This is a genomic window from Cryomorphaceae bacterium, assembly GCA_007695365.1.
Classification (GTDB): domain Bacteria; phylum Bacteroidota; class Bacteroidia; order Flavobacteriales_D; family SKUL01; genus SKUL01.
In genome coordinates, this window is sequence record REDV01000066.1 from 1 (window position 1) to 57,671 (window position 57,671).

General features: G+C 49.5%; 52 protein-coding genes (1 of these 52 running past the window's edge). 26 read left to right on the forward strand and 26 right to left on the reverse strand.

Translation table 11 applies throughout. The annotated features are described in order from the left end of the window. The 3 genes from EA392_04505 to EA392_04515 all read left to right on the forward strand — a co-directional run. Window positions 1–169 (forward strand): T9SS C-terminal target domain-containing protein (locus EA392_04505; GenBank protein TVR40061.1); only part of this gene is annotated, 169 nt, incomplete at its 5' end. Between the two features lie 222 nt (window positions 170–391). Beyond that, entirely contained in the window at window positions 392–829 is a 438-nt protein-coding gene (locus EA392_04510) for a hypothetical protein (protein TVR40062.1), read from the forward strand. After that, the gene (locus tag EA392_04515) at window positions 826–2,766 is read left to right on the forward strand and encodes a T9SS C-terminal target domain-containing protein (protein ID TVR40063.1); all 1,941 of its coding nucleotides are present in this window, start codon (window positions 826–828) and stop codon (window positions 2,764–2,766) included. Before EA392_04510 ends, EA392_04515 begins: the two co-directional genes overlap by 4 nt. 295 nt (window positions 2,767–3,061) lie before the next feature. Here the strand turns inward: EA392_04515 and EA392_04520 are convergent, their stop codons facing one another. The 6 genes from EA392_04520 to EA392_04545 all read right to left on the reverse strand — a co-directional run bounded on the left by EA392_04520 (window position 3,062) and on the right by EA392_04545 (window position 12,492). Next, the gene (locus EA392_04520; GenBank protein TVR40064.1) at window positions 3,062–4,009 is read right to left on the reverse strand and encodes a T9SS C-terminal target domain-containing protein; all 948 of its coding nucleotides are present in this window, start codon (window positions 4,007–4,009) and stop codon (window positions 3,062–3,064) included. Window positions 4,010–4,260: 251 nt separating this feature from the next. Next, window positions 4,261–6,285, reverse strand: coding sequence for a CocE/NonD family hydrolase (locus EA392_04525; protein TVR40065.1), 2,025 nt, complete (start codon window positions 6,283–6,285; stop codon window positions 4,261–4,263). Window positions 6,286–6,352: 67 nt separating this feature from the next. Further along, window positions 6,353–6,790: a hypothetical protein gene (locus EA392_04530; protein TVR40066.1), complete on the reverse strand. Its 438-nt coding sequence runs from the start codon at window positions 6,788–6,790 to the stop codon at window positions 6,353–6,355. Beyond that, window positions 6,791–7,726, reverse strand: a complete 936-nt coding sequence (locus tag EA392_04535) for a DUF58 domain-containing protein (GenBank protein ID TVR40067.1) — start codon at window positions 7,724–7,726, stop codon at window positions 6,791–6,793. A 74-nt stretch (window positions 7,727–7,800) separates the two neighbouring features. Continuing rightward, window positions 7,801–8,115 carry a thioredoxin gene (trxA, locus tag EA392_04540; protein TVR40068.1) on the reverse strand — a complete coding sequence of 105 codons (315 nt, stop codon included), beginning with the start codon at window positions 8,113–8,115 and terminating at the stop codon, window positions 7,801–7,803. Window positions 8,116–8,217: 102 nt separating this feature from the next. Further along, complete coding sequence (locus tag EA392_04545; protein TVR40111.1) at window positions 8,218–12,492, reverse strand: DNA polymerase III subunit alpha; 4,275 nt, start codon at window positions 12,490–12,492, stop codon at window positions 8,218–8,220. Window positions 12,493–12,683: 191 nt separating this feature from the next. Between EA392_04545 and EA392_04550 the strand changes: the two genes are divergently transcribed. After that, window positions 12,684–13,592: a DUF1571 domain-containing protein gene (locus EA392_04550; GenBank protein ID TVR40069.1), complete on the forward strand. Its 909-nt coding sequence runs from the start codon at window positions 12,684–12,686 to the stop codon at window positions 13,590–13,592. 18 nt (window positions 13,593–13,610) lie between these two features. Here the strand turns inward: EA392_04550 and EA392_04555 are convergent, their stop codons facing one another. Next, entirely contained in the window at window positions 13,611–14,267 is a 657-nt protein-coding gene (locus EA392_04555; protein TVR40070.1) for an HD domain-containing protein, read from the reverse strand. A 110-nt stretch (window positions 14,268–14,377) separates the two neighbouring features. On the opposite strand from EA392_04555, the gene EA392_04560 reads away from it, so the two are divergent. From EA392_04560 to EA392_04575, 4 genes are all read left to right on the forward strand, one after another. Then, the gene (locus EA392_04560) at window positions 14,378–15,235 is read left to right on the forward strand and encodes a 30S ribosomal protein S16 (protein ID TVR40071.1); all 858 of its coding nucleotides are present in this window, start codon (window positions 14,378–14,380) and stop codon (window positions 15,233–15,235) included. Window positions 15,236–15,250: 15 nt separating this feature from the next. Continuing rightward, on the forward strand, window positions 15,251–15,778 hold the full coding sequence (locus tag EA392_04565) for a 16S rRNA processing protein RimM (GenBank protein ID TVR40072.1): 528 nt from the start codon (window positions 15,251–15,253) through the stop codon (window positions 15,776–15,778). Between the two features lie 2 nt (window positions 15,779–15,780). Continuing rightward, window positions 15,781–16,491 (forward strand): methyltransferase domain-containing protein, encoded by a 711-nt coding sequence (locus tag EA392_04570; protein ID TVR40073.1) that lies wholly within the window; start codon window positions 15,781–15,783, stop codon window positions 16,489–16,491. Between the two features lie 81 nt (window positions 16,492–16,572). After that, window positions 16,573–17,424 (forward strand): carboxypeptidase regulatory-like domain-containing protein, encoded by an 852-nt coding sequence (locus tag EA392_04575; GenBank protein TVR40074.1) that lies wholly within the window; start codon window positions 16,573–16,575, stop codon window positions 17,422–17,424. A gap of 9 nt (window positions 17,425–17,433) precedes the next feature. Here the strand turns inward: EA392_04575 and EA392_04580 are convergent, their stop codons facing one another. Beyond that, window positions 17,434–18,780 carry a saccharopine dehydrogenase gene (locus EA392_04580; GenBank protein TVR40075.1) on the reverse strand — a complete coding sequence of 449 codons (1,347 nt, stop codon included), beginning with the start codon at window positions 18,778–18,780 and terminating at the stop codon, window positions 17,434–17,436. 154 nt (window positions 18,781–18,934) lie between these two features. On the opposite strand from EA392_04580, the gene EA392_04585 reads away from it, so the two are divergent. The 6 genes from EA392_04585 to pckA all read left to right on the forward strand — a co-directional run bounded on the left by EA392_04585 (window position 18,935) and on the right by pckA (window position 25,640). Beyond that, complete coding sequence (locus tag EA392_04585; protein TVR40076.1) at window positions 18,935–19,948, forward strand: DUF4476 domain-containing protein; 1,014 nt, start codon at window positions 18,935–18,937, stop codon at window positions 19,946–19,948. Between the two features lie 9 nt (window positions 19,949–19,957). After that, the gene (locus EA392_04590) at window positions 19,958–21,325 is read left to right on the forward strand and encodes a hypothetical protein (protein ID TVR40077.1); all 1,368 of its coding nucleotides are present in this window, start codon (window positions 19,958–19,960) and stop codon (window positions 21,323–21,325) included. After that, window positions 21,325–22,731, forward strand: coding sequence for a hypothetical protein (locus EA392_04595; protein TVR40078.1), 1,407 nt, complete (start codon window positions 21,325–21,327; stop codon window positions 22,729–22,731). The genes EA392_04590 and EA392_04595 overlap by 1 nt, the downstream gene beginning before the upstream one ends. Window positions 22,732–22,792: 61 nt before the next feature. Next, a complete protein-coding gene (locus EA392_04600) occupies window positions 22,793–23,398 on the forward strand; it encodes a hypothetical protein (GenBank protein TVR40079.1) in 606 nt (201 codons plus the stop codon). 81 nt (window positions 23,399–23,479) lie between these two features. Further along, the gene (locus EA392_04605) at window positions 23,480–23,893 is read left to right on the forward strand and encodes a DUF423 domain-containing protein (protein ID TVR40080.1); all 414 of its coding nucleotides are present in this window, start codon (window positions 23,480–23,482) and stop codon (window positions 23,891–23,893) included. A 130-nt stretch (window positions 23,894–24,023) separates the two neighbouring features. After that, window positions 24,024–25,640: a phosphoenolpyruvate carboxykinase (ATP) gene (pckA, locus tag EA392_04610; protein TVR40081.1), complete on the forward strand. Its 1,617-nt coding sequence runs from the start codon at window positions 24,024–24,026 to the stop codon at window positions 25,638–25,640. Between the two features lie 333 nt (window positions 25,641–25,973). Here pckA and EA392_04615 read toward each other — a convergent pair whose 3' ends face one another. Continuing rightward, window positions 25,974–26,669 carry a DNA-binding response regulator gene (locus tag EA392_04615; protein ID TVR40112.1) on the reverse strand — a complete coding sequence of 232 codons (696 nt, stop codon included), beginning with the start codon at window positions 26,667–26,669 and terminating at the stop codon, window positions 25,974–25,976. A gap of 60 nt (window positions 26,670–26,729) precedes the next feature. Between EA392_04615 and EA392_04620 the strand changes: the two genes are divergently transcribed. The 6 genes from EA392_04620 to EA392_04645 are packed head-to-tail and all read left to right on the forward strand — an operon-like array spanning window position 26,730 to window position 32,896. Further along, window positions 26,730–27,137, forward strand: coding sequence for a hotdog fold thioesterase (locus EA392_04620; protein ID TVR40082.1), 408 nt, complete (start codon window positions 26,730–26,732; stop codon window positions 27,135–27,137). Then, window positions 27,137–28,189 (forward strand): hypothetical protein, encoded by a 1,053-nt coding sequence (locus tag EA392_04625; protein ID TVR40083.1) that lies wholly within the window; start codon window positions 27,137–27,139, stop codon window positions 28,187–28,189. Before EA392_04620 ends, EA392_04625 begins: the two co-directional genes overlap by 1 nt. Window positions 28,190–28,199: 10 nt before the next feature. Beyond that, window positions 28,200–29,912 carry a 2-succinyl-5-enolpyruvyl-6-hydroxy-3-cyclohexene-1-carboxylic-acid synthase gene (gene menD / locus EA392_04630; protein ID TVR40084.1) on the forward strand — a complete coding sequence of 571 codons (1,713 nt, stop codon included), beginning with the start codon at window positions 28,200–28,202 and terminating at the stop codon, window positions 29,910–29,912. Then, a complete protein-coding gene (locus EA392_04635) occupies window positions 29,905–30,807 on the forward strand; it encodes a 1,4-dihydroxy-2-naphthoate polyprenyltransferase (protein TVR40085.1) in 903 nt (300 codons plus the stop codon). Before menD ends, EA392_04635 begins: the two co-directional genes overlap by 8 nt. Before the next feature lie 2 nt (window positions 30,808–30,809). Then, window positions 30,810–31,877 carry an o-succinylbenzoate synthase gene (locus tag EA392_04640; protein ID TVR40113.1) on the forward strand — a complete coding sequence of 356 codons (1,068 nt, stop codon included), beginning with the start codon at window positions 30,810–30,812 and terminating at the stop codon, window positions 31,875–31,877. Next, window positions 31,865–32,896, forward strand: coding sequence for an AMP-dependent synthetase (locus tag EA392_04645; protein TVR40086.1), 1,032 nt, complete (start codon window positions 31,865–31,867; stop codon window positions 32,894–32,896). The genes EA392_04640 and EA392_04645 overlap by 13 nt, the downstream gene beginning before the upstream one ends. Window positions 32,897–32,898: 2 nt before the next feature. Here the strand turns inward: EA392_04645 and EA392_04650 are convergent, their stop codons facing one another. Beyond that, window positions 32,899–34,176, reverse strand: coding sequence for an acetyl-CoA hydrolase/transferase family protein (locus tag EA392_04650; protein TVR40087.1), 1,278 nt, complete (start codon window positions 34,174–34,176; stop codon window positions 32,899–32,901). Between EA392_04650 and EA392_04655 the strand changes: the two genes are divergently transcribed. Then, a complete protein-coding gene (locus tag EA392_04655; protein TVR40088.1) occupies window positions 34,175–34,615 on the forward strand; it encodes an SdpI family protein in 441 nt (146 codons plus the stop codon). The genes EA392_04650 and EA392_04655 overlap by 2 nt on opposite strands. A gap of 18 nt (window positions 34,616–34,633) precedes the next feature. On the opposite strand, the gene EA392_04660 is transcribed toward EA392_04655, so the two are convergent. The 4 genes from EA392_04660 to EA392_04675 are packed head-to-tail and all read right to left on the reverse strand — an operon-like array spanning window position 34,634 to window position 39,792. Next, window positions 34,634–36,055, reverse strand: coding sequence for a TolC family protein (locus EA392_04660; GenBank protein TVR40089.1), 1,422 nt, complete (start codon window positions 36,053–36,055; stop codon window positions 34,634–34,636). Then, window positions 36,052–37,422 carry an HlyD family efflux transporter periplasmic adaptor subunit gene (locus EA392_04665; GenBank protein ID TVR40090.1) on the reverse strand — a complete coding sequence of 457 codons (1,371 nt, stop codon included), beginning with the start codon at window positions 37,420–37,422 and terminating at the stop codon, window positions 36,052–36,054. The genes EA392_04660 and EA392_04665 overlap by 4 nt, the downstream gene beginning before the upstream one ends. Beyond that, window positions 37,403–39,082, reverse strand: a complete 1,680-nt coding sequence (locus tag EA392_04670) for an ATP-binding cassette domain-containing protein (protein TVR40114.1) — start codon at window positions 39,080–39,082, stop codon at window positions 37,403–37,405. Before EA392_04670 ends, EA392_04665 begins: the two co-directional genes overlap by 20 nt. Window positions 39,083–39,108: 26 nt before the next feature. After that, window positions 39,109–39,792, reverse strand: a complete 684-nt coding sequence (locus tag EA392_04675) for a TetR/AcrR family transcriptional regulator (protein ID TVR40091.1) — start codon at window positions 39,790–39,792, stop codon at window positions 39,109–39,111. Between the two features lie 143 nt (window positions 39,793–39,935). Here EA392_04675 and EA392_04680 point away from each other — a divergent pair, with 143 nt between their 5' ends. Further along, window positions 39,936–40,397, forward strand: coding sequence for a hemerythrin domain-containing protein (locus tag EA392_04680; protein ID TVR40092.1), 462 nt, complete (start codon window positions 39,936–39,938; stop codon window positions 40,395–40,397). A 9-nt stretch (window positions 40,398–40,406) separates the two neighbouring features. On the opposite strand, the gene EA392_04685 is transcribed toward EA392_04680, so the two are convergent. The 3 genes from EA392_04685 to EA392_04695 are packed head-to-tail and all read right to left on the reverse strand — an operon-like array spanning window position 40,407 to window position 44,178. Further along, window positions 40,407–41,462 (reverse strand): RluA family pseudouridine synthase, encoded by a 1,056-nt coding sequence (locus EA392_04685; protein TVR40093.1) that lies wholly within the window; start codon window positions 41,460–41,462, stop codon window positions 40,407–40,409. Continuing rightward, window positions 41,447–43,336, reverse strand: a complete 1,890-nt coding sequence (locus EA392_04690; GenBank protein ID TVR40094.1) for a T9SS C-terminal target domain-containing protein — start codon at window positions 43,334–43,336, stop codon at window positions 41,447–41,449. The genes EA392_04685 and EA392_04690 overlap by 16 nt, the downstream gene beginning before the upstream one ends. Then, window positions 43,333–44,178 (reverse strand): PASTA domain-containing protein, encoded by an 846-nt coding sequence (locus EA392_04695; GenBank protein ID TVR40095.1) that lies wholly within the window; start codon window positions 44,176–44,178, stop codon window positions 43,333–43,335. The genes EA392_04690 and EA392_04695 overlap by 4 nt, the downstream gene beginning before the upstream one ends. Window positions 44,179–44,303: 125 nt before the next feature. Here EA392_04695 and EA392_04700 point away from each other — a divergent pair, with 125 nt between their 5' ends. Beyond that, window positions 44,304–45,317, forward strand: a complete 1,014-nt coding sequence (locus tag EA392_04700) for a D-alanine--D-alanine ligase (GenBank protein ID TVR40096.1) — start codon at window positions 44,304–44,306, stop codon at window positions 45,315–45,317. Between the two features lie 9 nt (window positions 45,318–45,326). On the opposite strand, the gene EA392_04705 is transcribed toward EA392_04700, so the two are convergent. Together EA392_04705 and EA392_04710 are read right to left on the reverse strand one after the other, a co-directional pair. Then, a complete protein-coding gene (locus EA392_04705) occupies window positions 45,327–46,634 on the reverse strand; it encodes a phenylacetate--CoA ligase family protein (GenBank protein TVR40097.1) in 1,308 nt (435 codons plus the stop codon). Further along, entirely contained in the window at window positions 46,631–48,292 is a 1,662-nt protein-coding gene (locus EA392_04710; GenBank protein ID TVR40098.1) for a hypothetical protein, read from the reverse strand. Before EA392_04710 ends, EA392_04705 begins: the two co-directional genes overlap by 4 nt. Before the next feature lie 80 nt (window positions 48,293–48,372). Here EA392_04710 and EA392_04715 point away from each other — a divergent pair, with 80 nt between their 5' ends. Beyond that, entirely contained in the window at window positions 48,373–49,293 is a 921-nt protein-coding gene (locus EA392_04715) for a glycerophosphodiester phosphodiesterase (protein ID TVR40099.1), read from the forward strand. Here EA392_04715 and EA392_04720 read toward each other — a convergent pair. Both EA392_04720 and EA392_04725 read right to left on the reverse strand, forming a co-directional pair. Next, complete coding sequence (locus EA392_04720) at window positions 49,287–49,697, reverse strand: DUF393 domain-containing protein (protein TVR40100.1); 411 nt, start codon at window positions 49,695–49,697, stop codon at window positions 49,287–49,289. The genes EA392_04715 and EA392_04720 overlap by 7 nt on opposite strands. Window positions 49,698–49,741: 44 nt before the next feature. Beyond that, window positions 49,742–50,899, reverse strand: coding sequence for a hypothetical protein (locus tag EA392_04725; protein TVR40101.1), 1,158 nt, complete (start codon window positions 50,897–50,899; stop codon window positions 49,742–49,744). A gap of 183 nt (window positions 50,900–51,082) precedes the next feature. On the opposite strand from EA392_04725, the gene EA392_04730 reads away from it, so the two are divergent. After that, window positions 51,083–52,066 carry a hypothetical protein gene (locus tag EA392_04730; protein ID TVR40102.1) on the forward strand — a complete coding sequence of 328 codons (984 nt, stop codon included), beginning with the start codon at window positions 51,083–51,085 and terminating at the stop codon, window positions 52,064–52,066. A 2-nt stretch (window positions 52,067–52,068) separates the two neighbouring features. On the opposite strand, the gene EA392_04735 is transcribed toward EA392_04730, so the two are convergent. The 5 genes from EA392_04735 to EA392_04755 all read right to left on the reverse strand — a co-directional run bounded on the left by EA392_04735 (window position 52,069) and on the right by EA392_04755 (window position 57,435). Beyond that, a complete protein-coding gene (locus EA392_04735) occupies window positions 52,069–53,691 on the reverse strand; it encodes a hypothetical protein (GenBank protein TVR40103.1) in 1,623 nt (540 codons plus the stop codon). Continuing rightward, complete coding sequence (locus EA392_04740) at window positions 53,688–54,719, reverse strand: sugar transferase (protein ID TVR40104.1); 1,032 nt, start codon at window positions 54,717–54,719, stop codon at window positions 53,688–53,690. Before EA392_04740 ends, EA392_04735 begins: the two co-directional genes overlap by 4 nt. Window positions 54,720–54,815: 96 nt before the next feature. Next, window positions 54,816–55,922, reverse strand: coding sequence for a DUF354 domain-containing protein (locus EA392_04745; protein ID TVR40105.1), 1,107 nt, complete (start codon window positions 55,920–55,922; stop codon window positions 54,816–54,818). After that, window positions 55,900–57,081 carry a hypothetical protein gene (locus EA392_04750; GenBank protein TVR40106.1) on the reverse strand — a complete coding sequence of 394 codons (1,182 nt, stop codon included), beginning with the start codon at window positions 57,079–57,081 and terminating at the stop codon, window positions 55,900–55,902. Before EA392_04750 ends, EA392_04745 begins: the two co-directional genes overlap by 23 nt. A gap of 87 nt (window positions 57,082–57,168) precedes the next feature. Next, window positions 57,169–57,435: a hypothetical protein gene (locus EA392_04755; GenBank protein ID TVR40107.1), complete on the reverse strand. Its 267-nt coding sequence runs from the start codon at window positions 57,433–57,435 to the stop codon at window positions 57,169–57,171. Between the two features lie 20 nt (window positions 57,436–57,455). Between EA392_04755 and EA392_04760 the strand changes: the two genes are divergently transcribed. After that, window positions 57,456–57,671 carry the beginning of an isoaspartyl peptidase/L-asparaginase gene (locus EA392_04760; protein ID TVR40108.1) on the forward strand. It continues 720 nt past the right edge of the window, so only the first 216 of its 936 coding nucleotides appear in the window; it begins with the start codon at window positions 57,456–57,458; its stop codon lies beyond the right edge, outside the window.

A 57,671-nucleotide genomic window follows, 5' to 3' on the forward strand; every position in this document is an offset into this window, starting at 1 on the left:
GATTTACGACATCAACGGACAGTTGATCCAGAATGAAGGATTTGGCCACGTGGGCGACAGCGTAAGCCGACTGATTCACTTCAACAAGAACCTCGCTACAGGAATGTACATGGTTCACATCGTTGTGGATGGCGAGCGCTTTGCTACCGAGCGACTGATTGTGATGTAATCTACAAACCTGACAGCGTCCGGAGAGGATCTGTCAGCGTTTGTTGAAACCAATAGAGAAGCCCCCGGCGAGCAATCGTTGGGGGTTTTTCATGCGTAACACTTTGCGAGCAATAACCGTTGTAATAACTTGTTATCCACGGAAAAATAACCTAACTTGGCCGACATGAAATGGCTTGTTCACGCAATCACGTGGGTTTTGGTTCTCACTTTTTCTCCAACGTTGTGGGGACAAAACGAAGAATCAAATCAGACTGCAGTAGAGGTTATTTCGTCTAATCGGGATGACGTGAAGAAGGTCATCATCGTGTTGGAAGAAGCAGAAGGTATCACTGTAACCGGAATCGTCTCGAAAAACTGGATACATTTCACATACGAAACGGAAGCACAGCGAAAAGAGGCTATGAATCAGCTTCTGTTGAGAGGGGTTACCGTGAACCAAAAAGGAGGAATGCCTCTGGGTTATCCGCTACCTGTAAGCAATGAGGACCAATACTCTCAGCAAAAAAGTGAGTGGATTGAAGAAAACCAGGAGCTGTACCAGCAAATGCAACAACCAGGTGAACCCAACTCTATCACGCAGGATGAGTTCGATACCTTACCAGAAGAAAAACAACAGTGGATTTTGGAGCACCCTGATCATATCGTGATTGAACCATGAGGAAGTTGCTGCTTAATTCCATTTGCCTTTTACTCTTTGTGTCGCCTGCATTACTCAAAGGGCAATGCTTTAACTGCAATGCGCAATGGCCCACAGCCACTCAATCTACCGTATCCAATACACTGGTTACCGTAACCACCTGTATGAGGGGTGGTGAATATGCCGTGTTTAATGTAACTGCGGGTGAAACCTACACATGGACTACATGTGGTGGTGGCACCTGGGATACCCAGCTCACCCTTTTCGCAGGTGGTGCCCCAGGATGTCAGGGAGGCTCTTTGGCCTATAACGATGACTTTCCGGGTTGTGGACTGCTTTCAACCATTACGTGGACTGCCACTTTCACGGGAACAGTAAACGTATTGCTGAGTCGATTCAACTGCCAGAACCAAGCAACCTGTATGGGCCTCTTTTGGGCCTGTGTGTCTTGTGGAGCGGGCCCGGGTGGCAATTACAATAACCCCGGCGGAACCATCACAACCTGCGAGGGTAATTTCTACGACACCGGAGGGCCAACGGGCAATTACAGCAACAATGAATTTATCACCACCACTTTCTGTCCGGACGTTGCCGGCGAGTGCATCAACATGACTTTTTCACAATTCAGCATCGAAACAGGATGGGATTTTATGATTGTTTATGACGGCCCCAATACAGGCTCACCTGCAATCGGCACGTACACAGGGACATCACTAAACGGAATAACCCTTTCGGCAACCAATGCCTCCGGGTGTTTAACCTTTCTATTCGATTCCGATGGCTCGGTTACCTTCCCGGGTTGGGCTGCTTCCATCTCGTGCAATACGTGCGGGGTTCCTCCTCCGGCACCACCCACTGACTGCATAGGCGGTACAACTGTTTGCGATGACGCCACATTCTCCGGAAATAGCGGAGGCGCCGGGGCCATTGTTGATTTGAACAGCAGTAATCAGGGCTGTTTGTTGTCTGGTGAGAACCAAACATCATGGTATCTGTTCTCGCCTGCAACAGATGGCAATATAGGCTTTACCATATCTCCCGGAGTGGGTGTAGATTACGACTTTGCTGTTTGGGGTCCGTTTCCTGAAGGGAGCTCCTCGGCTGATATCTGTCCTCCTCCCGGTCCTCCTATCAGGTGCTCCTATGCTTCAGGGTTTAGTACCAACAATGCTACAGGAAGCTACGATACCGGAACAGGGCATGCTATTTACTCTGCGCCCCAGTTTGCTTCACCTTTCACAACATACAGTGAGGGTGCGGCGGGCAATGGCTGGGTTCCGGGGCTCAATGTTACTGCTGGTCAAGTGTATATCCTTGTAATAGACAACTTCACGTCCAACACTACGCCTTTCAACCTCAACTGGAATCTACAGAACGGAGCAACGTTAGACTGCACTCCCCTGCCTGTAGAAATGCTGGAGTTTTCGGGTTCACGCATTGAAAATACCAACGTATTACGTTGGAAAACAGCCACCGAAATCAACGCAGATTTTTACGAAATTCAGCGATCACTGGATGGTTATCATTTCAATGTAATCGGAACTTTACCGGCTGCAGGATTCACCACTTCCTTAACCTCGTATGTTTACCGGGATGAAGAACCACCCCATTCAGATTGTTATTACCGCCTCAAGCAAATCGACTTCGACGGGCGATACGAATTTTTTGGGCCTGTTATTATTGAACACAGAGAGTCCTCAACAAAAATCCTCAACCTGTATCCCAACCCGCTCACCTCAGATTTGCTTCAGGTAGAAATGAGCGCGCCACATGGTCATACGGTGCATCTTGAAATCATGGATGTCACAGGCAAACCACTCAGGGAGCTGCAGGTTGCCGTGGCCAAAGGCGTACATACCTTCGCAGTAGATTTCAGCTCCTACAGTCATGGAGTGTATTTCATCCGCTTTACCGATCAGATCGGCGCTGTGATAGACACACGACGAGTTGTGCGATAGACTTTATTTGGCTATACAACCTTCGTACTTTCTATGTGTCATAAATTGCATATAGGCTCAAGGGAGGTATCACAAGGTTGTTTACATAAGAATGGTTCCCATCCTTACGCAGGCCATTCAAGAGCAACAACAACTCATTGAAGAGCTTAAGCAGGTGATTCAACAGCTCAACCAACGTCTGGACGTCGTTGAATCGGGGCAACCGTCGGAGTAAGTACGGGCTGTAATGATTCCCATAAAAACTGGCTGAGCGCATCGCTCTGAAGGCCAATTCGTATCTTGGTTATAAAATAAATTACCGCACTATGACCAGCTTAGTGTTATTCAAAATCTGATTGTTTTGGCGTACTGTTGCGATATACAGGCCGCCGGGCAAGTCTTCGCATCGCATCGTGTAATATGCTTCGTTCTGCACCACAGCGTGCTTCACCAAGGCCCCCGTAAGGCTGTGCACAGCAATATCAACCTGACCTGCTACTTCTGACAAATTAAATTGCACAAGGTCCACAGCCGGGTTGGGGTAGATGGTAACATGCGGCACATCATGTTCGTTCTCAATACCAACGGTAAGCATACACGAATTGCCATCATTACTTCCAAAATAAGTGGTTTGGTTCTGGCTATAGCAATGAAGATTATATCCACATTCGAGTGTATGAGGAATGGGAGCAAATAAGCCTTTCGAGCTACCTACCCCTTCAATGAGCTCCATTTCAGAATCAATATCCATTCCTCCAAGCTGAAAACGCATGTAGTAACCGCCTTCCACTTCGATACTATCCATGCCCATCACGACGGTGTTGCCCCAAGGGTTGGTGGTATTAGTAATGGGCAGTGTATCACCGACGGATAGATTAAAATCGTGCAACAATTCTTCGCCCACCCCATTTGCGGGACGGAAAAATATTTGCCGGTTCTCAGAGCGCAAATAGCCCAGGAGATCACTGTAGTACTCTGAACCGCTACAATATTCCGGAGGATCATTCTCGTAATACATTCTTGAGACAACGCCTTGTTTGTAGAGACTTACATAGGTCAACCCATCGAAAATTGCTTCGCCTTCAATGAAGTAATTGTACAAGTCGGTCTCAACACACGGATAGGGTATTGCGCAAGACGTACTTTCTTGCCAAACGGGGTTGTTCGCAAAATAGGAGTTTGGCTGCGCTTGCGTGAAACAACAATTGAAAACAAACCCCAATAAAATAACGGTTTTGGACAAGAAGTTACGGCTGGAACACATAACTGTTTGATTTGTTGCGTGCAAATTAGCGTTTTAATTCGGAGCACCAATATTTATTTCGCATTTCATGAATTCTTTGCAGAGACTCATTCTTTCAGGCCGGAGGACTTAAGGTCTCCGGCGTAGCGGGATGCTACACCGAACATCCGTTATTAAACTTGTTAAGCAAGGCTTCCTCGCCTGAAGAAGTTCATTCGGCAATTTGGGAATTTGCCTACAAAGCAGACGGCTAATTAAAATAATGACTCTACCTACCTCACCACCGGCAACCATACCCTCGATGGGGTGTCCTCGCCCTGATGTAGTTTAAACTGAATATCGCTCCGCAGTTTTCCTTCGCGGAAATAGGCGGGATTGATTTCAAAATTGCCGTAATCAAGCCCGGCCACGTTGATGCGAATGCGGCTGCCCTTTCGGAATTTCCAGCCCACAGGCATCAAGTCGAAACGCAAAAGCACGGGTTCGTCGCCGGCAAACACTTCCTGGTTCTCGTATTCGGGTGTAAAGCCGTGCCAGGGCAAGTCGGGCTGAGTTTGGTATGCAACACCCAACTGAGCGGCAAGTTCACCCTCCCTATGCCACGATGCCCGTAGTTGACCCTCAGTGATGTACCACGACTTTCCTTTTCGGTCCACCTCCTCCAGGTACACAAATACATCCACGTTCCTTTCGCTGCTGCTCACCCAAAGTTCCACAATGGGATTGCCGATGATTTCCATGTCCTCATTGAGCACCTCGCTGTTAAAAGTGGTGGCATGCCGGGCCATTTTTGAGCGCTCCATGGGTTTACGCGGCGTTCCCGATGCCATGGTCCACCGGTTTAAAGAGCGTTTGCCATAACCCGAAGTGTGCAGCGTGTCCACATTCACCTCGATTGTTTGTTCCGGCAAAGGCGATTGAGAAAGCTCATTCTCTCCTAACAAAAACGCAAGCGACTCCGCGGCCGGCGGCGGCCAAGAGAGGTGCTGCTGCCAGTTGCCGTGCATGGTAAAAAGGGTTACAGGAGGCTCGCTTTCCCATCCGTTTTCAATACCCTTCAAATACCTGTCGAAAAACCGCAGGTGAAAAAGCGGCAGTACATCACTGAGCTTTTCGTCCATACCCGCAAACTTCCGGTGCTTCTTGCCCAGCCTTGAAGTATGAAATCCTGGAGTAATCAACATTTTGTGATTGCCCAAATCTTGCGACGAGGCAAACAATTGAGTGGTCCCCCTTAAAAAACCATCGAACCACCGCCCGATGTGAAAAACAGGTATGCCGCTTTGGTGTACATTCTCCAGAAAATAGCCGGGTGCCACATCCCGGTAGGTAAAGCCTTCAAACCCGGGGTGGGTGGTTTTGCTATCGAAATACGCAAAGTCTTCGCCCATCAGATCTTTTACCGTTAGGTTGCCCAGATGTTCGCGTGTAGCCCGCCAATAAAGGTGCGACTCTCGCTCCTCACCATCTTTGTACACAGGTCGCGCGTCATCTTCAAACACGCGGTCGTCTATGAGCGGCCATTCATCATCTATCCTGCCGTCGCCGTCCTCGTCAACCACTGGGGCCGAGGGCACGTAAAAGCGACGCATGTCTGAGTAATTGAGGTTCATGTGCTTGAGTCGTTCGCTGAAAGACTCCATCCAGCGTTCTGCTACGATGCCGCCGGGTTTGAATGAGGCTGTGTACGACTCCATAAAAATCACCTCAGGTGCTATGCATTTCAGCGCTTTAGGTTGTTGAGCAGCCGTGGCAAATTGCGCCCATGCCATGTAGGATTTACCAATCATACCCACATTTCCGTCGGAAAAGGATTGTGCGGCAATCCATTCAATCAGGTTCTTGCCATCCTCTCCGTGCCGCGGGTCCAGTGGCATCTGGGTACCAAAAGAGGCTCCGGTTCCACGCATATCGGCCGCAACCACTGCATATCCGTGCTTAAGCAGCAAACTCACGGAGGGCGAGTAACGTTCCTGATCCAAAAGCGGACGCCAACCCAATCCGGTCATCCACGCCAGGGTCCTGAACACAAATCCAACATTAGGACCGATATAAGCCCGACCGTAGGGAGTCATCTTCAACACCACCGGAAAAGCTTCTCGATGAGTACCTTCGGTGGGAATATACACATCCACAGCGAGCCGCACCGAATCGGGCATCCACACGTATTGGCTGCTGCGTTCGTAACTTTCAAAATCCGGATTGTCCGGACTGTCATAGCGCCAAAAATCCTTCCCCTGACCGTATAGAGACAGAGATACAATCCAAAACAAGGCAAGGGCAAAAAAGGGTTTCATAGCGTGAAGCAAGGGGGATTAACTATTGAACACCACGGTGCTTTGAATGTTTTGTTGTACGGAAATTTCACTCTTCGGCGGAGGCAAAACGCTCAGTGTAATCAACAAATGACGCTTCAAGCTGGTGTAATGCAGCCATGGCTTCGTCGGGGCTTGAAGCCTGTTTAAGAGCTTCCGTAAACGCGATGTGTGGATGCAGCCACGCGTGCAGGGTGTCGTGCGCAACACCTTTCATGCTGCAACTGGCAATCAGTTTGTCATTGTGTTTCTCCATGGCCCTTGCAAACATATGCACAGCAGTATCGCCATGTTTTACAAAGGACTCAAGCAAGCGGTGTCCCTCGCGGATGTGTTCATCCATGTGTTGCTCAACCAGCCATTTACCGTTGACCGGATGGTCCGGGATGTGGTTTTTTGCCGTATCGTCCTTTTCTGGCGAAGAGCACGACAGCGCCCAGGATGCTATGAGTGCAGAAAATACTATTGGTTTCAACGCATTCATCATTTACACCATTTTGCTTCTGCGAATAAGGTACTGGAGCAGCACCTTATCAAAACCTTCGTTGATATCGGCCTGCACATAGTCAATGTGGTACTGACCACAGCGTAATTTCAGCTCCTGCGTAAATGCCCGGACGGCTTCAAGGTACTTTTCGCGCACCTGGCTCGGATGCGCTTTTACCTGCTCACCGGTTTCCATGTCAATAAAAGTAATGGGGCGGTTTTCGAATTCAAAATCCAGCTCACGGGCTTTGTCCACCACATGAAAAAGAATGACTTCGTGCTTGTTGTAGCGCAAATGCTGAAGGGCCGAAAAGAGTTCTGTGGAGCGCTCCGAATTGTCGAACATATCTGAAAAAATCACCACCAACGAGCGTCTTGGAATGCGTTCGCTCACTTCGTGCAGTGCGTCCACAGCTCCTGTTTTGCGATCTTTTTGGTAAGCGTCGGGCTGAATGAGTTTTTCCAGCTCGCCAAACACAAAGCGGTGGTGGGCGGCGTTGCCCTTTGCGGGAATGTGGCTCAGTATGGCCTCTTCAAATACCGACAAACCCACAGCATCGCGCTGCTGGCGCAACAAACTGGAAAGTGCCGCGGCGGCGTAAACGGCAAATTTCACTTTGTTCATGGGTCCGTCCTGGTCGGGCGAAACTTCAGGAAAATACATGCTCGAAGACACATCCAGCAAAACCTGACAGCGGAGGTTGGTTTCCTCCTCGTAGCGTTTTACAAAGAGCTTTTCGGTGCGCGCATAGAGTTTCCAGTCAATGTGGCGGGTAGATTCGCCCGTGTTGTATAGCCGGTGCTCGGCAAACTCAACAGAAAAACCGTGAAACGGACTCTTGTGAAGGCCGGTAATAAAACCTTCTACCACCTGATTGGCAAGAAGCTCCAACGGACTCAGTTCCTGGTATTTGTTTCTGTCAATGTAAATAGCCATACTCGGATGTTGAAGCCTGCCGCGTTTCACAAAAAAGGGGGGCACGCCCCCCTCTTTCATTTGCCAGATGCACTTTAAAGATGGTTATTGATTTTTTCTGCGAGAACGTTTTTAGGAACAGCCCCTACTGATTTGTCAACGATTTCGCCATTCTTGAAAAACAAGATGGTAGGGATGTTTCGGATTCCATATTTGGAGGAAATACCGGGATTGTGATCAACGTTTACTTTTCCTACGATGGCTTTACCGTCGTAATCGTTGGCGAGCTCTTCCACAATGGGACCTACCATTCGGCAGGGGCCACACCATTCTGCCCAGAAATCAACCAAAACCGGTTTATCTGAGGCGATAATTTCTTCAAAATTTGCTTCTGTGAGTTCTAAAGCCATGGCTTGTATTTTAGATTAGAATTGATGTAAAGGTACTCTGTTTTGGCCTGAATCAAAAACTTTACCGCTGCGAAAAATCGCGACACTTTGTCATTCTAAGCGTCAATTCAGGCGAAAAGTGACGCCCTCCATATCCTGCAATTCCTGAATCAGACGGTCGGTTAGTTCTACGCTCGTATTTTTGGATGGCAGGGTAATTTGTGCTTTGGCCTGGAGGTCGGTTACTTCCACTTTTACGCGGCATCCGCCTTTGGAGCTCTTCAACAAATCTGTCAACTCATTAACCCTCTTTTCGTTGAGCGTTTCCAACTGGAAAGATATGGTGATGGAATTGGCCATTTTTTCACGCACTTCGGTCAGCAATTCCACGGAGTGAATTTTCATCTCCAAATCATTCGGAACCTTGCTCCATTTCTTCTCCACCACTCTTCCACGCACAAACACGAACATATTTTTGTCAATGCGATGGCGGTTTTTCATGTAGTCATCGCCAAAGAGGAAAAACTTCTGCGAAGCGTAAAAGTCCTCAATCTCAAAACTGCCAAACGGTTTTCCACTCTTGGTGCTTCGGTGTTCTGCGGACGTTATTAAACCGGCAAAGGTAAGTTCGAGGTTCTTGTAGCGCTCAAGGTCGTTGAGTTGCTCCAGGTTCACTTTGCAGAACGTATCAATCTCCAACTGAAAGTCATTGAGCGGGTGTGCAGAAATGTACATTCCCACTACCTCTTTCTCCCGACTCAGCATTTCGAGGTTCACCCAAGGCTCGGTTTCGGGCGGTTCGGGGGCCTTCACCTCTACCGAAACCGTATCGCCAAACAAATCCGGCGGGGCATCTACGCTGGTCCTCATAGCCTGCCCAAACTTGATGCACTCTTCCAGGTAGCTCACGCCGTCGCCACTGGTACCAAAGTACTGTGAACGATAGAGGCCAAACTCATCAAATGCTCCGGCAAGCGCCAAACTCTCCAGACATTTCTTGTTGGCCGAACGCAAATCAATACGGCTTATGAAGTCGGTAAAATCCTGAAAGCGACCTCCTTCTTTGCGCGCTTTCACAATGGTATCTACCGCCGAGCTACCCACGCCTTTTACCGCGGCCATTCCGAAGCGCACCGCGCCCTGCTCGTTTACCGAAAAACGCAACTTGCTCTCGTTTACGCTCGGGCCCAGTACCGGAACTCCCATGCGGCGGCACTCCTCCATAAAGAAGCTCACCGACTTAATATCGTTCATGTTGTTGCTCAACACCGCTGCCATGTACTCGGCGGGAAAATGGGCCTTGAGGTAGGCCGTGTGAAAAGCCACCAGTGCGTAACAGGTTGAATGCGATTTATTGAAAGCGTAGGAGGCAAAAGCTTCCCAGTCTTTCCAGATTTTTTCGAGGATCGTTTGGTCGTGACCGCGCGCCACACCCTGATCAAGGAATTTGGGCTTGAGGTCGGCCAGCAGTTTGAAATTCTTTTTACCCATGGCTTTCCGGAGGGTATCGGCTTCACCTTTGGTAAAGCCCACGAGCTTCTGCGACAAACGCATTACCTGCTCCTGGTACACCGTAATTCCGTAGGTTTCTTCAAGGTACTCCTGACATTCGGGCAGGTCGTACTTGATTTCTTCGCGGCCGTGTTTACGACTGATGAAAGATGGAATGTACTCCAGCGGACCCGGTCTGTATAGGGCGTTCATGGCGATCAGGTCAGCAAACACTGTAGGCTTCAGGTCGCGAAGGTGTTTCTGCATGCCGGCACTTTCGTACTGGAAAATGGCCACTGTTTCGCCCCGCTGAAAAAGCTCGTAGGTTTTTTCATCGTCCAGCGGTATCTCGTCGGGAATGATCTCCACCCCGTGCCGTTCCTTGATAAGCTTTACGGCGTCTTTGATGATGGTAAGCGTTTTGAGCCCCAGGAAGTCCATCTTGAGCAAACCGGCATCTTCGGCCACAGCGTTGTCGAACTGCGTGCAGTACATTTCCGCATCCTTGCTCATGGCAATGGGCACGTAGTTGGTGATATCGTCTGGTGTGATGATGACCCCACAGGCGTGAATGCCCGTGTTCCGCACCGAACCTTCAATCACGCGTGCCTGACGGATGGTTCGTCCTTCGGGAGTCTCGGTATCGGCGAGCTTTATCAACTCTTCTACCTTGCGGAAGTCATCGTCATTGCGAAGCATTTCCTTTAAGGCCTTGTTGTCCTTTCCGAAGAGTTTTGACAGTTTGGTCATATCCGGCACCAACTTGGCTACCCTGTCTGTATCGGCAAGGGGCAGTTCAAGTACGCGGCCGGCATCGCGGATGGAGGATTTGGCTGCGAGGGTTCCATAAGTAATAATCTGCGCCACCTGATTGGAGCCATATTTTTCAATCACGTAGTTGATCACCAACTGCCGACCTTCGTCATCAAAGTCAATATCAATATCAGGCATGCTCACCCTGTCGGGATTGAGAAAACGCTCAAACAGCAAATCGTAGGCTATGGGATCCACATTGGTGATACCCGTGCAATAGGCAACCGCCGAACCCGCAGCCGAACCACGACCTGGTCCTACCGACACACCCATCTCGCGCGCCGCCCGGCAAAAGTCCTGCACAATGAGGAAGTAGCCCGGATAACCGGTTTTGGCGATGGTTTCCAGCTCAAAATCAAGTCGCTCCCGGATGGCATCGGTCAATTCGCCCCAGCGCTCTTTGGCCCCTTCGTAGGTTAGGTGGCGCAAAAAGGCATTCTCGCCGCGTTTGCCGCCATCCTCATCATCTTCGGGGTGAATAAACTCCTCCGGAATTTCAAACTTGGGCAGCAACACGTCCCGCTCCAAAGGATACGACTCGCACTTCTCTACGATTTCGTGGGTGCAGGCAATGGCCTCCGGAAGGTCGGCAAAGAGCTTCTTCATGGCCTCCGCCGGCTTCAGGTAAAACTCGTCATTCGGAAACCCAAAACGGAACTCCCGACCACGCTTGCCCATGTATTTTTTGGGTTTAGACTGGTTTTCGGCGTCTTTAATACACAAAAGCACATCGTGCGAATCGGCGTCCTCTTTGTGGGTGTAATAGGTGTTGTTGGCAGCCACGTACTTCACCTGGTGTTTTTCGCAAAATTCAAGCAGCGTGGTGTTCACCACTTGTTCTTCTTCCAGTCCGTGGCGGTTCAGTTCGGCGTAAAAGTCCTCGCCAAATTGCTCTTTCCACCACACGAAGGCTTCTTCGGCCTGGGCCTTACCTTCGTTAAGTATTTTGTACGGCACCTCGCCCCACAGTCCGCCGGTGAGGGCAATCAGGTCGTTTTTGTAGGTCATGAGCAACTCGCGATCAATTCGGGGCACGTAGTAAAAGCCCTCCGTAAAGGCATAGGAACTAAGCTTGGCCAGATTGTGATAGCCCTTTTTATTTTTGGCCAGCAGTACCACGGGAAAGCCATCGTCTTTCACCGATTTATCGAGGCGATTTCGGCAAATATTGATTTCGCAGCCGAGAATGGGCTTGATGCCCGCAGCCAATGCCTTTCGTACAAACTGAAAGGCGGCCATCATGTTGCCGGTATCGGTAACTGCCAGCGCGGACATGTTTAGTTTTACGGCTTGATTGACCAACGCATCCACACTAGAGGTTGATTGCAAGATGGAGAACTGAGAGTGGCAATGCAAATGGGCATAGGGTGTTTCTTCCAACGTTGCGCTCACTGCTTCGGTGGGCACGTCCAGCTCCACTTCGCGCGGTTGAGATTCCTCTTCCTGCTGAAAATTGGCCGCTTCCAGTACCGGAGCCTCGTATTTCAGTGCGGATGGATCAGGAACCTCGTCCAGCGGAATGACCTGTCGTGTTACCAGCGCAAAGAAGCAGCGCGTGGTGGCTTCTACGTCGTAGGCCGCATCGTGCGCTGCTTCAAAAGGTTTTCCGAAGAGTTTTTCATGAAGTTCGGTAAGCGTGGGCCACTTGTATTTTCCGCCTTTTCCACCGGGAAGCTGGCAAAAATCCGTTGATAGATCCTTGGTATCGAGCAAGTCGGCCTTCAGCATCACCTCGTGGTTCCTTCCGGCGCGGTGAAGCTCTCCGGCCACGATGTTCACATCAAAACTTACGTTATGACCCACCAGATACTTCGCTTGCGAGAAGTCGCGCGCAAAAGCATCAAGCACCTCATCCAAAGGCTGTCCGTCGCGCTTGGCCCGTTCGGTAGATATCCCATGAATTTTCACCACGTTAAAGGGAATATCATACCCGTCGGGATAGACAATCAGGTTGTTCCGCGAGAGCAATTTTCCGGTGGCGTCGTGCAGTTGCCATGCCAGTTGCACCATGCGGGGCCAGTTGTCGGAATCGGTTACTGGGGCATTCCAATCCTTGGGAACGCCGGTGGTTTCAGTATCAAATATGAGGAACATGCCGTAACGGGTGGGGTTCAATTGTACAAAGGTTCAAAGTTAATGGCTTCGGGTTACGCTCTTTGACTCCATGATTGAGATTTATTCACAATTACAGCAAGATGCTAGCATTCAGAGTATAACACAATTTTTGGTGGACGTCCATTTTTCACCTGCTCACTTTCCACAAGGAAAGAAGTATCTTTGGATTCGTGATTTCACACCGAAACAGACTCGCACCTCGCTGCATTTTCGCCACCTCGCTTTTGCTCACTCTGGGTATAGCTGCACAGGGACAAACCAAGCGCATCGTTGAAAAGGACGTTGAGAAGCGCTCCATAGGCTACGATTTGGTGATGAACATGTTTGAGCATTGCGCCAAAGTTCAAACCCTTCGCTGCAAAGTGAACAAAACGGAGCGATATGAGGGTGAATACCTGAGCGCGCGGTCGCAAATTACCATGAACTGTGTTCCGTACAGCGTGTACCTCAAGCAGCTTGAGCCGTCTGAGGGTGTTGAAGTGTTGTTTAGAGAAGATCAAAACAACAATAAGGCACTGGTGAATCCCAATGGTTTTCCGTGGATTAACCTCAATCTCGACCCCGCCGGTTCACTCATGCGAAACAAACAGCACCACATGGTGTACGACATGGGGTTCAGCAAGTTCAATCGCGTTCTGGATCACCTGCTCCAAAAATACGATGACCGCGCCCACGAGCTTGTATCCTATCTGGGAGAAGAAACCATCAACGGTCGCAAATGCGGCGTGGTGGAAATCCTGAATCATTTCTACTCCCTCACAACTTATACCGTGGGCACCAGCGAAACCACACGCACTGTAGCAGATTCATTAAAAATTGCGGAATACCGAATCATCGAGCTCAATCCACAGGTATCTGCCTACGGTCCGCTCAAGCCGGGCACTGTTCTCACCATTCCCAACGACTACGCACCCAAAATTCGTGTTTATATTGATCGCGAGTGGTATATCCCCGTTCGTTTTGAGGTGTACGATGATGATTTTAAACTATTTGAGGCCTACGAGTACGAGGATATCGAGATCAACGTTCAACTCAAAGAGGGCGAGCTCACCAAGGGTTTCAAGGATTACGGGTTCTGACAGGAAGCCTGTTTTTGCTCACCGCCCTCCTTCCCATTCAGCATAAAACTCATTGAGAAACTGCTCCATAAACTGGTGTCGGTGCAGGGCCATTTTTTGGGCTGTAGGGGTTTGCAGGCGGTCTTTGAGCAGCAGGAGTTTTTCGTAGAAATGGTTGATGGTCGGGGCCTGGCTTTGGCGGTAGTGGGCAAAACTGGAATGGAATACGGGCGGGTGGGTGGGGTCGTAAAGAGGCCGATGCCTGCTACCGCCAAAGGCAAAGGCCCGGGCAACACCAATGGCGCCCATTGCATCCAAACGATCTGCATCGCGAACCACCTGACCCTCTAAAGGCAAGGGGATATCTTCTACGCCTGCACCTTTGTAGCTTATCCCGTCAATAATTCCGAGCACAGCTTCGGCAACAAATTCTTCGCAGCCCGCATCAGCCATTATTTGCAACAACAGCTGCCTGCCCTCCTCTGGCGTACCCTTGAAGAGCTTGTGGTCGGTAACATCGTGTAGGAGGGCAGCGAGTTCTACCACAAAAAGGTCTGCACCCTCGTGCTTGGCAATGTTAACCGAAAGCCGGCGCACGCGATCTATGTGCCACCAATCGTGACCAGTACCTTCGCCTTCAAAACGTTTTTTCACTACTTCCTCAACCCTTGCTACTACCTGTTTCAAGTCGTTCATCGGTTTTGTATTAATTTTCAGCACAAAATACTTTCAGAGCTACAAAGAAAATAAGATATTTGCGGCCCTTAATTACAAACCTGGGTTTCGTACCCACAAAATGTGAATGAATGCCTGTTAAAATCAGATTGCAAAGACACGGAAAGAAAGGACGTCCTTTTTTCCACATTGTAGTTGCTGACGCACGAGCTCCGCGAGACGGACGCTACATTGAGCGCCTCGGAAGCTACAACCCAAACACCAACCCTGCCACCATTGATATCGATGTGGATTCGGCAGCTTCGTGGTTACAAAAAGGTGCACAGCCCACTGATACTGCGCGTGCCATCCTTTCGTACCGCGGTGTTTTGTACCGCAACCACCTGAACAGAGGTGTACTGAAAGGTGCACTTAGTCAGGAGGAAGCCGACAAGAAATTCGATGCCTGGGTGAATGAAAAGGAATCGAAAATCCAGGCCAAGATTGACCGTCTTGCCAACGAAAGCGACAGCGAGCGCAAAGCCCGCCTTGCTGCCGAGGCAGAGGCCAATCAGAAACGCGCAGATGAAATCGCTGCCAAACAAGCACCTCCCGCTGAGGAAGCCCCTGAAGCAGATGCTGCCCCTGAAGCTCCCGAAGCAGTTGCCGAGGCTCCCGTAGCCGAGGAAGCTCCTGCCGCTGAAGCTGCTCCCGTAGTTGAAGAGAAAGCCGAGGAAGCTACTGCTGCGGAGGAGAAAGCTGAAGCTGCTCCCGCAGTTGAAGAGAAAGCCGAGGAAGCTACTGCTGTGGAGGAGAAAGCTGAAGCTGCTCCCGCAGTTGAAGAAAAAGCTGAGGAAGCACCTGCTGCTGAAGAAAAAGCGGAAGAGGCGCCTGCGGCTGAGGAGAAAAAAGAAGAAGCTCCTGCTGCCGAGGAAAAGAAAGAAGAGGCTCCTGCTGAAGAAGCTCCCAAAGCCGAAGCAGCTGAAGACAAGGAAGAGAAAAAAGACTAATCCCCCGCGCATCCCATGCGAAAGGAGGATTGCTTTTATATCGGACTTGTCTCCAAAACATACAGTTACCGCGGTGAGTTGATTTTTCACCTTGAGGTTAACAACCCGGCGGACTTTCAGGAATTGGAATCAGTTTTCGTGGAGCGCCACGACAAACTGATTCCTTTTTTTATTGAGCATATGCTCTTCGATCGTCCGGGAGCCTACGCCCGTGTTAAACTGGAAGGTGTGGACGACGAGCACACAGCGCGCAGCCTGATCCGTTGTGCGCTTTACCTTCCGCTTTCTATGAAGCCAGAAGATGAAGACCCCGACGAAGACCCGTCCGTTCTCATAGGCTACACTGTGTGGGATGAAGAACTAGGAGACATCGGAAAAGTCATTGACTATTACGACCACCATGTAAACCCGCTTATTGAGGTGAGCGGCAAGCGCGGAAAAGCCCTTATACCTCTGCAGGATGCCTTTATTCTGGAAATAGATACAGACAAAGAGCAACTCAAGGTTTCCATTCCTGAAGAATTGTTCGGATTGAATCCGTAGCAATGCCGTCGTCTTATTTTCAATTCAAGCAATTTCGCATTGACCAGGATCGCTGCGCCATGAAGGTAGGCACAGATGGAGTGCTCCTGGGTGCGTGGGCTACACCCATGCACCCACCCCAAAAAATTCTTGATGTCGGAACCGGAACAGGGTTGGTTTCGCTGATGATGGCACAGCGATTTAACACGTCAAAAATAACCGCAATTGAGATTGATCCGGACGCAGCGCGACAGGCCCATGAGAATGTCTGTGCATCAAAATTTGCACAGCGAATTGAGGTCATTGAGGCTGATATTATGAACTGGCTCCCGTCGGCGCCACCAGACTTTATCGTATGCAACCCACCATTTTTCAAACATCAACTAGAAGCACCCGGCCACGCAAGAACACTTGCCCGACACCAAAAACGTTTTGACCTTTCTCAATTTCTCTACCACGCAAGGATTATCATTGCACCGGTTGGATCCATGGCCATCATCCTCCCCACGGGAGCTCTTTCAGAAGCAGAATACAAGCTTTACAACTGGTATCTCGCACGCAAAATGGCCATTCGCCCCACCCCAGGAAAGATGGCTCACCGCGAGTTGCTCCTTCTTACAACATTGCATTCAGAGACCGTCACAGAGCCCGATTTGATCATTGAATCAAGCGGAAGGCACAATTACAGCGAGGAGTACAAAGCGCTTACCCGGGATTTCTATCTGCACATGTAGCTGTTCAAGGATGGCAAAAGCGAAGTGTTAAGCCATCTTGAATATTGTGTATATTGGTGCCCGATTTAATCAAACACCATCATGAATTTTCGCATTAGTCTTTTCATCGGAGCTGCGCTATTGTTCGTGCTCGCTTCCTGCAAGAAAGAAGAGCCCAACGGAGTTACCACCCCAGCCAGTAAACTGCGGGGTAAAGTAGAATTGTATGACAAATGGGGCAACATTGTGATTACCGGACGCGCCGGAACCCAGGCTTTCCTCACAGGGCAGTTTCAAAACTTTCAGACTACTACTGACAACACCGGGCGCTTTGAATTCAACGACCTGCCGGACGGAACATATACTGTTTCCGTATCTCGCGAAGGATATGCAACCGGTCAAATTGCCAATATCTTGTTTTCCAAAAACAGCCCTACCCTGGCCGTTCAGGGTGAATATCAGCTCTTACCAACCATCAACCTCGGAGTAGCCAGTACTGCAGAAGTAGATAGCACGGAGTTTATGGTGTTTTACGAGACTCAAATTATTTACATTGACACCATCAACGAACCTTGGGAAACCGATATTGACACCGTGTCTGCAAACCTATACCTGAGAAGTGTAATAGGCCCGGTTACTCCGGTACCCAACGCAAAGGCGGGGTACAGAATCTTTTTGGGCAAGACGCCCAATACAAGCCCGTCCAACTACCTCCGAACCATACACGGCGTTGTAAACATCAATCAAACCAATCCACAAGCCGGAGTGGTTGAAATCATCTGGAACCAACAGCAATGGTCTAACCTGGGATTCAATAAAGGAGATGTGGTTTACGCCAGAATTTATGGCGATGCCGTAAACCCAATTTTATTCGAATCGCCCGGCGGTCAGACCATCTTCCCAACACTCTCAGATGAGTTTGGAGCCGGGATGGATATGATTGCCAATTTCTAGTTAAGCGTGCTACACAAAGTTTGGTGGAACCTCTTTCTCAACGAAACTCATCCCCAAGCTTTCCAGTTCTTTAAGAACGGGTATGTATATCTCCGGTTGAATCGGAATCAATGCCCCCCTCAAGTTGACGTTTCCGTTCAGGATGTGTCTTGCCGCAATACCAATAGGCAGACCTACAGTTTTGGACATTGCCGTATGGGTTTGATCCTCACCCAGCACAACGAGCGATGAATTGAACTCGCGCTTTTCACCTCCATCAAGGAAACCTACCTTGTGCCACATCACAATCATGTCGCGGTCACCCTCCTCCAGGCTCATCTTCTCTTCCATTCTTTTCTGGAGAATTTGTGCGGGAGTGGCGGCTTCCAAACCAATGGGATCATTTTCAAAAAGCCCGAGCCACTGCAGTAATTCCATGGCGGGGTCATCGTGTTCCATTTTGAGGTAGGCTCTTAGTTTAAGCTCAACCGAATCGTAAGGGTTGTAAGCTAAAAATGAGTTGATAAACTGTCGATACGTCATGGATGCAACATCCTCCATAACATAACTGTCATCGGTTGCCCCAAGCTGTACCAACACATTCCAGGCGCGGCAAAAACCCGGTCTTCGCAGCGTTCCCCGATAAATGGTGGGCACCTCCTTCAGTCCATACGATTCACGGTATTTCAAAGAATCGCGGTTGGCATAACCCTCAAACCTACCGAACCCCTCAATATCAATCAGCTCTGTACGACTAAAGAGCTTGTGGTAGGGGATGTACTTAAATCTCCCTCCGTGCTTGAACTGCACGACTCCACCTTGCCCGGCCACAACCACATTTCTGGGGTTCCAGGTAAATTTATATCCCCACGGATTATTGTCACTTTCAGGAGCGATGAGACCGCCTGTAAACGACTCAAAGCACTTTATATCACCGCCCTTCTCGCGAATTTCGTTCAGAAGTTTCATAGCTGAGAGGTGGTCAATGCCGGGGTCCAGCCCTATCTCATTCAAGGCGATCAAGCCTTTTTCTCTGAATGGCGCATCCAGCGCCTCTATCTCTTTGGTGATGTATGACGGAGTGATTACGTGCTTGCCAAACTCGAGGCAATCCCTCACCACTTCAAGATGCATGGATGCCGGAAGCATAGAAATCACCACGTCGTGACTGCTGATCAGTTTCCGCCTCAGCTCTTCATTTCTTGCATCAAACAGGGCGGCAGTACCTCTATCATGTCCGGCCACCTTACGTCTGGCCAATTGCTCGTCCAAATCACACACAGTAAGCTGCCAATCCTCAGCCTGCGCATTGCCAAGCATATACTTTATCAATGTTGAAGATGAGCGCCCCGCTCCGATGATCAAAACTTTCCTCATTACACGAATTCAATTTGGGCCAAATATACAGGTTCGGGTACATCCGTCTGAGGAGAAAAAAACCACTTTTCAACGTTGCGCTTGAGCTGATTTGGCACGCGTATTGAGAACACGTCGCCAAAACATTTACTTTTACCCTCCAAAACAAACAACCATGAAAACGCTGACCTTCCTCTTTTCATTTATCGCGCTGTCCTTTAGTGCTTTGAGCCAGCAAACTACCAATCTCGTGATATTCTCAGACCAGGGAGAGCCATTCTACGCGTTCGTTAACAGCGTAAAGCAGAATGAAAATGCCATGAGCAATGTAAAAATCACCGATTTACCGAGCGAAATGGCACGGATTAGAATTGTATTTGAAGATGAGAGCCTGGGCACATTGGATCGCAACTTCATGTTGCAATTCGGGCATGAAATTACCGCCCGAATCATGCAAAACCGCAAAGGCCAATATGTACTTCGTCCTTTTGGCGAGCCTGTTCCTATTTCAGCAGCGCCGGTGGTAGCAGACCAGCCTGTGATTATCTACCACGCCGAACCGGCCACTGCGGAACCCACTCCTGCCCGTCCTACAAACATCCCTGTTGCCGACGAGGAAGTAGTTCAAACCACAGTTGTGGTTACCGAGGGTGAACGCCCCGCTCGCCCGGCCGGCCAGGGTGCCTCCATCGGAATCAATGTGGATGGAGTTGGAATTTCCATGGATGTGAACATTCACGATGAAACCGGCAGTATGAGTAGCACGACTACCACTACTACCACTACTACCACCCGTCAGCCCGCAACCCGCCCTCAACCCGTAGACCCTGTCGTGGTTGAAGAAGAGGTAGTTGAACCCCTCGTTCCGGGTTACAGCGGTCCTATAGGTTGCTCAGGTTTTTTGATGTCCGACAGCCAGTTTGAACAAGCCAAGAAAACCATCAGCAACCAGACTTTTGAAGACAACAAAATCACCGTTGCCAAGCAAATCTCTGCCAGCAACTGCCTCACAACTTCTCAGGTGAAAGAACTGCTCCCCCTCTTCACCTTTGAAGACAGCAAGTTGGATTTTGCGAAGCACGCTTACGATCGCACTCACGACATCGGGAACTACTGGATGCTGAACGACAGCTTCACTTTTTCGTCCAGCGTGGATGATTTAAACCGATTTATCCAGTCTCGCAGATAACACCACAATTTGAAAAGCCTAAGCTACATAGTAACCCTTTTTGCCATTGTTGTCCTGTTGCCGGGCTGCGGAGGTGCCCAGTCATTAGCCAAGCGCGGCGACAGGATGAATGCTGCCGGTCTTTACACCGAAGCTGCTGACTTTTACTTTCAGGCGCTTCAGCGAAACAGAAACAACGTTCGGGCCCGAATAGGCATGTCGCAAACAGGTCAAAAGGTTTTGAACGACAGGCTGGATCGTTTCAGCAGAAGCAACAAATCCGGCGACCTGCATCAAGCAGTAAGGCAATACCGTGAAGCCCAAGCCTATCAGACCCAATTACGGCGGGTTGGTGTGGAGGTAAATATCCCCGAATTTTTTACCCAGGACTACGAAAGGAGCAAAGAAATTGTGCTGGAAGAACTTTATGAAGAAGCCGAAGAGTTACTTGCTGAGCAGCGCTTTGAAGATGCTAAAGCAAAGTTTGAAGAAGTAAAGGCTCTTGACCCAAACTTCCGGGATGCACGTGACCTGGCCGACAAAGCATTTAGCAAGCCCCTTTACATTCAGGGGAAAACAGCTTTGGACAACGGCGACTATCGCAAGGCACACGGATTTTTTCGGCAAATTCTGGATCGCACTCCCAACTTCAAAGACACTCGTGAACTTCAGCGGGAAGCGCTGGAAAAAGGGCGCATCGTGGTTGCCCTTGTTCCGTTTGAGAACGTATCGAACGAAGCCAATGTAGAAAAGAGAGTGAGTGCATACCTGCTTGATGAACTCTCGCGTTTACCAGATCCCTTTTTGCGCTTTGTGGATCGCAGTGATATGGAAAGGCTTATTGAGGAACAACAGTTAAGCCTTTCAGGACTGTTTAATGAAGAAACAGCTATTCGGGTAGGTGAACTGGCAGGCGCCAAGGCCATTATAACCGGTAAAGTATTAGACTACAGGGTTCAGGAGGGTCGTTTACAGCACACTCGCAGAAATGGGTTTGAGGGATTTCAAGTGCAACGCAAAAGTGCAGAAACAGGACAGACCTACTTCGAAACCCGATACCGCCCTGTGCAATACAGCGAGTACACCGGAAGCAATTCCGTACATCTTACCTTTCAGTATAAGCTGCTTTCGCTGGAATCCGGTGAAGTGCTTTCCTCCCGAATTATTGATCGTGAATCTCGGGATGCCATTCACTTTGCCGACTTCGACGGAAATGCAGCCATGCTCTTCCCAGCCAGTGGAAATGTGCGCAACCCGGCTCCTGCTGCCAAACGCCAGTTGGATGGATTGTTGCGGGCGCGCAGAACCATGAAATCAGCCACTGAACTTTCGAATGCACTATTCAACGACATCTCCAATCAGATCAGTCGTGAAGTAGCAACACAGATGTCAAAGTGATGCGCACCACTCACGTATGGCTCGTTCTTCCAACCATTTTATTGTTGATGTTGGGAGCTGGCTGCTCAGGCAAAAAGCAAGCGGCCCAGGAGTCTGTTTCTGCCGCAGAAGCAAACCCCCGCCCCCACTGGGTGGATCGCAAACCTACTTCCTCCGTGTTCTTTCACGGCATAGGTGTTGCCACCAGACGACCCAACAGCACCGATCACATTGAAACGGCACGTAACCTGGCATTAAACGACCTTGCCTCTGAGATACAAATTAACGTATCATCCAATTCTATCCTGTACACCCTGGAGCGCGACTACAAGTTCCAATCTGAATTTACCGAAACCATTCGAACAAGCACCAACCTCAATCTGGAAGGTTATGAACTGGTTGACACCTGGGAATCCAATGGGCAGTACTGGGTGTATTATCGTCTCAACAGATCTGAATTCTATGCCCGCAAGGAAGCGGAGAAACGCGCCGTACTTAACAATGCTGCCGATTTTTACCGAAACGGAAGAACGGCTTGGCAAAATCAACAGGTAGCCTCTGCGTTCGATTTGCAGGTACGCGCTCTTTCAATCATGAAACCCTATTGGGCCGAAAGCAACGAGTATGATTTAGACGGAAGAACAGTGCTGCTTGACAATGCCATACTTCAGGAAATTCAGGACATGGCCAACCATATCAATCTGGTAGCCCAACCCGCGCGGGTGGTGCTTAACCTGAGCAATGGGTTTAGCCAACAATGTGTTATTACTGCAAGCGACAGAATCACCGGCAGCATGCTCGGTGGAGTACCTGTTCGGTACCAATACAGAGCAAGTTCAGGAATCGTAAGAGACCTACAAAACACTGCTTCAAACGGAACCCTCATTGTTCCCATTAAAAACCCAGAGTTGACCACCACGTACAATGAACTTAGGGCACAAATTGAGCTGGAGCAATTATTTGACCGGCGCGCTCTGGACCGGGATATGCTCAGGTTGGTTCGCAATCTGCAAACCCCTGACCTCAAGGTGCAAATTGAGTTGGAAAGACCTGTGTTTTTCATCGAGAGTAACGAGCAAAACCTCAACAACCGCGAACTGCTTTCAAGATTGCGCGACCATTTCAGTAATGAGGTGATTAAAAACGGGCTACCTGTTTCTCAAAACCGCAATCAGGCGGATATTCTGGTATCCATTCATGCGCGCACGCGAAAAGGCGGTGAAACCAATGGCTTTGCAGTAGCTTTTTTGGATATGTCGCTGCGCCTTACTGATTTGGCTGGCAACAAGGTGTATTACGAAGAATCCATGAAAGATATAAGAGGTGTAAGCAACACGCATGAAAGGGCGGGTTTTACTGCTTTTGACCGCGGACAGGAGAGGATAGATCGCGCCTTTATGCAGCGAGTTTTGAATACGATAATGTAAGAAATAACTATTTTGGCACAGTTTGTGAAAAACCCTTGACAAATCATAAAAAACGGAAATCATGAAAGCTCTAATCAACCCCCGTGTATTTACCATGAGTCTTCTGGCTCTGGGGCTGGCCATCGGCTCAACCAGCTGCGGAAAGAAAAAGAAAGCCGCACAACCAGGACCTGCCCCTACAGGAGAAGTTCGTATCACTCAGTACTGTGCCGGACCGGATTACTTTAGCGACAGCAAGTTCTTCCGCGCCAATAACCTCGGTGAAAGCATGGATCAGGCAACGGCCAAGCGACGTGCCTATACCAACGCAAGAGCAGATCTCGCGTCAGCTATTAACACCACCGTGAAACGTGTAATTGATGATTACGTGCTGACCCGCGAGTTCAACAACCGAGAGGAAATTGAAGAGCGATACGAAGCCCTTACCCGAGAGGTAGTTGACCAGCAGCTCAATGGAATCCGCACCATTTGCGAAGAAGTGGTTCGGGTAACTGAAAACGGTAACTTCAAGTACTACGTAGCCATCGAGCTGAGTGGAGAAGAGTTGGCCAACGCCATCAACCAGGGCATCAGCCGCGACGAGCGTCTGCGCATTGACTACGACTACGAGCGTTTCAAAGAAACCTTCGACAAGGAGATGGAGCGCATGGCCAGAGAGCGAAACTAACGACTCCAAGCATACTGAAAACCGCCCCAATCAAGGGGCGGTTTTTTTATATCCCTCATCTTGACTTCGTACATTAGCCGCATGAATAAAAAGATGTTTATCGCAGCCTGTTTAATGATGGCCATTGCAGTGATTCTGGGTGCTATCGGCGCCCACTCGCTCAAAGAAAGACTGAGCGCAGAAATGCTTCAATCATTCGAAACAGGTGTGCGATATCAAATCTATCATTCGCTGGCCCTGCTTCTTCTGGCCTTTCACACAAAGCACTTTAGCAAAAAACTGTTTCGCACGGCCACAACTTTTTTCTTCGGAGGCATTCTGTTCTTCTCGGGTTCCATTTATGCACTCGCGGCTGCATCACTGGCAGGCGTTGAGCTTGCTCCCCATATTTGGTGGGTAACCCCGCTCGGAGGACTCTATCTTATCGCGGCATGGTTGTTCCTCGCACTCTCCGCCGTGCGCAACGGCAACGGCATCCCCAGCGCACAGGAATAGGAATGGTCACGTTTCTGCCGTCATTGGTGATAACGCGTTGGTAAATCATGGGGGCGTTCACTGGGCTGCTTCTAGCTAAAAGCCTACCTTTGTCGTTCGTTTATTTAATCATTGACTAAAACAGATCAATATGACCGTATTCGGACGTAAACCGGACAATGCTGACCTGAGCTACCTCGGTTTAGAGAACACAGCAAACGTTTTTTGGAACCTGACTCCCGCTGAACTGGTAGAGGAAACCATTGTGAATGGAATGGGTATCCTTACCCACACAGGTGCTCTCGCCATCAATACCGGTGAGTTTACTGGACGATCACCCAAAGACCGGTTCCTCGTAAGCGACGAACTTACTGAAGACAATGTATGGTGGGGCGATATCAACAAAAGATTTGATGCGGCTCACTTCGACAAACTACTCAATCGCCTTCAGGCTTATCTCTGCAACCGGGACGTGTACGTTAAAGACGCTTCTATTTGCGCTGACCCCAAGTATCGTTTGAATGTTCGCGTTGTTTCTGAATACCCTTGGTCGAATCTCTTTGTCGACAACATGTTCATTAGGCTGAACAATGAGGAGATCAAAGGTTTTTCTCCAGACTGGAACGTAGTATGTGCTCCCGGTTTTCACGCTGATCCTGCCATTGACCATACCCGCCAGCACAACTTCGCCATTGTGAATTTCGCCAAACAAATGATCATCATCGGCGGAACCGGCTACACCGGCGAAATCAAAAAGGGAATTTTCTCGGTGCTGAATTTCGTTCTACCATACAAGCACAATGTATTGCCCATGCACTGTTCAGCCAACGTAGGTGAGGACGGAGATACTGCCATTTTCTTTGGTCTGTCAGGCACAGGTAAAACTACACTCTCATCCGATCCCAACCGCCGTCTGATTGGCGACGACGAGCACGGATGGGCCAACGGAAGCGTGTTTAACTTTGAAGGTGGTTGCTACGCCAAATGCATTGACCTGTCTGAAGACAAAGAGCCTCAAATTTTCAACGCCATTAAGTTCGGTGCCCTTCTTGAAAACATAGGCTTTGACGAAAACGATCCGTCAAAACCCGATTACACCGATTCTACAATCACCGAAAACACCCGCGTGAGCTATCCTCTACACCATATTGACAACATTATGGTGCCCTCGGTGGGTAGCGATGCCAAAAACATTTTCTTCCTTACCTGTGATGCATATGGCGTATTGCCTCCCATCTCTAAACTTTCGCGGGGGCAAGCTATGTACCACTTCATGTCGGGTTACACCGCCAAAGTTGCAGGTACCGAAGCCGGTATTACCGACCCGGTAACCGCCTTCTCGGCCTGTTTTGGTGCTCCGTTTATGCCGCTGCACCCTTCTAAATACGCTGAAATGCTCGGAAAGAAAATGGACGAAAACGACGTGCGCGTGTGGTTGATCAACACGGGCTGGTCGGGCGGAGCATACGGTGTGGGCGAGCGTATCAAGTTGCGTTATACCCGCGCCATGATTACGGCTGCCCTTCGCGGTGAACTTGACAACGTTGAGTATAAAGAGCACGAGGTGTTTGGCCTTCACATGCCACTCACCTGTCCCGAGGTACCCGATGAAATGCTCGACCCCAAATCAACATGGAGCGACGCTGCGGCTTACGATGCACAAGCGCTTAAACTGGCAGAGAAATTCATCGAAAACTTTCGCAAGTTTGAGGAGCACACCAACGGTGAAATAAAATCTTCAGGACCGCGCATCAAGCAAAACGCCTGACCCCTGCTTTTAAGCACTTTTGCAAAAAACGCCTCCGAAATCGGAAGGCGTTTTTTTATGACCGAATCCAAAAAACAAAAGAGCGCCCCGTTGGACGCTCTTCTGCTAAAACCTGCAAGGAAATTTGAAACCATCACAACTTTTCGATTTGCTTCTTTAAAGTTGTACCCCTAAAACGCAGCCTAAAAACTTGGTTGCCTTTTTTTGTGGCTTTTTTTTTCACTTTATCGTCAAATAATGCTTTTCATCGGGAATTTCAACCCTCTCGTCGGCATGAAGAAACAATCATTGGGGCGGCTTTTCAGCTTCTAAAACCCATGAAACGGCACAAAACTATTCTTCGCAATTGGTGAATCTGTAGCCCACTCCGCGGACACTCTGAAAAAACCGAGGTTCGCGTGGGTCGGGCTCAAAGTATTTTCTGAATGCCACCACAAAGTTATCAATGGTGCGCAGCGATGGAGTGGCGTCGTCGCCCCAAATAGTATCGAGAATCTCCTCGCGGGAAACCACCTCACCCTCACGCTGAACAAGCAGGCGCAAAAGCATACATTCTTTGTGTGTGAGTGTGCGACGGCCCATGTTTCCGGTTTGTGCCTCGTAAGACACAAAATCCACATGATTACCGCCAAAACTGTAGGTTTTCAAACCTGACTCTACCGGAATAACAGCCGTTCGCTCCAGCAGCCGCTCAACCCGCAACAGTAATTCCTCCAGGTTAAAAGGTTTGGTGAGATAGTCATCACCGCCAATTTTCAAGCCCTTTACACGATCTGTACCGGCACTTTTGGCCGTAAGAAACAATACCGGAATCCGATTACCCTCTTTGCGAATCGTTTCACAAACCGTGAAACCATCCAACCCCGGGAGCATGACGTCCATCACAACCAAATCATAGAGGTTGTTGCGGAGTTTCTCCAGCGCATCGATACCCGATTCAGAGCAATGCACATCGTACCCTTCCAACTCCAGGTTTAACCGAATGGCCTCCATCAAATTTTCCTCGTCTTCAACCAGCAGAATGCGCATATCCATGAACTTTGCCCCCAAAATTAACGCTATCTTTACAACCCCTTTCAAAGCTTGTTCATGGACCTTCTGGAAAAAGCCAATCAATTCAATAAGAACACTCTCATGGAAACGCTCGGAATTGAGTACACCGCCATTGGTGACGATTTTATCCGAGCTAAAATGCCCGTTGACCACCGCACCCATCAACCCATGGGTTTGCTTCATGGAGGCGCTACGGCAGCCCTGGCCGAATCCATGGGAAGCCTCGGCTCGTACCTGATGATTGACCAGGATAATCAGGCGGTAGTGGGTATTGAAATCAATGCCAACCACCTCCGCAGCGCCAGAAAAGGATACGTTTTTGCCGAGGGGAAACTCATCCACAAAGGAAAAACGCTGCATGTTTGGGATATCAAAGTTTGGGACGAGCGCGAAAAACAAATCGCCATTTGCCGCCTTACCAATATGATTATCCCCAGGCCCTGATGGGAGCAGAACTTTCAGACGCACTTGCTCTTTTGCGCTTGCCGGGTAGAGAAACCGAAGCCTTTTCGGGTTCAGCGTCTCAAAACCCTGGATTTCCGGCAATTTCAAGCGACGGATTTCTCTATATGCCCTTTGGTGAAGATAGCGAACAAGCTTTTTTTCTGGAGCCAGACCCAGATGTGGAAAATGTACGTAGTCAGATTGCACATTTCACCAAAAACCTCCACGCAGATGCCATACCTGATACCGACCCCGTTGATTATCAAATTCAGGCACAAACCATACTCGGTGATTTGCGCCATGGAGGAATGAAAAAAGTGATTCTCTCAAGGGTGAAGCAAACCCCTGTTCCGGATGGTTTTAACCCCTTGAGCTTGTTCGACAGACTTTGCCAGGTGTATCCCAACGCTACTATTCACCTCTTGATACAAAAAGGGCAATTTGCGTGGCTGGGCGCAACACCGGAATTGCTGCTCGATTTTGAAAACAGAGAACTCAAAACGGTATCCCTGGCAGGTACCAGGGCTTTGCTCCCCGACGGCACTCCGTCTGCCGATTGGAGCAACAAAGAGCTGGAAGAGCAACAATTGGTTACTGAATTCATTCGCGATGTTCTCGAACAAACTCCTCATCTCAACCTTCAGAAAATAGAAGCCGCACATTCGGTTCGGGCGGGAAATGTGATTCACCTTTGCAGCCGCTTTTTTGCCCAATCCGAAAAAGGTTTTAGTTGGACAAGTTTGCTGAAGCGACTTCACCCTACCCCTGCTATCGCTGGCTTACCGCGGGATGCAGCGCTCAAGCTGATTGAACAAACCGAATCACACCCGCGTTCATACTATGGCGGCTTTTTAGGGAAAGCGGGGCCCGACTCAGCCAGACTATATCTCAATCTGCGCTGTCTCCGTTTTACAAACACCGCAATTGAATATTACGCCGGGGGTGGCTACACAGCCGCGTCGGATGCCGAAGATGAATGGAATGAAACTGAACATAAAATCCGTACTCTTTTGTCGGTAGTTGAAAATTTGCGCAACTTCGAAAAGACTTAAATCCCTGACTTTGGAATTTTCTGACATACCCGGCGTATTTGATTTGGTGCAGATGGCTGTCAACCATGGTGTTCGTCATGCGGTCATCTCGCCTGGGTCACGCAACGCGCCCCTGTCAATCACGCTGCACCGCCATCCGGAAATGGAAACCTACGTGATACCCGACGAGCGGGCGGCAGCTTTCTTCGCGCTGGGCATGGCACGCCAGTTGAAGGCACCGGTTATGATCTGCTGCACCTCGGGATCAGCCGCGCTTAATTACGCACCTGCCATAGCCGAAGCATTTTACCAACGTGTGCCCTTGTTTGTAGTTACCGCCGACAGGCCAGCGGAATGGATTGATCAGGGCGATGGCCAGACCATCCGCCAAAAAAATGTGTACCGGAATTTTATCCGCGGTAGTTTTGAATTGATTCAGGATGCTGAAAATGAGGCTGACCGAGCTCAAAACCGCTGTACCATCGAATCTGCCCTGAACGCTTGCAGCCATCCTGTTCCCGGCCCTGTTCACATCAATGTGCCCTTGAGCGAACCACTTTACAACACCCGCGAATACAACAGTCAGGAATTTCCTCACTCCTCGCCTGCCGGCCCAACAACTGCAAATACCGACTGGCTGGGTTTCCCTGAGGCCATTGCAAAAAGCCACCGAATCATGATTCTCTGCGGGATGTCAGACCCCAATGAAGAACTCAACGACGCAATCAACAAACTGTCTCATCTCCCTCAGGTAGTGGTGCTCACCGAAACAACTTCCAACCTGCACGGCAACTTGCTTTTTGGCACCATCGACCGTCTTGCTTTCAGCATTGAAGATGACGATTTAGCCGCATTTCAACCGGATGTGTTGTTAACTGTGGGGCACCAAATCATCTCCAAAAAAATCAAGGCATTGCTTCGTGCAGCCAAACCGCGGGAGCATTGGCATATTGATCCGGACATTCAGCACCCCAATACATTTCAGGCGCTGACACACAGTTTGCGCACTTCGCCTTCGGAAGCCATGCAACTCCTCGCACAGAAGTTGATGCCGGTTGATTCATCTTACAGCCGTTGGTTTCGTTCATTAAACAAGATTACCGGCGAAGCCCATCGAGAGTATATGCGTTCGTGCCCGTTTTCCGACATGTTGGCAACTGAGACCTTGCTTCAGGTTATTCCTGAGCACATTCATTTTTACCAGGGCAACAGTGCTACGGTGCGCTATGTGCAGCTTTTTACCGAAGGCCGGCCGGCTTTTTCGAGCAGCAACCGCGGTACCAGCGGAATTGACGGATGCACCAGCACTGCATTGGGTTCTGCCTACATCAGCGAAAAGCCCACCCTGCTCCTCACCGGTGATATGGCGTTTTTATATGACAGCAATGCCTTTTGGCATTCGCACATTCCCGAGCATTTCAAGGTGATGGTGCTGAACAACGGCGGGGGCGGAATTTTCCGGATTATTGACGGTGCCAAAGACGAAACCGAGCTTGAGCGCTACTTCGAAGCCCATCACACACACCGCGCTGAACAACTGGCTGCGCGCTACAGCCTGCGCTACGTAGCCGTGCACAACTACAAAGATCTTCAAAAAACACTCCCGGCGTGGATCGATAATGATTCAGGTCCTTCAATACTAGAGGTTTTTACACCGCGCCACGACAATGACCGGGTTCTTAAACAGTACTTCCGAAAGTTGAAGGCGGCATGGCTGGAAACCAAAACAGTGAAGCATGGCTAGTATCGCTAACTGGGTTCAGGCTTTTCGTTTAAGGACGCTCCCCCTGGCTTTTTCGAGTATTCTAACGGGCTCATTTCTGGCTGCTGCTTTCGCAGACTTCAAATGGTCTGTGCTGGTGCTTGCTTTGCTTACCACTTTGTTTCTGCAGGTGTTGTCTAATCTCGCCAACGATTACGGCGACGGTGTAAAAGGCACTGACAATGCTGACCGAATCGGCCCCCAACGAGCCATTCAAAGCGGTGCCATATCACCTGCCGCCATGAAAAAAGGCATCATCATTACGGCTGTACTTGCGCTGATCTCAGGTATTGGATTGCTTTATTTTGGCACCCGCGGGCTGGATGCCAGGGTTTTTGGCATTTTCCTGGTGTTGGGTCTGGCGGCAATTGCGGCAGCCATCGCTTACACTGTAGGCAATAGAGCATACGGCTATCTTGGATTGGGCGACTTGTTTGTGCTCCTGTTCTTTGGATTAACCGGTGTGGGAGGAACCTACTTTTTACACGCACATGAATGGTCGCCGGGAGTGTTTCTTCCTGCACTTGCTATAGGCTTTCTATCAATGGCCGTACTGAACCTCAACAACATGCGCGACCGAGAACCCGATGCACGGGTAGGCAAAAACACACTGGCTGTGCGGCTTGGCGACTACTGGTCGAGAGCCTACCACATGCTGCTGTTGCTCGCTGCCGTGTGTTGTGCAGTGTGCTTCACCCTGCTCAACGGAGGTTCCATCTGGCAATTTATCTACCTCATTATTCTGCCGCCACTTATCAGCAATGTGCGCATCGTAGCAACCTTCACCGATCCGGCTTCACTCGACCCCGAACTCAAAAAAGTGGCGCTCACCACCTTTCTCTTCTCCTTAACTTTTGGCCTGGGCCTATTCATCTAATGATGCTGCGAGCTGCTTACATCCCCTACACCCTGAAATTCCGGACTCCGGGCGGAACATCGCGGGGAGTACTCACGGAGAAAAAATCGTGGTTTATCAGGGTATGGGATGAGCGCAACCCAGAGGTTTACGGTCTGGGTGAGTGTGGCCTATTGGCAGGTTTGAGTTTTGACGACCAGCCGGAATACGAGCAGCAACTTCGCAAAGTGTGTCGAAACATTCAACGATATCAGGAAACACTTCACGGTGAACTGGCTGCCTGGCCTTCCATTCGGTTTGGTTTGGAAATGGCCTTGCGGGATTTGCAAACGGGCGGTGAGCGATTTTGGTTCAACACACCATTTACACGTGGAGAAGAACCCATCATCATCAACGGGCTCGTTTGGATGGGGCGCGCAGATGAAATGGCGCAGCGGATCAGCCAAAAAATTGAGGAAGGCTTCCGGTGCATCAAGATGAAGATTGGCGCCATTGATTTTGACCAGGAGCTCCTGCTCCTCTCAGAGATTCGCTCACACTTTTCAGCGCGCGAAATGGAAATTCGGGTAGATGCAAACGGAGCATTTGATTCCGGTGAAGCACATGAAAAAATCAACCAACTTGCTGAATTCGAACTACACAGCATAGAGCAACCCATACAGGCCGGTCAGTGGAAAGAAATGTCAAGGCTTTGTGCCGATACCCCACTACCCATTGCACTTGACGAAGAGCTGATTGGAGTTTGGGAGAAAGACCGTCAACTCGAAATGCTCCAGACCATTCAACCTCAATACATCATCCTGAAGCCGAGTCTTGTGGGTGGCTTCAGAGCCAGTGAGCGCTGGATTCACCTGGCCGAAGGAGTGGACGCCGGATGGTGGGTCACCTCAGCACTCGAGTCAAACGTCGGGCTTGCGGCTATAGCGCAATGGACATCCACCCTGGGCTCACTTATGCCACAAGGACTTGGCACGGGGCAGCTCTACACCAACAACTTTCCTGCTCCGTTGCAAATCCGCGAGGGCAAACTGCACCATACCACACAGGCATGGCAACTTCAGGCACTTTTTGATGCGCGATGGAACAACTGATTATCAACGGAAAGAAACTTACCCCGGCCAATGTACACAGTGCATTATCCGACGCACCTCCGCACCTGTCAGCCATCCGCAGCTTTCTGGAAGAATGGTGGAATGATGAAAACTACATTGTGGTAAAAACCTCAGGCAGCACGGGTATGCCAAAGGAAATAGAGCTTTCCAAAAAGCTGGTTAAGGCCAGTGCCGATCAAACCTGTGATTTTTTTGACTTAAACCGAAACACAACAGGATTGCTCTGCTTACCGGTGCATTACATCGCCGGAAAACTGATGCTCGTAAGGGCCATTCGCTCAGGCATGCCCTTAATTGCCGTAGAACCCACGATGACTGCCATTTGCCATTTGGAAGCAAATGCCCACTTTGCGGCTTTGATACCTTCGCAGGTGGTGGAGGCCCTTTCGGATGCAGTTGGCACGGCCAAACTAAGCTCAATCCCTATGGTGCTGATTGGTGGCGGTCCTATTGATCGTGAAACCGAAGCCCGACTAGCCGAACTTCCCAATGCGTGCTATCACAGCTACGGCATGACTGAAACGGCCACCCATGTTGCCCTGCGGCGCATAGGTATGGATGCGCGTTACCATGCCCTTCCGGGTGTTCGGTTTGAAAAAGATATAGACGGTGCGTTGATCATCCACGCATCATACCTGGCCGCGCCGGTACACACAACCGATCTGGCTGAAATTCACAACGAACAAAGCTTTACATGGCTTGGGAGGACCGACCATGCGGTAATTTCAGGCGGCGTCAAACTGATACCCGAATTGATCGAAAAGAAAATCGGCCACCTTTTGGAGTCGCGCTTTTACCTCCGCGGAGAAACAGACCACCTGCTTGGCCAAAAGCTGGTGCTGATGTTGGAAGGCAGCCCATGGAGCGAAGACCGCATTCATGATTTGCAAAGCCAACTCCATAAACTGCTCAATAAATTTGAACGCCCCAAAGAGATACGCTTTGAATCGCGATTCGAAGAAACTACATCAGGGAAAATCAGGAGGCTCTCAGGGTAAACCTACTTGCCAAAGCGCTCAAAAACAGCTTTGCTGAGTGCTTCACGATGATCGGGGTGGGCAATGTTAACCATGGCTTTGGCGCGCTGCGTGAGGTTTTTTCCGAAGAGATGGGCCACACCGTACTCGGTAACAACGTAATGAACGTGTGATCTGGTGGTTACCACGCCGGCTCCTGGTTTCAGGGTAGCCACAATTTTCGACTCACCGTTTTTGGTGGTGGAGGTCATGGCGATAATAGGTTTACCGCCTTCGGAGAGCGACGCACCTCGAAGAAAGTCCATTTGCCCGCCAACACCGGAATACTGGTAAGTACCGATTGAGTCAGCCACCACCTGGCCCGTGATGTCGATCTCCAATGCTGAATTCAACGATACAGCACGGGGGTTTTGGCGAATCACGTACGAATCGTTCACGTAGGCGATATCGAGAAAGGCCACATTCGGGTTGTCGTCCACAAAGTCGTAAAGTTTGCGGGAGCCCAGCACAAAGCCTGTCACCAGGCGGCCCGGATGCTTGGCTTTGAATCGGTTGGTGATTACACCTTTTTCCACAAGACTGAGCACGCCATCCGAAAACATCTCCGTGTGAATACCGAGATCCTTGTGACCGTCGAGACAGGCCAGTACAGCATCCGGAATGTTTCCAATGCCCATTTGCAGACAAGATTTGTCTTCTATCAGCTCCGCGCAGTGGCGCCCGATTTTGAGCGAAACATCCGAAATCTTGTGCTGATAGCTTACCTCTGGCAGCGGGTCATTGACCTCAACCCACGCATCGATGGCACTCACAGGTACCAAACCGTCGCCGTGGGTGCGCGGCATGTTGGGGTTAACCTGCGCCACAACCGTTTTAGCGCATTGCATGGCCGCGAGTGCTACATCTACGGAGGTTCCCAGTGAGCAAAACCCGTGTTTATCTGGCGGGGAAACGTGAATCAACGCAACATCAATGGGCAGAAAGTTACGCCGGAAAAGCAGCGGAATCTCGCTCAGAAATACCGGTATGTAATCTCCGTGTGGCGCATTGACCAGCTTACGCGTATTGGCCGACACGAAAAGCGAGTTCATAAAAAACGATTCCGCAAATCGCGGATGGTCAAAAAGTTTATCACCAAAAGTGCTGATGCCCATCAACTCCACATTTCTGAGTGTACCGGCGCGCTGCATCAGCGCAGTAACCAAGGTGATGGGTGTAGCGGCGCTTCCCTGTATAAATACCCGATGGCCACTTTGGATCAGCTCTACAGCTTGCTCGGGGGTTTGAAATTTTTTAGGCATGGATTACTCAACGATTTTTGTCAAATTTAGGCATCCCTATTTACGAAACCCGGAAATACCTCACTCGATGTTACTCCTCACCCAACTCAGCTTTTTCATTACCCTTTGGGCCGCAGGAATTCCCTTTTTGGTTGCAGGCTTGGTGCTGCTGAGGAGGCCTCCCAAAGAAATCAATTACTGGTATGGCTACAGAACCGCTCGCTCCATGAAAACACAAAAAAACTGGGAAATTGCTCAAAGATACTCGGCCAGACAGATGGTATTTTCAGGAATCGTGATGATGGTGTTAGGGATGTTGAATTTGGGTGTGGCCATTTCTGAAACTACGGGTGTAATACTGGGGCTTTGTGTTTTAATTGCTTGTAGCTATTGGGTGTTTCGTAAGACAGAGCGAGCAATTGTTAATCACACTAAATCAGACATGAACATCAAGCAATAGCTTGTGCATTACGCTGCATTAAAACCCTCGCCCTGAAAGCTGCCTGATTTCTGCGTAGCGAGTTATTTGCTGCGCTTTTACTTCGAGCAATACGTTTTGGCCGGTGATCAATGAAGTTTCGCGAGCGTTTACAAGAAAAAGACTGCTTTCGCCCATGCTGAACAATTCACGCTCTCCTTCGAGCAAAGCCTGAAGGTAATTCACGTTTTGGTCAAAAAACTGCACCTGATCATTGAGGTTGCTTAATTCAACCAAACCGGCATTCACTCTGGCTTCAAGCTCAGCGCGGGTTTCGAGAAAGTCAAGATCCACGCGCTCCATATCTACACGGGCCATCCCTACTCTTCCCCGAGCATCGCGCACAAACAGCGGAAATCTTAGGGAAGCTCCCACGGTATAATTCTCCCGAAAAGTGAGCCTATCCTGAAAGAAATCTGTTTGGGGGTTTTCAAGTACGTTTTGCGACAAGAAATTGTACTTGAGTTGAATGGTAGGACGCAGGTACTCGGCTGCCAGGCGGCGGGTAATGTTGATATGATCGCGTTGTGCCCGAATCATGCGCAACCGCGGATGCTCCAACTGAACCTGAAATTCATCCGGAGTCCATTCAGGCATCATTTTTTGGCTCCAATCAGGCCGCACCTCCGGCGACAGGAAGGCCATATTTCCATCTTCGGTCCAAAGGTAAATATTGGCAATTTGCACCGCACGAGCCCATTGTGTTTGGGCTTCGCGGAGGGCAAAATAGCGGTTGAGTACCTGGGTGTAGGCTTCAACAGTGTCGATAGCCGGAAACTCACCCCACTTAAAACTTTGTCGTACAAACTCATAACGGTCATTGGCCAGTTTTACCGCTTCCTCGGCTACTTTTAACTTCTGATCTGTGAGCCACCAGTTAAAATACGCACGGGTGGCTTCGCCATACAGTTGGTTCAGCAAGTCATCTCTCTGGGCATCGCTTTGTTCCTGTGCTATTTGTGCCTGTCTGAATGCGGCACGGCGGTTATCCATCAACAATCCCGCGCCAAGATCTACAGAGAGACCTGCATGGAGCAGTCCTCCGGCTGGCATGTTAGCTTCGGGATTCAGGAACTGCCCGTCTGTAGATTCATATCCGCCATGAAATTTCACTCCCATCCAGGTAGGAATCTCCACTCCTGCCTGGCGGTATTGGTAGTAAAACTTATCGTCGAACTGTTTCGCACCAAAATCACCATAGATAAGAGGGTCAAAACCTCCCCTTGCAGAACGCAACTGCATATCTGCCCGCTCAACCACCAGTCCGGCGCTAATGGCCACAGGGTGATTCATCATTACAATTTGCAGATAATCGCTGTAAGGCAAAACACGGCCCGATGCTGTATCGTTGGCCGTTTGCTGCGTTTGGCCGGAAATGGATTGGGCCAACAGCAAGAGCAATATCAGGCAGATGTTTTTCACTTTGTAGAGCTCCCGGTATTTAGAGATACTTCTCTTGCCTCGTCCAGTTGACGGTAGTAATCGGGCGGGAAACCATTGAGCTGTCGCCAAATCTCATACCACAGCGGAACATCTTTCAACAGCAGAATGCCGTCGGCACCGGAGCCCACGCGCAACTCAAAAGGCCACTGGTAATCATCGGGGTCGGGCACCACCAGTACGCGGTACTTTCCGTTGGGTGAAATGAAGTTGTCTATGGCAAGAATTTTTCCTCCAAATGTTCCGTTACTCAGACGCGGCCACCCGGAGAAAACGATGGCAGGCCAACCGTCAAAAATCACACGCACCTTGTTTCCGGGTCGCAACAGGGGAAAATCAACGGGCGTTACGTACATTTCGGTGGCAAGGTCATAGCGCTCAGGCATGATGCTGACTATACGGGTACCAGCGGCAATGTTCTCACCCAAACCAACCGAAATAGCCTGTGTAACATAGCCGCTTTGGGGAGCGGTTACAAAATAATTATCCCGACGAACCATGATGTTGGATAGCTGGTTCTCCATTTTTGCAATATCGCCTTGTGCACCGAAGAATGAAGAGAGGGCAGCGTTCCGGTCAGAGCGTGCTTTGCTCAGTTTTTCATCAAACTCATTCTGCACCGCCTCCAATTCAATTCGTGCATTCTCCAACTCATTCTGGCTGCTTTCATAGCGGTTCTCAAGACTTACAAGTTTTGCCCTGGTTTCTTGTAGCGTGATTCGGCGCGTTTCGAGGTCTGTTAATGATTTGAGGCCTTTTTCAAACAGCTCTTCCATACGCTCCAGTCGTTGCTGCGCAATGGCGTAATCAATTTTTCCGGCTTCAACGTCCATACTGTCTGCTTCTACCTGAAGCTCACTTTGCACGAAACGGTTTTGGGCCTGGTCCAGTTTGTTTCTAAGGCTTTTAGTAAGGGCCTCGATCTGGGCTTCGAGTGCCTCGGATTTTTCAAGATAATTCACGGCAGCGCCTTCTTTCGCACTAATCTGGCGCTGCGTACGGTCAATAATTTCCGGATCGAAAAAGGCATCCATTACTTCATCAATTCGAACAATGGTATCGCCCGCCATTACAAAGTCTCCTTCACGCACATACCATTTTGCAATTCGGCCCGGAATCCGGTTTTGCACGGAGTGTGGACGCTGGTCGGGGTAAAGCGTAGTAAGCTTACCGGCAACGCGCACGTTTTGCGTCCAGGGAACGAATGAAAATGCAATCATGCAAAGCAGGCTGATGGTGAGTATGCGAATTCGGCGAACAGGTTTACCGTCGTCCGACACCTTTTTTAAGCTCGCATACTCGTCCCAGTATTCCTTGCGCTCTACGCGGTTATCCGAGAGATTCAGCATACGGCGATTGTTTAAACTGTTCGTAATTCCCTTCAAATGCCACATTACCCCGAACCATAAAGATCACCTTATCTGCTCGCTTCATAAACTCATCATCTGAGGTAGCAGCAAGCACCGTGCAGGGATGCGAGAATACGTGATCATATAATTTTTTGCGTTCTTCCTTCTTGAGAAAATCCACTTCCAGATCGAGCAGCAACATACGTGGATTGCCCATGATTGAACGCGCAAGAATGATTTTTTTGGCCACTGTACCGGGAAGTTTAATGCCTCCTGGAAAAAGCTCGGTATCCAAACCATTGGGCAACAGCGTTACCCTGTCGTCGAGTCCAAGGTGCGAAATGGCTTCTAGAATCTGGTCGTCCGAAATGTCAGGGTCGCCCATGGTAAGGTTTTCACGAAGACTACCCTTGAAAATATGTTCCTGCCAAATATTATCTCCCACCTCACATCGCAATCTGTCGAGCCTCAATGTACTTAATGATAGACCATTATACGAAATAAGGCCTTCATAATCTTCATAAAAACCCATCAGTAGTTGCATCAGGGTGCTTTTACCGCTTCCCACAGTACCGAGGAGCACTACCTTCTGCCCAGACCCAACCCGCAATGATAAATGGTTAATCACAAGATCGCGTGTGGATGGATAGCGAAACCTGAGGTTTTCAATCACTATGCTCAATCCAAACTGATCGGCCGGAAAAACGGGGTATGTATTGTTTTCCTCCTCAAGCGGTAAATCGGTGAGTGCACCGAGCTTCTCAATAGATGTAAGGGTGTCATACACTGTTTCCAGCCCAACGATTATTTTTTCGATAGAATTCATTATCAGAATGATAATAATCTCTGCCGCAACAAACTGTCCAATACTTATTTCATTCTGAATTAGAAGCAGACTACCTATGATCAACAGCGCCACCACCACAATCACCTTAAAGGCTACCATAGCCTTGTATTGCAAAATCAGAATATTGAAGTGCCGCACCCTAAAATCAAGATAGCCCATCACCAGTTTGTCTACTCTAATCAAAGGCAGCCTGGTGTTTCCGGCAAGCTTAAATGTACCCATGGTACGGGCAAGTTCTTCCAGCCAATGCGCTACCTGGTATTTATGGGTGGATTCATTGAGTGAGGTTTCTACACCCTGCGGACCTGTAAACTTGAAAATCAAATAAATCAACACTACAACCCCGAAAGAGAAAAACACAAAAACAGGGTGATAAATGGAAATCAGAATCAAACCGAAAATAATCTGCAATGCAGCCGTTGGATAGTCAACCAGCAATTTGGATAACCCCTTTTGCAGCGTTACGGTGTCAAAAAACTGGTTCACCATTTCAGGCGCGTATCGGTTTTGAATGGCTCCCAGCTTTATTCGTGGAATGCGCACCGCAAGCTCAAAAGAGGATTTTGTAAAAATGCGCTGCTGAAGGCGCTCGGTCATTTTCATTTGGGCAATCTGTATGATTCCCGAAAGAATCAAACCAACCATAACGATGATGATGAGTATAACCCACGAGGAGCTTACCCTGCCACCCATGATATAGTTAATGATGGCCTGAATACCCAGGGGCAATGTCAGAATAATGATACCATTAAGCATGGCATAGAACAAAATCAGGTAGATGATGCGGCTCTCCGTGATGAGCAAACGCTGCATCCGGATGAGAGCCCGCCTGGCCTTGTTTACCTGCTCCATGGCTTGATAGTGTTAAAAATCATATCAGTATAAAACTCAAACATGTTTCCCGGGTGAGCTTTCGCATCACTCAGAGAGGGTAAATGTGCATGAAAAAACCGTTGATCAAGATGAGATTGCAACAAAGTAGATGACAGTGTTCTTGGATAGGGATACCCGGGTGCAACCTCACTGATCATTTCGCTGATTCGGCCGGCAACCTGCTTCAATCCAACAAAGAAACCTTCCTTGTTCTCGTCATCAACCTGCTTTGTAAGATAGGCCTTTGGAGATTCAGCAACCACCACCCGCATGAGGAGATCTTCGTCAAAAACCTGGTTGATACTGATGCGAGAGGGAGCTGTGATAATGTTAATCGCACGCTTAAGGCGCTCTGCAGCATCGTTGATATTTACTGTGCCAAAAGCAAGTTGATACTCCAGCCACCCCCAATACCAGGACATGTAGTACAGTAATAGCTTGTGCTTATTCTCAAAGTACCTGTATACAGCGCTTTCGGTAGTACCTATGCGCGCAGCAAGCTTTCTGAATGTGAATTGCTCAAGGCCCAATTCATCAATCATTAGAAGAGAGGTTGTAAGAATCTGCTCACCCAACTCGGAGCTCAGCGGATCCTTTACATATACTTTGGGGTGTACGGCAATCCTGACGTGGCTTAATTGATTTGGCATATGGTTAATGCGCAGTTTGCGATTATTACTCGCAAAAGTAGAACATGTTTCGCGTTCCTCGAGTGTTTATCACATTTTAACATTTGAACAATCCCCGAATTTCCGCTTCTTATCCGACCGTGGTTTTTAAATTTGTCAGTGTCGTGAAAAACAAACCTCTTAATCGCCATACCGCACTTCAACCTCTCAGCCGCGATCATCATCGGGGTCTTCTGCTGTGCTGGAAAATCAGAAAAGGTTTGCAGCATGGTGTTTCACCGGAGCGGATTAAGGCCTACGCTGATTGGTTTTGGGAACATCATCTTCATCCTCATTTCAACGACGAGGAAACACTGGTATTCTCATTACTGCCGTCCTCTCACCCAATGATTCAGCAGGCCTTGAACGAACACCTGCACCTGAGGGAACTGTTCGGCCTAACAACTGCCAACGCGTCCGTGCTGAACCACATAGCCGATGATCTGGAGCAGCACATTCGTTTTGAGGAACGCGTGCTTTTCCAGGAAATTCAACGTGTAAGTTCCGAAGAAGAATTGGCAAGCCTTGAATTGCATGAAGATGAAAACGCCTCTTGCCCGGCCTGGAAAGATGAATTTTGGAAATAGTGCGCGGTGCTATTCCTTTCGGGATGCCACGTAAAGCCGCCATTTTTCGAGCAGCTCCGTCATATCGGCCGGCAATTCAGAGTGAAACTCCATCCATTTTCCGGTTGCAGGGTGGGTGAGCCCGAGTGTGCGCGCGTGCAATGCCTGGCGTGGCAGAATCTGAAAACAGTTTTGAATAAACTGCTTGTACTTGGTAAAAGTGGTTCCCTTCAGAATTTTATCTCCACCGTATTCCATATCGCCAAACAGGGGGTGCCCGATGTGCTTGAAATGCACGCGAATCTGGTGCGTACGGCCTGTTTCCAGCCGACATTCAACAAGTGAAACATACCCAAAGCGCTCCAGGGTTTTGTAGTGGGTTATGGCGTGCCTCCCGTAGTCGCCATCGGGAAACACATCCATGACTTTTCGGTTTTTGAGGCTCCGGCCAATGTGACCTTCGATGGTTCCTTCGTCGGGCAGATCACCCCATACCAATGCGTTATAGGTTCGTGCCGTGGTGCGGTTGTAAAACTGACCCGCTAAATGGGTTTGTGCATGTTCGGTTTTGGCAACGACCATTAACCCGGTGGTTAGTTTGTCGAGGCGGTGAACCAAGCCGGGTCGCGGACCGTGTTCACTGTTTCCACCGGGAAGATTGTCGAAATGGTAAATCAGGGCATTCACAAGGGTGCCTGTGTAGTTGCCATACCCGGGGTGCACCACCATTCCAGCTTCCTTGTTTACTACCACCAGCTGATCGTCTTCATACACGATTTCAATGGGGATGTTCTCCGGGATGAGTTCCAGCACCCGCACGGGATAGGGAAGCACGATGGAGATCTCATCGCCCGGCTTTACCTTGTAATTGGGTTTTACCGCACGCCCTCCCACCTGGATGTTGCCATTATGCGCAGCTACCTGAATCTTATTTCTGGACGTATTCGGAATACGATCCATCAGAAACTTGTCTATTCGCAGCGGTTCCTGACCTTTGTCGGCAAGGTAGCGATAATGTTCAAAGAGCTCCTGTTCGCCCTGAATATCCTCTTCTTCGTCCAGGTACTCGCTCACCTTTTCACGAATTTAAAGCTGCGCTGAACCCCTCCATCCTGTTCTGCAAGGCGCAGTACATACATGCCGGCAGGCAGGCGATTCGTATCAATGGCTGTTTGCCCTGTAATTGAGGAGCGCTGCACCAATTGTCCGGTGAGGTTGTACACCTCGGCAATGGCGGGTTTCAGGTAGCTTCCCGGGTCAACAAAAAGTACGTCAGAGGCGGGGTTGGGGAAAATTCGAGCATCTTCCCAAGGGGTAAGTTCATCACTCAACGGCCCGATGTTGGAGCTTTGAAACACCGGACGCACCATCAAAGTACCCGGTGCGCTACTGGGTAACCACATTCCGTTTGGGTTGGAATAGTAGTAGAGATTTCCCTGGTTGTACGAGCTATTGTAATCCAGCCCGATTTTCAAGCCCTCGTCAATCGTTTGCACCGTTCCTGCAAAGAACGGGCCTTCTGGCAAGAACACCGGCTCAAGAAACCTGAAAAGACGCCATCCATACACCGTATCGGGCTCAAAGGTGACACCTTCCCACAAACCTTGTACAATTTCTTCACCGGGAGCACCGCTACCTGAGGCTTCCCATACAGTAGGGAAAAATGAGAAAAGACCTGGCTGTTCGTTAATGGCTTCAAACCAAATCATAAGGCCAATCAAGCTATCTGGCATGGTGTTGACGTAGCGCATGGCAGTTCGGCTTCCTACAAGGGTAACTTCATACGCACGTTCAGGAGAGCCATCATCGTAGGCATAGTGGCTGTAAAAGACCTGCTGCATCTTTGTGCGGTTGTTCGTTTGGATAAAATCAGGCGATACACTGAAGGTGAGTTCCACGTCAAAAATGGCGTACACATCATCTACCCCGGCATCATACACATAGTCCATGGGTGAACTGTTCACAGGCTCTGTAAGGGTCAGGAAGCTTTGCGGCCCGATGGGTGGCTCGTCAAGACTTATGTTCTCGGCCTGCAAATTGCCCTCGTGAAAAACGCGAATGGTTCTATTCTCTACCGTTCTGTTACCGGTCGCCGCACCTCCCGGAGGCTCATTATTACTGAATATCAACGACTCTACAGAACTAGCCATAAAAGATGCGGGATTCTGCACATAGTGCTTCCATGGCATGCTGGAGTATTCCTGAAGTAAGGTTCGGATGGGATATACAAATGCTACGTCATCAATCACCTCACCTTGCTCCCTGTTTCTATCGAGATGCACGTAATCTACATGCCAGTGATCGAGCGCTCCGAGCGGTGTAGCGTAATTGATAAAGCGAAACTGAAAACCGTCCATCAGGTACTTTTCCTGGGTGATGGGGAGGTAAACTTTCTCAAATGTGTCCATGTCCTCACCTCTGTTAGACCATACCCAAAACCACTGGTCGAAAAGCGGAGAGTAGAACTCCAGAAAAAGTGAGTCTTGGGGTTCAGGGCGCTCACCAAAACCCGCACCCTGAAAAAAGAAGCTCAACCAGATATCATCATCTGCGTCATAATCGAGATTAATGGGTGCAGATGTGAGCGTATCGCACGGCACACCCGCATTACCGGCATCCCAATCATAGGGATAACCATATTCGTCGGCTCCGTCGAAAGTAACCACCCCGATAGTGGGCGGGTTGATGGCAAAAGTGTTGTTTCGATAGGTCTTTAAATCGAGCCAATGAATGGGCTGACCATCTTCATTGCCTGGAAATTTGTCCGTTGAGAAATCGTCAATAAACGGGAGTTCCAAAGACTGGCGGGCTCCCATATCGTTACTGCGCCGAAGCCGCTCAGCGCGCTTTACCATTTCAGCTTCCTGCACACGGTTGTAGGTGAGATTTGAAATTACCTCTTGTTGCGCAACAACAGTGCTGGCAATCAACAAGAAAAATATCAGAGCCAGATTTTTCATTCCTCAATCAGTGTTGTATCCATGATGGAAAAAAGCGTGTCAGGTTGCATGAGGTGCACTGCAGCAGTGTCGAGGGTGAGGTATAAATCGACTGTAGAGCCCATGGGAACCACCCTTTTGGTTTTCTTGCTGAACGCGGGAGATTGCCTGTAAACCAAAGCCTGCAGGGTGTCCTCACCTGTGGTACAATCAATACAATCGAGTACCCCGCCCAGCAGCAGCGTATTGGCAAACATCAAATCACGCGCTTCGGAAAAGGCCATTCCCCTCAAATCAGGCAATAACACCCTACCTTCCTTTCCTCCTCCCAGCACCAACGTTATTTTCTCACCCTTGGTGAGCTTGGTTCCCGGCTTAAGTTTTCTGCCTTTGTAGCGTTGCTCCAACACGCAATCCAAACAAATATCGGGTCTGTAAATCAATGAGTCGGTCCCCAACCCCATGGCTTCCATAATGGCAAGGGCCTGTCTTTTTGAAAGCCCTTCCATATCTCTTACCGTAACCACCGGGGGCTGTGTGGCATTGACCGTAAGAAATACCTTGCGGTTCTCCTTTACCGATGAGCGAGGCAGCGGGTTTTGGTTTACCACCGATCCCGGCGCATGCGCATCACTGTAGAGTGAATCAATGATTACGTAGCGTAGTTTGTGCTTCTCAAACAAGTAATCGAGTGAGTCCAGTGATACATGGGTAAAATCAGGCACCTCTATGTGCGCTCCGTGACGTGTATAGCTCTTGAGATAATGCATGGTTCCCAGCACGATTCCGCCAATCACAAAAGCTGCAATCAACACATTGATCCACAGAGCCCTGCTAAAGAGAAAAAAGAAAAGGTTTTTCATTCAGTACGTGCGCGATGTAGGCGAGCAAATATACTACTTTGGGCTTTGGACAACTCGAATCGTGTTCTCCCTTACAACAAGGATATTCAACATTTATTGTGGAATACTTTGGCTGCAAAACAAGCATGCAGCAAAGGGCGGTTGTACATTTGAGCAAAGCAGAAACAATGACAGCCCCTAAGCGTATTGCAGTAGTTTGCGGTGGTTATACCGGCGAAAAGGCTATTTCGATGAAAAGTGCCGAGATGGTGATGAACAATATTGACCGGCAAAAATTTGACCCTGTATTGGTTCGGATTGAACGCGACGGCTGGTGGGCTCAAGTAAACAAACTGGATATTCCGGTTGACAAAAATGACTTTTCAGTACGCATTCACGATGATGCCTTTCGGTTTGACGCAGCCCTCATTGCTATTCACGGCACGCCGGGTGAAGACGGAAAACTGCAAGGTTATTTTGATATGATTGGTATGCCTTACCAAACGGGTGGTGTGCTAAACATGGCGCTTACTTTTGATAAGTTCCGCACGGTTTCGGCACTCCGCGAGGGGGGATTTCAGGTAGCACAATCTGTGGTGCTCAAAAACACCGACGCATTTAAGCCCGACGAAATCCTGACAACCATCGGCTTACCGTGCTTTGTAAAACCCACCAACGCGGGTTCGAGCCTGGGAATATCGCGGGTTGACGAAGCAGAACAGCTTCCGGCAGCCATCGAAAAAGCCTTTGCCGAAAACCCCCATATTATGGTTGAAGCAATGGTGAGCGGAACTGAAATCACCTGTGGAGTGATGCGCATCAACGGCAAAACTACGGCTCTGCAAATCACAGAGATTGTATCGTACAATTCCTTTTTCGATTACGAAGCCAAGTACCGCGAAGACCGTCGCGAAGAAATCACCCCGGCCCGAATCGCTGAGCAAGACTTTGAAAATTGCCTGCGCACCTCCGAAGCGATATTCGATTTTCTGGACTGCCGGGGCGCTGCGCGGGTGGATTATATCTTGAACGAAAACGGGCTTTTTTGTATCGAAATCAACACCGTGCCGGGTATGTCCGAAGTGAGCATTTTACCCCAGCAATGTGAAGCATGTGGAATGAGTAAAACGGAGCTGATAACCCAAATGCTCGAAGGCTAAACCGGAGGTCTATGCTTTGCGCAAATCAAAAAACACCACCGGTTTTCTGCTCATTTCCGGAAATTTACGGCGCTTGATTTCGGCGGCATCGCAAAACACAATATCGGGTGCAACGCGTAACCTGGCCCTGAACCGGTCTTTAATCACTTTGATGAACTTGTCGTCATTGCGCGATGACGCCAAACATACCCGAATGGCATCGGTGCCGAGGTCGTTGGTGTAAACCTCCACAAGGTAGTCGTCCACTCCGTCAATGTGATGCAGCACGTCATACAGTGCGGGCGGGTAAAGAGTGGTTCCTTTGAATTTTATCATTTGCTGTTTGCGCCCCACCACCGGACTCAATCGCATGGTGGTTCTTCCACAGGCGCATGGATCGCGGTGTGCTATACAGAGGTCACCGGTTTTGTAACGCAACAGCGGCGTTCCTTCCACTCCGAGGGTTGTAATCACCACCTCGCCCACTTCGCCATCGCCAACGGGCAAATGATGATCATCCAGCAGCTCAACCACTATAAGTTCAGGCAATTGATGCCCACCCACACCGTGCTCGCATTCGGTAAAAGCGGTTGACATTTCGGTAGAGGCATAGGTTGTATGTAAATCAATGGGCCAGTGATCCGCTATCCGTTTTCCCAATGTATTTAGCGAAAAATCTGCGTTGCGGAGCGGTTCGCCGATGCAAATCGCCTTCTTCACCGAACTGTTTTGAAAGTCGATATTATGTTCTCTTGCGTAGTCAATCATCTTCACCAAAAAAGAGGGAACCGCCACCAGCACAGTGGGCCTGAGTCGCATAATAGAATCCCACTGCAATTCGGGCATACCAGAACCTACGCGCACCACACCGGCACCCAGCTCGCGGGCGCCCAGAAAATAGGCCATACCTGCCATAAAGCGGCGGTCAATGGTGGTCATAAGCTGAAAAACATCATCGCTGGTGAATCCTGCCACGGCAAAAGATCGAGCCTCATTGTAGGCCAGCCGCTGCAAATCATTCTCTGTGAGTGCCACCACCACAGGGTCGCCAAGTGTGCCACTGGTGGTTACATAGTCAATGATTTCTTTGCGGGGCACACAGAAAAAATCTTCGTTGTGCAAATGCAGATCCTCCTTGGTGGTTACCGGAAGTTGCTGCAAATCTGCCACCGTCCGAATTTCTTCAGCGCGGATGTTCATCTCTGCAAAGAGCGTTCGGTAATAAGGAGAGTACTCAGCCATATAGGCTACTTGTTCGCGCAGCTTCTCATCCTGCATGTGCGCAATGAACTCCGGTGCAGCAAAGTCAATGTTTTCCGTTGCGGAGTCTTTTTTCATGGTTGGGCTTGATCGAGCAAATCGTTTAAATCTCTTTTCACCGAAGCGTAAGGAAGTGGTTTTCGCAGCGCTTTTTCCAAATAAGGTCTGGCTTTAGCGGGCTGGCCGCGCTGCAACCAATACTCGCCCACCAGCGCATAGCCCAGGTAATAATCCGGATTGAGGGCGATGTAATCATCCAAAGACAGCTCGTCTTCAAAAGCCTCGCGGTTTCGCAACACCCGCTGCATGGAGGAAGTCCAGCCTCTGAAACGCTCAAAATCCATCATGGCCGGTGTTTGCACCCATGGGTGCGGAGCGATGCGCAAGCTATCCACAGACATTGCCTTGCCGGGCTGCGGGGCATTTTCGCCAAAAATAGCGTTCAAATCATAAGCGGTAAAGGCGCCCATTTGCCAGGGTGAGGAAGACACCCACGCCATACCGGATGAGGGCTTGAAGATAACACCGTGGTGCGCAATAAGCTGATTGATGGCCATGGGGTTCCCAAGCCCGAGCGACTCTCCTCCCACTCCGCCTTTGTGGCGAAGAAGGTCTGCTATGTGTTCAGGGTGTAGCGACGCGGTATCGAGCAAGCTGTGCATCAGTTTATAGCGATAGGGCGAGTCGGAGGTTTCTTTCCAGGTTTGGTTGAGTTCGGTTTCGCTCAGGGCCTCGCTCTGAAAGTGATTGGAACAAACCAACGGAAATGTTTCGGGGCGAAAGAGATGCGCTTCATGGGGTGTTTTCTCGATAATGGCAGCAGCGTCGTCGCGAGCAGAGGCAATCAGCAGCGATTCTGACACAAAGGTTTGCCGCTTTCGGGCAATGGCAAGGGCCTCATCAATGGTGGAAGCGTATTGCAAAATTTCGCGCGCCAGAATAGAAATGGGTGTGGCCGACGACGTGGGAACCTCCGAGGGGGCCGCGTTGAGGGTGATGGTTAAGCCGGCCTGATTCATCCCCGATACCACACCAATCATTCCCGGCCATGTTACCGAAAGAAAGGCATAGCCGCTGTCGGGTTTTACGAGCGCCACAATTTTATTCTCGGCGAAGCCATCGCCCACATAAAAATCAAAATTGCGCCCCACCACCAGTTCGCTGTCTTCATCTTCGGTGGCAAATGAGGTACACCCCACAAGAGCAAGGTTTTGTAGCGCGTGACCAATATCGTGAGCCGCGTGGTAGTTCATGGCGCGGTCGTACTTCTGGCTTACAAAATCAAAAGTATCGGGCATGTGCATGGCCACTCCGAAAATTTCCTGCTGGTACTCGTTGATGACATGCTTATTCATGTTTCTGTTGAAGAAGCCCACGAGGTACTTCAGAAAGCGAAGGTAGCTTTCATTGGGAACCAGTTCACGGATCTGGTCAATGAAATGCTTCTCCTGCACATAGAGCAGATCTTCGGCGAGTTTGCCGTGCACCACTCCCCTGCGAAAGGCGTTGCCTTCGAGGTACATCTCCCAATTTCCGTCGTTGTTAAGCACCAGAAACGATTCTCCTAGTCTGCGATCGGTGTGGCTGAGGTGTTCCGCTTTGAGCAACATCAAATCTTTATCCTGCACATCGGGTGGTTGCAGCTTAGACACGCTCTTGAGGTACACTAAGAACCCCGCTGCCAGTCCCAAAAAAACCAGCATCACCACTGCAGAAATCTGTAAGAAGCGTCTCATTTCAACTTTGCACAAAGATAACTTCGCAAAGCAATTGCAGGCCGCCACAGTGTTGTACCTTCGCAAAAACACCTTTGTTGATGAAAGCGAGTACGGCGCAGTTTACAAAAACAATCACCATCTTTGGCCTCTTTGCCACGCTTATGGCCCAATGTACAACGGAAGAAACCACGCGCGAATTCAACCTGCAAGGTCATCGTGGATGCCGCGGTTTGATGCCTGAAAACACCATTCCTGCTTTTATCAAAGCTGTTGAAATTGGTGTGACCACGCTGGAATTGGATTTGGCCGTTTCGGCAGAAAATGAATTGATTGTATCGCACGAGCCATATTTCAACTCAGATATTTGCCTGGATCCCGAGGGAAGGGAATTTGGCGATAATCAGGCGCTGGAGTACAACATTTACAAGATGACCTACGAGGAAATTGCCGCGTTTGATTGTGGCTCAAAACCTCATCCGCGCTTTCCGCACCAGGAGAATTTTCGGGTTTCCAAACCGCGTTTGGCCGATGTAATCGATCAGGTACATGACCATTGCAGGATGCACAACATATCGCTTCCGGAGTGGAACATGGAGATAAAATCGCGGCCCCACACCGACGATTCGTACCACCCGCGACCCGAAGTTTTTGTTGAATTGCTGCACAATCTACTGAAGGAGAAAAACATCACCGAACAAAGTACTGTGCAGAGTTTTGATATTCGGGTATTGCAAGCTTACCGCCAACTCGCTCCTGAAGTGCGGCTTGCGTTGCTGATTGACAACAACCTTGGTGGCCCCAAAAACATTGAGAAGTTGGGTTTTGTGCCGGAGATTTACAGTCCGTATTACGTGATGGTTACTCCCGATTTGGTAAAGTGGTGCCACAGTAAAGGAATGTTGATATACCCCTGGACGGTGAACGAAAAGCCCGCCATGCAGCAGATGTTGGATTACGGTGTGGATGGCTTGATTACGGATTACCCTGACCGTTTTCACGAATTGACCAAAGCTCAATAGTCGTCCAGAAAACGCTCTCTCACTTCCGGATCGGGCATGGGACAAGCGTCCAGTTTTCCGAACCAGCGATAGCGGTTGCGCGCAACCCAATCGTAGATAACATTGGCAAATGACCGGGGCAGCCAACTGAATATCTGAAAAATACGCGGCCATCCCCGCAAATGACGAACGATATTGAAAAACGCTGCTGATTTTTCGTGGCTGGTTCCCGCTTCAAATACCACCACAGAATTCAGGTTTTGCCGTTGTGCAGTAGTGAGGTGCTCTTCGGCAATTTTACCCTGCAAAGTCGCAAAGCGAAAGACCTCCTTTTTGTCGTACTTCAACACCCATTGCACCGAGCGATTGCATAAACCGCAAAGACCGTCGTAAAAGAGAATAGGATGTTCAGGAGTGTTGCTCATGTTTAGAGGGTGTCCTATCAACCAACCACTAAAGGTTGGGGTATTTATTCGTTCAGTTCCTGCTCTGCTTCGATGGCTCGCTTGATGTTGATTTTTTTGCCGTCAAGATAAGGAACCACAAATGCATCGCCAATTCGTTTCTCGCGAATGTATGCTTTGGCGCGCGAAGCATCTTCATAGCTTGTGAACATGCCCGCGTAGTAGCGGATTTTTCCGTCGCCAAGGTCCTCGCCGGTAATCGGAAAAAGACCGTGAAAAGCATCCTGACCATCCGCTTTAAAGAAATAACCGAGCTGTATTCTGTACACCAGCCCTTCGGGCAACGGCTCGTTGATACCTACGTTTCGGTCGTCATAATAGCCGTGGCGATCGGTTTCAAAGCTACCCTCCGACCCCTGACCGGTGCTCTCACCACCTGATTCTCCTGCAATTGTATCATCCTGCTCCACCCGTATTTTCTGCATTTGCTTGTTGGCTTTCAGGAAAAGGTCATCCAATCGCTCTTTCTCTGCCAGCAGGGCGGCCAACTCCTGCTCCAGTCGTGCTCGCTCGTCTGGATCGGTTGTTTGCGCAATGCGGTCTTGAAGTTCCTTGATCCGCTCGTTGAGTGCGGTGAGTTTTTCTTCCAGATCGAGCAACAACCGCGTAAATGCCTGCTCATCGGCATCCAATCGAGCCACATGAAAATCTGTTTCGAGCTGCTGATATTGAAAATCTTCCTCGTCAGGTTTCAAATCCTTTGCAAGATGCAGCGACGCCTTGAAGAAATCAATTTTGGCGTGCATAAGGTCACTCAACACAGCTTCTACATAGGCCTGCATTCGGGCCAGTTTGTTGAAAGGATAAACATGGCGCAGCACTTCGTCGGCAATGCTCAATCGCTTTACACCGGTTTTAAGCAGATATTCAACGGTGTCATTGGGCAGCATGAGGCTTAATGCGCTCTCTGCCAACTCATCGGATTTACGGATGTAGAACAACACCGTATCAACATCGGCCCTAAAGTCAGACAGGTCCGGTCGGTTTCCCGCTTGAAGTGAATACTGGTAGGCCTCCTCGGCGTAGCGCGCTGCCGATAGCGCGGCATTTTGCGATTCGGCGCTTTGGTAGTAACTGCGTTCAATATAATCTATGGGTTGGGCCAGACCCAACCGGGGCATTGTAAAAACCGCTACACAACCGATGAGAATGAGCCATTTCATGTGCAGTTACAATGATAGCTTCACCGTGCCAAAGGCAGCCGGAAGCGAGGGATTGTTTTCAACAAAAACGCGGTGACAATTTTGGGGCTCAAAACTTGGTAGTGGTAAAAATGACCTGCATATTTGAACATGCCAATCTGTTTCCCTATGCGTCGCCTCGCCCTCACAGCACTAAGCCTTTGCTTGTGTACACATTACGGCTTTTCAGAGCCACACAACCCGAATGCAGAAACAGACCTTACAAGGCACTCATTGCTTCTGCAGAAAAAACCTTCGGGCCAACCTCCTAAAATTTTTAACGGTTTCTCGCTGGGAGGCAATGTGGGCGTTAGTTGGTTTTTGGGAGATTTAGCGGCCTACAAAATAGCCCCTCCGCTCGATCAATTGAGTGGAAACACCGGTTACAACTGGAGCGTTTTTGCCCGTCGCGAAATCAAATACGGATTGGCTGCCAAGTTGCAATACGACAAAGGAACGTTGAGTGGTGGAAGAGCGGTTGGAAATGAATCTCCTCATGTGCGTTTCGAAACAGATTATCAAGCCATCAACCTCATGCTCAGCTTTGACCTGGTAGGTGCCGTTTCCAAACCCGATCACAAAGGCCGGTTTTACCTGCTGGCTGAGATTGGCGGAGGTGTTACTTTTTACCGCTCACTGAGTTTCTGGGGAGAAGGCCCTGAATTGGTTCGGGATTTTGAAGGTTACACAACCCAGGATGAACCTGCCACGCAGCGCTACCAGAACATGGAGCGGGCACCCATGGCCCGAACCATGAACATTCCTGTGGGAGTTACTGCAGGTTATATGCTCAATCACAGGCTGGATGTAAACGCCCAGGTTACACTGAACAACGTAATGACCGACCGGCTTGAGACTTGGGCGCGTGACCGCTCAGCTCGCGACAAGTACGCTTTTGCCACTGTTGGGCTGCGATACAACTTTAACCGAACCGAGGATGATTTTCCGGAGCGGAAAAGAAAGAAGAACAATAAAAAATCAGGCAAGGGCGACAAGGTTTCTCCCAACGAGCTGGATTTGGGCGACAAACTGAAACCTGTGAAAGGTTTTAAATCTCGTAAAAAACGTGAGGATGAACTCATGCGGGCTATGATGCGGATGTACGAGTTGCAATTGCAACTTTTTCAGATGCAGTATCTCACTCACTGATTTCAGAATCCAAAATAGGCCCCTGCCTGAATGGTTACGGTTTCTCTCATCAGAAAGGGATGCGCATAGTGCTCATTACCGCTGACGTTTCGGTACACCCCGCTCAGAAATAATCTTGCATCGTGTACCACCTCGTAGTCTACGCGCAACCCGATTTCCCAGGATTTCCAATCAACGAACTCCATGAATTCAAGCCCCATAACATTGGCGTTTCCAAAAACGATGTCGTACACATGAGCAGGACCTTTTTCGGCCCATACCGAATAGACCGAAGTTCTGAAACGACGAATGGGGCGGTAGCTGATTTCGGCATATAGTTCCTGTCCGTTTTCACCGAGATAGTGCCCCAGGTTGTAGCGATTGCTTTCGTAGGTGGTACTGGCAATCTGGTGGCGATAGGTCCATGGATAGGTGCGGGTATATTCTGCCGTGACATCAAGGTTGGGAAGGATGTTGCTGTACCTCGCTCCTGTTTTAATGCTCCAGATGTTGGTGTGCAGTTCTGAATCGGTGAGATTGCGGATGCTCAATTCATCTAAAAACCAGGTTGCATACCAGTGAATTTTCTTCAGACTTCGAACACTGATATCGGCAAACATCTGCGCGTTTTGCCCCACCTGGCTGCTGCCGGCGCCGCTGTAAGTATGATCTACCGCCCTGAAAAACATAAACGGGATGAAGTACAGTGGTTGTAAACCTGTTTCACTGTAAATCATGGAATTACCCACCGACACAAACAAGTTCTTTACCGGCTTGATGGTGAACATATTGATTGCAATGTTCTTGTTCATAAACACCTGCCGTTGACCATGGGGCGTGAGATAGGTTCTGGCGCTGTCAATTTCTTCGCTCACAAGCCAACCATGTATATAGTTGAATTCAAACCAGTGCACCGGGTTGAGTTTAAAATCGAGATAGACAAATGACGGTGCCCGGCCGGATAAAATGTTGGCGTGGCGGTAAGTATTTCCCCACTGCGGACGATCTTTCACCAAACCGATACTTCCCCACTTCCAACTGTAGTGAATGCCCGCCATGATCTCGCTGAAATCACTTCGCTGCCCCCCAATAAACTCACCCTGATTGTACTTGTAATTGTGGCCGGGAAGAACAGTCAGATGGTGATGCGCACTCAAAATCTCGTTTACTCCACTATCGCGCAGGCGAACGTAAGCTCCGAGATTCTTGCCGAAAGTTGCCCAGGCTTCACCGCCAATGGTGCGCTGAAATACAAGACCGTTCTCGTTGAGCCAGCCCATTCCGCCACCCAGCGGATTGACCGTTACCTTGAAGGTAGAATCACTGTGGTAAAACAGATCCCAACGTCGGTTCCAGTCTTTACCTATGTGTGTTTCCTTTCCGAAATCGCGCAGGTAGTACTCCAGCTCCTGCCTTTGCCTGCGATTGAGCTCATGCGCAAGCGAATCCTGCACACCGTGAAGCCAGTCTGAAATGCGCTCACGCGAATACGGCTTGATGGCACTGTTTACCTCGATGAGTTTAAGGTTAGCCAGCTCATCCACAAAATCGTACACCGTGGTTGATACCGGCTGATAAACCAACTGTGCCTGTGAGATGTAAGGCAGGCCAAATGCAACCAACAAAAGTGTTCGAACCAGTTTCAAGCGCTTCGTGCTTTTCTCAGCACAATATTATTAAACGCTTTGAAACCATAATTGAAATCGGTGGTGATAGGCGATTTTAAATACGCCTTGATATATCTTGCCTCAGACTCCATGATTTCCTGCAAATTATGGGGCAAATCGGCATAAAAAGGTGGAATCAATCCCGGTTTTCCCTGAAGACGAACCTGCTTGTGCTCTTCGGAGTACAGGCTGAGATAGTGGTCACTCAGCGGGCGCACGCCTACAATTTTGAGGTCACCGCGCAAAATATTCCAAATCATGGGAATCTCATCAATCCAGAATCGGCGCATAAACCTGCCCCACTTGGTGATTCGGAAATCGTTGCTGAATTTCCCACCGGCCTGCAGGTTGTTTTGCTCGTACACATACTCCTGAATGTACTGGGCGTAAGGGTGCATCGTTCTGAATTTATACACGGTAATGCGTTTCCCAAGCTTTCCAATACGGCCTATTTTGAGCAGCAACCCAGTACTTGGTTCCGGTTCGGTGAGGGGCTGACCTTTTTTACTCACCGCGAAAAAAAGAAGGTTGTCAATCACTTTTACGGCTTCAATACTGAAACCGCAATACACCAAACGGCCCAATACTTCGGCTTTGGAGAGGGCACGGTTTCTTCCGCCAGTAAGCCTGAAGTAAATACTGCGGGTCACAGATAGTTTGGGAAAAATGCGTTTCAACACAAAGTCAGCCGTGTAATAAAGCCTGTTCAGAAACGGTGGATATTTTTTATGCAAACGCGCTTTGCGGTTTTCAAGCGTTTCCATGCAGCCAATAAATCGACCACCATTATTGAGATTCGCATTCACCAATCTGAAGAAATGATTGATACCCCGAATATCATTCACCCGCGCGGTATTGACGACCACATTGGCGTTTTCAGAGCTGTCTTTCAGATCATCTCGATTTGTGGTATGCATCAGGGTCATCTTGCTTTTGCCTATAAAAGGACGGGCAAAATCAAACACATCCTGTGTTAATCCTTTACTTGCGTGGGCTGAAAACTGCATTTTCTGGCCGGGATAGATTGGTTAGGTCGAGTGACTAAAAGTACCGTCCTCCTCAAGCCTTCTGAAAAGCGGGATTAAAAGTTTTTAACAATCTAATTAACCGTTCGGAATAGCGAATCTCAAATCATTGAATGATTGCCGATATGGATAGTGAAGAAGCACATCTGTCCAAATCACAGCGAGGTTCTTTTTTTCACTGAGCATCTGCCATCTTCGGGCAGACCAACTATCCTTCAATTGCGGGTCGCGAAGCATATCCCCCACTACCTGAAGAAGGCGCTCAGGCCGGTCGGTAGGAATTCCAATTGTCAATTCATACTTGTGCTCCAATTCATCGAGATAGCTCAGTTTACCCACAAAATCATTGAAGCGAACAGAAGGTGTACCAAGTACTGCGGCTTCGGCCGCCATGGTCTGACTATCGCCAATGTACAACCCGGCAAAAGCCATGGCGTGGTGCATCACCTCCGGGGGAATAGACGTGCGGTATTGCTCAAGGCTTTCGGGAAGAGCGCGTTCGGATGTGATATATACCCGCCCATGGTTGTTGAGCATGGCAATTAACTCGTTAGCAAGGTCATCAGTAATGCCTTTCTTACCATCGTCGTGATGGGCGGTGAGGCTTGCAAAGCGCAGAATGAAGTAAGGTTCGTCTGCGCGGATGTAGGGTCTTATCAGATCCTTGTCGGGAGAAAAAAGTTCCGGATGAAGGTAGGCCAGTTCGTGGTAGCTGTCGTACAGCTGTGTTTTGTGCTCATAGCCTTGCACGCGGCACACAGCCGGCGCCAGGTTGAGCGAGCAAAACCGCACGCCGTAACGCGCAAAGAGCGGCACCTGGTCGAGGTCGTCCTCATTGATTAGCACCGATGGAATGCCCAACAAGCTGCCCAAATGCGCAATCACGATATCTGTTCCGGCCATAATATCGGGCCTGAATCTTCGGATGATTGTGAGCATTTTCCACTCGCGCTGCAATACAGACTGGATAAGCCCCAACTTGCTATCGCCGTCGCGGGCCGGCAGAAAAATGGTCTCAAAGGGACAATTCTTCATCAGTTTGAACAGCACATCTTTCTGACGGGCCACGAACAGTACTTCGGCGCCCTCATCCTGAAGCGACTTCGCCACCCATTTGAGATTGTGATAGTGCGCGGGATGCCCTACGTACAAGAGGATACGCTTATTCCGGTTGGTCTTGTGCATAGCTTGTGTGGTAAAGTGCCAGGGCGAGTGTCATCCATGCCTGCCCCCATCGCATGTAGCGGGTTTTGTCAGTAAACCACGCAAAGTAGCGGTAATAAAAGGAGCCCTTGCCGTCGTAGAGGTGTTTCAATGCCCACGCGGTCATGCGGTGGGCCCTGTCGGATTCATCTCTGCCCATGTTCCTGAGTCTGCAGGCAGTGATGATTCCCTGGGCCTGATGGTGTACATCGGCAGGAAAGCGCCGTGGCAAGCGGAAATAGCTTCGACCGTTGATGGCGAATTGCTGTTCAAAGTAAAAGTCTGCTCCGTGAGTAAGGGCATCCACCCAAGGCTTCGGACGTTCGCCGAGGTATTGCATGGTTTCGATGAGGCTGTCTAAAATAAACCCCTGGTGAAAATCGGTTTGAACGCGAACTTTTCCTGTGTCGAGGTCAACGCTGTAGTCCCACCGACCGTCGGGCTGTTGCCTTTGAACCACAAATTCTGCAATGCGCGTGGCCAGCGTTCGATGCTCCTCATCACCCGAAAGTTTGTACAAGCGTGCAAAATAACCTGCAGCGAGCATGGTTGCGTTGTAGCAGCAATCCTTTTTCACGGTGCTGTAGCTGATACAAAGGCCTGTTTCGTCTTCAAAGCGAGGCAAATCGTTCAGAATAAATAGCTCGATTCCTTTCAAAAGCTCCTCTGCCAGCGGAAAGTCGCCACAACTAGCGGCTTCGTACAATCCTTTGGCTACAAAGCCCGTGGCCACAATGGTGGGCGAGCCTGCGGGCAACACCTTCACCGGACTGGCCCAATCAAAAGGATAACCCCAACACGTGCCTGAGTAACCTGGGGTGGCATTGCTTTTCAAGGCCAATAGCAGCTCCTGAATCTGCTCGCGGTAAGTTCCCGGATTTTGTTTTTCGAGTAGGGCCAACGCTTCCAGAAACAGCCCAAGGCCTTTGGCATTCTGCACAGGCTTTATACCCATCAAACTCCGCAGGTTGATTGGATTGCGCTTCATCACCTGTATGGCCAGTACAGGTGGCCATTTGCCTTTTTTCAGCCACTTCCAGGAAGTGTTCAAGGCGTCATACGGATCATACCCCGCAAATCCCCGCACCTCCGCGTAGTTCAAAGATGCTCCTAAAACTTTAGCCAGTTCGTTCTTATTCATCGCTGCCGGAGAAGTGACAAAACTAAGATTTAGACCTGCAATTGCGCACAATGTAACTTTCAAGTTGTTAGCATCGTATAATCAGGCTCAAACATTAAAACGCAAGGAGCCATGAAAGCAAGAACAGCAGGTTGGGCACCCCAGCAAAGCCACATAAGCAGCCACAAAATTTTCCGCATAGGTATTGCCCTGTTTCTGACAGGGCTCAGCATCGCCGGCTTTTTCTCGTAAGAGATAAGCCATTCCCTGGCGCAAAAATCCCGTCCGATTGGATGGGATTTTTTCATTTCTGTTGCAGCCATTCACAATTGCTGAGTTGCAACCGTTCTTACGGGCTATATTTGCCCACAGCATAAGCAAAACCAAAACAGAACATGAAACCTTTTGGCATTGCCATACACGGTGGTGCGGGAACCATACCCCGCGATTCTTTGTCAGCAGAGCGCGAAGCCCTTTACCTCGAGGGTTTAGACAGGGCGCTGAGCGCAGGATACGAAGTATTGTTGCGTGGTGGTTCTGCGCTGGAAGCCGTTCGTGAGGCGGTGGTTGAATTGGAAAACAATCCGCTGTTCAATGCAGGACGCGGCTCG

What these genes read in the sequence shown, in the direction of transcription:
- EA392_04515 (TVR40063.1), top strand. Translation starts at nt 826, where the DNA reads ATGAGGAAGTTGCTGCTTAATTCCATTTGCCTTTTACTCTTTGTGTCG.
- EA392_04520 (TVR40064.1), bottom strand. Translation starts at nt 4,009, where the DNA reads ATGTGTTCCAGCCGTAACTTCTTGTCCAAAACCGTTATTTTATTGGGG.
- EA392_04525 (TVR40065.1), bottom strand. Translation starts at nt 6,285, where the DNA reads ATGAAACCCTTTTTTGCCCTTGCCTTGTTTTGGATTGTATCTCTGTCT.
- EA392_04530 (TVR40066.1), bottom strand. Translation starts at nt 6,790, where the DNA reads ATGATGAATGCGTTGAAACCAATAGTATTTTCTGCACTCATAGCATCC.
- EA392_04535 (TVR40067.1), bottom strand. Translation starts at nt 7,726, where the DNA reads ATGGCTATTTACATTGACAGAAACAAATACCAGGAACTGAGTCCGTTG.
- trxA (TVR40068.1), bottom strand. Translation starts at nt 8,115, where the DNA reads ATGGCTTTAGAACTCACAGAAGCAAATTTTGAAGAAATTATCGCCTCA.
- EA392_04545 (TVR40111.1), bottom strand. Translation starts at nt 12,492, where the DNA reads ATGTTCCTCATATTTGATACTGAAACCACCGGCGTTCCCAAGGATTGG.
- EA392_04555 (TVR40070.1), bottom strand. Translation starts at nt 14,267, where the DNA reads ATGAACGACTTGAAACAGGTAGTAGCAAGGGTTGAGGAAGTAGTGAAA.
- EA392_04560 (TVR40071.1), top strand. Translation starts at nt 14,378, where the DNA reads ATGCCTGTTAAAATCAGATTGCAAAGACACGGAAAGAAAGGACGTCCT.
- EA392_04565 (TVR40072.1), top strand. Translation starts at nt 15,251, where the DNA reads ATGCGAAAGGAGGATTGCTTTTATATCGGACTTGTCTCCAAAACATAC.
- EA392_04570 (TVR40073.1), top strand. Translation starts at nt 15,781, where the DNA reads ATGCCGTCGTCTTATTTTCAATTCAAGCAATTTCGCATTGACCAGGAT.
- EA392_04575 (TVR40074.1), top strand. Translation starts at nt 16,573, where the DNA reads ATGAATTTTCGCATTAGTCTTTTCATCGGAGCTGCGCTATTGTTCGTG.
- EA392_04580 (TVR40075.1), bottom strand. Translation starts at nt 18,780, where the DNA reads ATGAGGAAAGTTTTGATCATCGGAGCGGGGCGCTCATCTTCAACATTG.
- EA392_04585 (TVR40076.1), top strand. Translation starts at nt 18,935, where the DNA reads ATGAAAACGCTGACCTTCCTCTTTTCATTTATCGCGCTGTCCTTTAGT.
- EA392_04595 (TVR40078.1), top strand. Translation starts at nt 21,325, where the DNA reads ATGCGCACCACTCACGTATGGCTCGTTCTTCCAACCATTTTATTGTTG.
- EA392_04600 (TVR40079.1), top strand. Translation starts at nt 22,793, where the DNA reads ATGAAAGCTCTAATCAACCCCCGTGTATTTACCATGAGTCTTCTGGCT.
- EA392_04605 (TVR40080.1), top strand. Translation starts at nt 23,480, where the DNA reads ATGAATAAAAAGATGTTTATCGCAGCCTGTTTAATGATGGCCATTGCA.
- pckA (TVR40081.1), top strand. Translation starts at nt 24,024, where the DNA reads ATGACCGTATTCGGACGTAAACCGGACAATGCTGACCTGAGCTACCTC.
- EA392_04615 (TVR40112.1), bottom strand. Translation starts at nt 26,669, where the DNA reads ATGCGCATTCTGCTGGTTGAAGACGAGGAAAATTTGATGGAGGCCATT.
- EA392_04620 (TVR40082.1), top strand. Translation starts at nt 26,730, where the DNA reads ATGGACCTTCTGGAAAAAGCCAATCAATTCAATAAGAACACTCTCATG.
- EA392_04625 (TVR40083.1), top strand. Translation starts at nt 27,137, where the DNA reads ATGGGAGCAGAACTTTCAGACGCACTTGCTCTTTTGCGCTTGCCGGGT.
- EA392_04635 (TVR40085.1), top strand. Translation starts at nt 29,905, where the DNA reads ATGGCTAGTATCGCTAACTGGGTTCAGGCTTTTCGTTTAAGGACGCTC.
- EA392_04640 (TVR40113.1), top strand. Translation starts at nt 30,810, where the DNA reads ATGCTGCGAGCTGCTTACATCCCCTACACCCTGAAATTCCGGACTCCG.
- EA392_04645 (TVR40086.1), top strand. Translation starts at nt 31,865, where the DNA reads ATGGAACAACTGATTATCAACGGAAAGAAACTTACCCCGGCCAATGTA.
- EA392_04655 (TVR40088.1), top strand. Translation starts at nt 34,175, where the DNA reads ATGGATTACTCAACGATTTTTGTCAAATTTAGGCATCCCTATTTACGA.
- EA392_04650 (TVR40087.1), bottom strand. Translation starts at nt 34,176, where the DNA reads ATGCCTAAAAAATTTCAAACCCCCGAGCAAGCTGTAGAGCTGATCCAA.
- EA392_04665 (TVR40090.1), bottom strand. Translation starts at nt 37,422, where the DNA reads ATGCTGAATCTCTCGGATAACCGCGTAGAGCGCAAGGAATACTGGGAC.
- EA392_04670 (TVR40114.1), bottom strand. Translation starts at nt 39,082, where the DNA reads ATGCAGCGTTTGCTCATCACGGAGAGCCGCATCATCTACCTGATTTTG.
- EA392_04675 (TVR40091.1), bottom strand. Translation starts at nt 39,792, where the DNA reads ATGCCAAATCAATTAAGCCACGTCAGGATTGCCGTACACCCCAAAGTA.
- EA392_04690 (TVR40094.1), bottom strand. Translation starts at nt 43,336, where the DNA reads ATGAAAAATCTGGCTCTGATATTTTTCTTGTTGATTGCCAGCACTGTT.
- EA392_04695 (TVR40095.1), bottom strand. Translation starts at nt 44,178, where the DNA reads ATGAAAAACCTTTTCTTTTTTCTCTTTAGCAGGGCTCTGTGGATCAAT.
- EA392_04700 (TVR40096.1), top strand. Translation starts at nt 44,304, where the DNA reads ATGCAGCAAAGGGCGGTTGTACATTTGAGCAAAGCAGAAACAATGACA.
- EA392_04705 (TVR40097.1), bottom strand. Translation starts at nt 46,634, where the DNA reads ATGAAAAAAGACTCCGCAACGGAAAACATTGACTTTGCTGCACCGGAG.
- EA392_04710 (TVR40098.1), bottom strand. Translation starts at nt 48,292, where the DNA reads ATGAGACGCTTCTTACAGATTTCTGCAGTGGTGATGCTGGTTTTTTTG.
- EA392_04715 (TVR40099.1), top strand. Translation starts at nt 48,373, where the DNA reads ATGAAAGCGAGTACGGCGCAGTTTACAAAAACAATCACCATCTTTGGC.
- EA392_04720 (TVR40100.1), bottom strand. Translation starts at nt 49,697, where the DNA reads ATGAGCAACACTCCTGAACATCCTATTCTCTTTTACGACGGTCTTTGC.
- EA392_04725 (TVR40101.1), bottom strand. Translation starts at nt 50,899, where the DNA reads ATGAAATGGCTCATTCTCATCGGTTGTGTAGCGGTTTTTACAATGCCC.
- EA392_04740 (TVR40104.1), bottom strand. Translation starts at nt 54,719, where the DNA reads ATGCAGTTTTCAGCCCACGCAAGTAAAGGATTAACACAGGATGTGTTT.
- EA392_04745 (TVR40105.1), bottom strand. Translation starts at nt 55,922, where the DNA reads ATGCACAAGACCAACCGGAATAAGCGTATCCTCTTGTACGTAGGGCAT.
- EA392_04750 (TVR40106.1), bottom strand. Translation starts at nt 57,081, where the DNA reads ATGAATAAGAACGAACTGGCTAAAGTTTTAGGAGCATCTTTGAACTAC.
- EA392_04755 (TVR40107.1), bottom strand. Translation starts at nt 57,435, where the DNA reads ATGCTGTGGGCAAATATAGCCCGTAAGAACGGTTGCAACTCAGCAATT.